Raw genomic sequence first — 57,671 nt, forward strand, 5'->3', positions numbered from 1 at the left:
TATCACTTCAGCTCTAGTTGACTCAAAGACGGTGTTTTTGTTTTTTTTTTTTTCAAGCAGAAGACGGCATACGAGTGGTCTTAGGGTCTCGTGGGCTCGGAGATGTGTTTAAGAGACAGGATGGGTGCTGGGGGCCGACACACTCGCCAAGCTGGCACGGCGTGCCGACGAGGACCTGCTCGGGCTGGTGTGCGCGGCGCTGGGGGAGAGCGCGGACGGGGTCGTGGCCGCGCGTCTGGAGCGCACGGCCGCCTTCGCCCGCGCCGCCCTGTTCGAGGGCGGGACCGACGACCTGGTGGACGAGATGTTCGGGTCGGAGTGGGTCAGCGGGGGCGAGTACGGTTTCGCGGTGGCTGAGGAGGCCGAGCCGCTTTCCGGCGATCCGGCGAAGTGGCGGGCGCTGGCGCAGCAGCGGCTGGGCGAGATCAAGGAGCTGCGGGGCACGGTGGAGCGACTGCAGGCCGAGGTCGAACGGCTGTCGGCGGCCGAGCCGGTCGTCGAGCGCGGCAGGCGCGGCGGGCGGTTGCGCTCGCTGATCAGGCACCTGCGGAGCGCCGGATGATCCGGGAGCTGCTGGCGGAGCTGCGCGGGGCTCCCGTCTTCTTCGCCGGGATCGACGACGTCGACCCGATCTACGCCGCGCGGGGCCGCTCGGACGCCGAGGATCGGGGCACAGGTGGCGACACCGCTCAGGGCCGGGCTGCGCCGGCCGGGGTGGTCGATCTCGACCGGGATCTGGTGGAGCCGGCCGCCGAGCCCGACCAGGTGCGGGAGGTTCTGGTGCTGGCCAGGACGCCGGCCGACCTGCGCAGGATCGCCACTTTGCACAAGCTGCTGCCGCAGGCCGAGCGGGTGGTGGTGGCCGTACTCGACACGCCTGCCGCCCATCCGGCTCCCGTGCCCACGCCGACGCCCGCGCACCGGTGGCGGTCGCTGACGGACCTGCGGGTGTATCAGCCCAAGAATCGGGTCTGGGTGGTGGACGCCCGTTTCTCCGCGCCCACGCCCGCCGGGCGTACCGTGACGGCGACGGCGCGGGCGTTCGCCGGGCATCGGCTGGACGTGATCACCGCACCGGCGGCGGCGATCGCCGGCGTCGGGGCGGCCGACTGGCGGCCGGGCGATCCGAACGCGACTCCTGCCGAGGTGACGGGGCCGGTTCCGGAGCGGGTCGGCGCGCCGGGCAGCGACATGGTCCTGCGCACGACCGGCAGCTCCGAACCCCCTCCAGAACAGATCGACGGCGCAGGCGCCGTCGCGCAGGCCGACGGCACAGGCGAGATCGCGCGGACTGACGGCGCCGGAAACGCGGCCGCCGGCACGCACGCCGAAGGCGTGGTCGCCGCCTCGGGACCCGAGGACGTGGGGCCGGTCGAGTGGGCCGGGGATGAGACGCCCATTGAGCGGCCGACGCTTCGCGCGGCGAGCTGGGAGCGTCTCGGGCGGCCCGGAATGGCGGACTCGCCGCTGGCCGACCCGGACGTGCTGAGCGAGCCGTCGATGGTGCCCCCGGTGGACGAGCGGCTGGTCAACCCCCAGGGTTTCGTGACCACCCCGTCCCGGGGCATGGCGTCACTGGCCGAGCGGGACGGACGCTGGTCGGTGGTGCTGGACGGGAAGGTCGTGACGTCGTTCGCGGAGTCGGGCGGGGTCACGGACGCGGACGTGGCCAGGCTGCGGCAGGTCCGCGGCGTCGAGGTGGACTGGCGGCACGCGCACAGCGGCCCGCTCGCCGCCGTAAGGGTCCTGGCCGGGCTGGCCACCGCCGGGGTGCCGCTGGTTGCGGAGGCGGTGCCGCGCTGGGCGGGCGCGCTCGGAGAGGACGTCATCCAGCTCATCGAGCGCTGTCCGGATCTGGCCGACGAGCTGCGGCGGGAGGAGCACAGCATCCGCCTGCGCCGCGCGGCCCTGCGTACCCATGGGGTGGCGGCCAGGTGGGAGCAACTCGGCGCGCCGGCCCCCGCTCCCCCACTCACGTCGGTGCTGCTGGCCACCCGCCGTACCGACATGGTGTCCTTCGCCCTCGACCAGATCGCCCGCCAGCGCGACGTCCAGCTCGAGGTGATCCTCGCCCTGCACGGCGTGCCGAAGGGACATCCGGACGTGGCGGCCGCGATCGCGGCGTTCGATGGCCCGCTGACCGTGTACGAGGCCGACCACCAGGCCGTGTTCGGCGAGGTGCTGAACGAGGCGGCCACCAGGGCGTCGGGATCGTTCCTGCTGAAGATGGACGACGACGACTGGTACGGCCCCGACTTCCTGTTCGACCTGCTGCTGGCGCATTCGTACTCGGGGGCGCAGGTGGTCGGCACGGTACCGGAGTTCGTCTACCTGTCCTCCATCGACGTCACCGTGCATCGCAGGCAGATCACCGAGCAGATCACCAGCTTCGTCGCCGGCGGGACGATCCTGGTGGAGCGCTCGGCGTTCCAGGCGATCGGCGGGTTCCGGCCGTTGCGGCGCTCGGTGGACACCCAGTTCCAGGAGGCCCTGCAGGCGGCGGGCGGGCAGATCTACCGCACGCACGGCCTGGGCTACATCCTGCGCAGGGGCCCGGCGGCCAACCACACGTGGCAGGAGCCGATCGGGACGTTCCTGCAGCGGAACCGGCGGCAGTGGCGCGGCTTCCGCCCGAACGCCCTCATGGAGCTGGACGGGAGCCTCCGCCCATGAGCAGCATCCCCCGCATTCCGCACAACGACTTCGGCGTCCTCACGCCCCCCGCTCTGGGCGCGTGGGAGCCGTCACTCACCGTCACGGTCGTCATCCCGGCCCACGACCGCCAGGAGACCCTGGACCTGACCCTGGCCGCCCTTTCGGCCCAGAGCTACCCGGAGCACCTCCTCGACGTCATCGTCGTGGACGACGGCAGCGCCCCGCCGCTGCGCCTGCCCGACCTCGCCCCGGCGAAGACGAAGCTGATCTCCAGTCCGCCGGGCGGCTGGGGCCGGGCGTGGGCCGTGCAGGCGGGCCTGGACGCGGCCACCGGCGAAGTCCTCTTCGTGCTGGACGCCGACATGGTCCCGCACCGCCGCCACGTGGAGGCCCAGCTCCGCTGGCACCACCTGGCCCCGTACGTGGTGGTGCTGGGCTGGATCGACTTCACCGCGCCCGGCCCCCTCCCCTCGCCTGAGCAGGTCCGCGGGGCCGTGGAATCCGGCGCGGAGGACACTCTCTTCCCGCTCTCCCCCTATCGGCACGACTGGGCGGAGGAGATCATTCATGACCACGACGGCCTGCGCACCGCACCCAGTTCGCTGGCGACCCGCATCCACGTGGGGGCCACGGTGTCGTACCCGGCCGCGCTGCTGCGCTCGATCGGCGGCATGGACACCTCGCTCGTGCTGGCGGAGGACACCGAGCTGGGCTACCGGCTCACCCAGGCGGGCGTGGTGTTCGTCCCGGACCCGGAGTCTCGTTCGTGGCACATCGGGCTGCCCACGGCGATGCGCGACTTCGCGGCGCTGAAGCGCTACAACGACCCGTACATCGCCGACCGGGTCCCCTACCGCCGCTACCTGCGCACGGACCCGGGCCGCCAGTGGCTGGTGCCGTACGTGGACGCGGTGGTGCCGCCGGGCTCGTACGAGGACGTCCGGGCGACGGTCGACGGCCTGCTGGCGAGCTCGATCCCGGACGTCCGGGTCACGGTCCCGGGCCCCTGGGACGCGCTGACCGGCGGCCGCCGCTCGCCGCTCACCGACCCGGACCTCGACCTGCGCCTCATCCACGCCACGTTCGAGCACGATCCGCGGGTCCGTCTCACGGTGGACCCGGTCGCCCCCGGCTCCCGGTCGCCGTTCCGTCTCCAGGTGCCCCCGGGCTGGGTGCCGTCGAAGGACACGCTGGAGCACCTCATCGCGTACATGGAGGAGCACGACACGGGCGCCCTCTGCATTGCCCTGGAGGAGACCGAGCAGGGCGTGACCGTGGCCCGTCTGGACCGCACGTCTGCCCTTTCCAGAGCCGCCCTGGTCGCCACCCCCCAGGACGACCAGGACGACCTGATCGACGCCCTCTTCGGCCTGGAATGGGCGGACGGCGAGACCTCAGGCTTCAAACGCCGCCCGCCCGTCTACCCGCCCCGCAAGAAACCGGTCTCTGAGATCGCCAAGCTCACGGCCGCCCATGAGAAGGAGATCGCCCTTTACCGCAAGCGCACGGCCGCCCTTCGCGCCGAGCTCGCCCAGTTGCGCAGGGAGTCGGGCAAGAACGGCAGGGACGCGGCGCGCTGGCGAGAGAAGGCAGAGTCCTGGCGCCGCGAGGCGATGCGCCTGGTCCGCGAGCAGGACCGCACGGTCCTGAAGCGTGCCGTCCGGCGCGTCCGCAACCTGGCCTTCCCGGACGTCTAGCGCCTCTGGGCGGTCAGTCGTCGCCCTCCACCCGCATCACGCTGGCCACCGCGCGGACGATGTCCAGCTCCCGCAGCCCCTCCATCGTCGCCGCCAGGGCGGCGTCGGTGGCGCGGTGGGTGACGATGACGAGCTGGGCGTCGTCCCCGTGCCCCTCCTGGCGCACCGTCTGGATGGAGACGTCGTGCTTGGCGAACAGCTCCGCCACGCGCGCCAGCACGCCCGGCTTGTCGGCCACGTCCAGCGCCACGTGGCAGCGCGTGACGGTCTCGCCCATGGGATGCACGGCCAGGTCCGCGTACGTCGACTCGTCCGGCCCGCGCGTGCCGGCCAGCCGGTTGCGGGCGACGGCCACGAGGTCGCCCAGCACGGCCGAGGCCGTGGGCGCCCCGCCGGCCCCCTTGCCGTAGAACATGAGCTGCCCCGCCGACTCCGCCTCCACGAAGACCGCGTTGTACGCCTCCCGCACCCCCGCCAGCGGATGGGTCCGCGGAATCATCGCCGGGTGCACCCGCACCCCGAACGAGCGGCCGTCGTCGGAGCGGGCGCAGATGGCCAGCAGCTTGACCACGCAGCCCATGGCCTTGGCCGAGGCCACGTCGGTGGCGGTGATCTCGGTGATGCCCTCCCGGTGCACGTCGGCGGCCGTGACGCGGCTGTGGAAGGCGAGGCCGGCCAGGATGGCGGCCTTGGCGGCGGCGTCGAAGCCCTCGACGTCGGCCGTGGGATCGGCCTCGGCGTAGCCGAGGGTCTGGGCCTCCTCCAGGGCGTCGGTGAAGGACGCGCCCGTGGTGTCCATCTTGTCGAGGATGTAGTTGGTGGTGCCGTTGACGATGCCCAGCACCCGCTTGACGTGGTCGCCGGCCAGCGACTCGCGCAGGGGGCGCAGCAGCGGGATGGCCCCGGCGACGCTGGCCTCGGAGTAGAGGTCGCCGTTGCCGGTCCGGGCGGCTTCGTAGAGGGTGGCGCCGTACTCGGCCAGCAGCGCCTTGTTGGCGGTGACCACGGACTTGCCCCTGGACAGGGCGGAGACGATCAGCGTGCGGGCGGGCTCGATGCCGCCGATGACCTCGATCACGATGTCGACGTCGTCGCGGGCGACCAGCGCCTCGGCGTCGGTGGTGAGCAGCGCCGGGTCCACGTCGATGTCGCGCTTGCGGCCCAGGCGGCGTACGGCGACCCCGGCCAGCTCCAGCGGGGCGCCGATGCGGGCGGCCAGGTCGCCGGCCTGCTCGTGCATGAGCCTGATGACCTGCGAGCCGACGACCCCGCAGCCCAGAAGAGCCACTTTCAGCGGTTTCACAGCTGCCCCCTCAAGAGATCGTCCTCGGTCTCGCCCTGCACGATCACGCGGGCGGCGCCGCGCGAGACGGCCACCACGGCGGGCCTGGGCAGGTAGTTGTAGTTGCTGGCCAAAGAGCGGCAGTAGGCGCCGGTCGCGGCCACGGCGACCAGGTCGCCCGGCGCGAGGTCGGCAGGGAAGTGGCAGTCGCGCGCGATGATGTCGCCGCTCTCGCAGTGCTTGCCGACCAGGCGGCTGAGCATGGGCTCGGCGGCGCTCTCGCGGCTGGCCAGCACGGCGGTGTATTCGGCGCCGTAGAGCGCGGTGCGGACGTTGTCGCTCATGCCGCCGTCGATGCTGACGTATGTCCGCAGGCCCTCGACGTCCTTGACCGTGCCGACCTCGTAGAGGGTGATGCCGCCGGGGCCGACGATGGCGCGGCCGGGCTCGACGGTCAGCCGGGGCACGGGCAGCCCCGCGTCCACGCAGACCTTGGCGACGATCTCGCGCAGGTCGTCGGCCAGCTCCTTGATGTCGGGCGCCTCGTCGTCCTCGACGTACGCGATGCCGTAGCCGCCGCCGAGGTCCAGCTCGGGCAGCACGACGCCGTGCTCGTCCTTGATCTGCACGAGCAGCGTGGCCAGGCGCCTGGCCGCCACCTCGAACCCGCCCGTGTCGACGATCTGGGACCCGATGTGCGAGTGCAGGCCGACGAGCTCGAGCTGCGGAAGGGCGAGGATGCGGCGCACGGACTCGGCGGCCGCCCCGGCGTTGAGCGACAGGCCGAACTTCTGGTCGTCGTGCGCCGTGGCGATGAACTCGTGCGTGTGCGCCTCGACCCCGGTGGTCACCCGGATCATCACCTTGGGCCGCTTGCCGAGCCGCTCGGCGAGGTAGCCGAGTCTGGCGATCTCCTCGAAGGAGTCGACCACGATGTGCCCGACCCCGGCGTCCAGGGCCCTGGTCAGCTCGGCGGAGGACTTGTTGTTGCCGTGCATCGTGATGCGTTCGGCCGGGAACCCGACGCTGAGCGCGACCGCCAGCTCGCCGCCGCTGGCCACGTCGAGCCCGAGGCCCTCGTCCTTCAGCCAGCGGACGATCTCCTTGCACAGGAACGCCTTGCCGGCGTAATGGACGTCCGAGCCGGCGAACGCCGTCGCGTAGTCGTGCATGCGCGAGCGCACGTCGTCCTCGTCAAGGATGTAGAGCGGCGTGCCGTGGTCGCGGGCCAGGTCGCGTACGTCCACGCCGCCGACCGTGAGCGCGCCATCGGTCCGGGTCGACGTTCGGGGCCAGATCGAGGGGTTGATCTGGTTGAGGTCGGCGGGCGCCTGCGGTGGGCGCTCGTGGGGCAGCATCTCGGCGTGCCGGTCCCCGGCTGGATGGACGAATCGACTCACCCGATCGAGGCTATCGGAACCGCAACTCCCCCATGACCCCGTGCCCACGTATCGAGACACGATCAAGGGGTTCGTGGGATATTTTTACGCTTTTTCGCCTTTTTTCCGGATATTTTGCAATCCGTCATAGCCGGTCCGGTCCCATCAGCACTCCCCGCACGGCCTCCGCCAGCCGCACCCGCGCCGTGTGCACCGGCCGGGCGGGCTCGTCCCCGCGGGGCACGGCCGGCGCGTGCTCGTGAGCGTCGTGGTAGGCCAGGGCCAGCCGCACGAGGTACGTCTCCCACCCAGGATCTCTGCTGACCAGCCGCCCGGGCAGCTCGGCCAGCACCCGCAGCACCCGCCGGTCGTACGGATCGGAGAGCAGCTCGGGCCGGAACCCGGCGACCGGCACCCCGAGCTCCCCGGCCCACCGCCGCACCGCGCAGGCCCGCGCGTGCGCGTACCGGACCACGAACCCGGGGTTTTCCCAGGTGCGGGGAGAGTCAGACCACCCGGGCTCGGGGATGTCGACGGGCTCGGCGGTCGCCACGATCTCCCCGGGCACGGACACGGCGATCCGCAGGAATCCGTTCTCCCGCACCTCGACTCCGGCGACCCCGGGCAGCGCGCGCACAAGCGCCGCGAGCTCGTCCGCGGGGACGCGCCGCCGCAGGGCCGCGGCCGAGACGTAGAGCGCCTCCCGCTCCCACGTGCCTTCGGGGACGGGCGGCTCCCCCAGCACCTCGGCCAGCTCCCCAAGCGTCACGCCGACGACCCTATGCCAGGGAACTTCCGACCCGGGGCTCGCGATCGCCCAGCTCGTCGCCGGATCCTTGGCGGGCCTGCCCGCCGGGCGGTCACCCGGGATGTCCAGGCCTCCGGCTACCTGCTCATGGCCCTGGCGACGGCGCTCCGGCTCAGATGAGCGCGTGCGGCTCCGCCGAGCCGTACTCGACCAGCTGGGCGGCGCCCAGAAGCCAGCGGTCCTCGTCGCGCACCTGCACGTATCCGAACCTGTCCGCCGAGAACACCTTGATCCCGTCCGTGCGGCACTGCCGCATGAGGACCTCGTCCCAGCCCTCGGTGAGGTCGGCGAAGTCCAGCTCGCGCAGCGCGTTCCGGCGGGCCAGAAGGGTCGCGCCGGTGATCTCCGGGAGGTAGGCGTATTCGGCGTCGGGCTGCTGGAGCAGCGTGGCCTGGGGCTTGCGCAGATGGGCGTAGTAGGCGGCCTTGCCCACGATGTCGGCCGTGCTGAACAGGAAGGCCCGCCGCAGGTCGGACAGGTAGTGCGGGCCGTACACGTCGCGCGGGTCCATGACCGCCACCAGGTCGGCCTCGCACAAATCGAGGCCGGCGCTCAGCATCGCGCCCTCGGTCATCGCGGGATGCGGGCGGCGGTAGACGACCTCCACGTCCGGCAGCACGTCGCGGGCGCGCAGCTCGGCCTCGGGCGGGCCGATGACGATCACTTGGGCCACGCCCGACTGCTTGGCGACCTGCGCCAGCCCGTGCTCCATCAGGTACGGGTCCAGGATGGGCAGCAGAACGGAGGTGTTGAGCGTGGCGCGGGCGCTGGGCAGGCCGATCGCGTCCAGCAGCTCGTCGATCCGCTCGGTCATCGTGCCCATCTGGTACGCCCGCCGCAACGCCACGTGCGCCCGCCGGCCGTCCGCCTCGGTGCCGATGGGCGTGGCGCAGGCCGCGATCTCGGCCAGCCGCCATTGCGTTGTGCCCGGCGGGCAGTCCGCCGCGGCCGGCCAGCGGTAGGAGGTCAGCACGTCGGGGTAGGTCAGATGGCCGGGCAGGAGCTGGTCGAGGGTGAGCACCCGGTCGATGCGCCCGCCCGCGAGCGGCAGCGGGTTGTGGATCCTGGGCTGGATCCCGAACTGCAGCCGCGGCCAGGGCACCGACAGGTCGTTCGTGAACCGGTGATCGAACAGCTGGGCCGCGGCGGCGTAGTCGGCCACCTCGCCCTGCGTGTGCCAGAACACGGTGCGGATGCCGCGCTCGGCGCACCAGGCCAGCAGCGCCTTGAGCCCCTCGCCCGGCTCGCCGGTGAGCTCCTCCAGCCACGGCCCCCGCGTGACCGACTCGACCACGAGCAGGTGGGGCACCTCGAGCGGGAGCACCCGGGCGAAGTCGCGTGGTGTGAAGCCGGTCGTCTGGCGCCACTCGTAGCGCAGCAGCGCCTCGGCGTGCTGGTCCGCGATCACCGCGGCCGTCAGGTGCGGCCGCGTGTTGGGGCCCGTCGGCACCCGGAACGGCTTGAGCTTGAACGAGGCGCCGCCGAGCGTCCTGGTCGAAGTCGTGGCCTGGAACGCGGCCCCCGGGCGCTCATCCTTGGCGGCCTGGCCGGCGGTGACGGGCTTGCGCTTGGGCGCGGTGGGCCGCTTGACCGGCTTGGCGGCGCCCCTGAGGCCCCTGGCCAGGCGCACGGGGTTGCTCTTGCCGCTCTTGATGGCGTCGCCGAGCCGGTTCCAGCGGGCGACCCTGATCGAGGACAGCTTCCAGTTGGCCACCTCGGCCTGGAACCGCTGTTCGGCCAGCTCCTTGCGCAGCTTGTCGGCGGCGGCCTGCTCGTCCGCGAGCCGCTCCTCGGTCTCGCTCAGCCGCTCGGCCAGCGCCCTGGCCTCCTCGACGCTCCGCTCAGCGTCGGCCAGCCTGGCCTGGGCGGCATCCAGCAGCCTGGCCAGCTCGGCAGCGCGCCCGGCCTGCGCGATGGCATCCCGCAACGCCTTACGAGTGCTCTCAAGCTCAGTAGACACCGGGCCTCCTTCGTCGGCCCGGTGTCAAAGACGCTGTGTCCAATTGTTCACTCGCTCCGCTCGCTCACGGGCCTCCGCTTCCTTAGCCCGGCAAAGGATACTCTTTCGTGAGAAGCGGCTCGAAGGGATGAGATCCGGTGCAGTTCAATGTGCGGCCCTACGTCTGCGGCGCTCTCGGCCGGATCGACACCGCCATACTCGGCAAGCTGACCGCCGCGGGCCCCCGCGTGCGTCCGGCGCTCCAGACGGCCGAGGCGGCGCTGTTCAGCTCCACGCCGTTGCCGCCCTACCACCGGACCGGTGACGCGTACGCGTTCTCCTGGGGCGAGCGCAGGCCGGCCGCCCTCGACGACTGGATCACGGTCGCGGAGACGTACGAGACCCCAGGGCTGATGGGCGACGGCAAGCGGGTCACGCTGCACACGGGCGCGCTCGGGCTGGTGGACGTCTATTACGTCCGCGAGGGCGACGCCGTCTACTTCTCGTCGCTGATCCAGCCGCTGCTCAGCCTGGTGCCGATCACGATCGACTGGTCGGCCTGGGCCTCGATCATCCAGGTGACGTTCCCGCTGGGCGAGGCGACGCCGTACACCGACGTCAAGCGGCTGCCGGGGTCGAGCGCGCTGGTGTTCGAGCACGGCAGGGTGGCCACCGAGCGGCGGCTGCCGCGCTGGCTGCGTACCGAGCCCTACGAGGCGTGGGTCAGCCCGGACGAGATCGTCGAGCTGCTGCACCAGGTCTACGCGGACTACGACGGCCGCAAGCTGCTGGTGCCGGTCAGCGGCGGCTACGACTCGCGGCTGCTGGCGAGCGTGGCCAAGGCCCGCGGCGCGGACGTCGAGTCGTGGACGACCAGTCCCGACGACGGCACCGACACCGACATCGCCTTCGCCCGGGCGATCACCAAGGAGCTGGACATCCCGCACCGGGTGATCACCCAGGACGCCGCCGACTACCCTGCGGACGCGACCGAGGTGGCCCGCAGGCTCGAATACCTGACGCCGCACCACGCCTGGTACGCCCCCTTCGCCAAGGAGGTGCACGGCGCGGGCCGGATCCTGGTCGACGGGCTGGCCGGCGGGCCGTTGCTGAAGAACTTCATGGTCAGCGGGGCCGCCCTGGAGGCCCGGACGCAGGCCGAGCGGTCGGCGGCCGTGCTGGGCTCGCTGTCGCTGGGCGCGCCCTCACAGCCGTTCCTGTCCGAGAACGCCGCGCAGTGGATGGCGGAGACCGTACGCGAGCAGTTCGCGGCCTCCACCTCCATGCTCCACGGCCACCGGGCCGAGCTGCCGCTGTCGGTGCTGCACACCAGGACCGTGCGGGGCATCGCGCGCTCGGCGGTCAACCTGGTCGGCCCCGAGGCTTCGTTCGCCGCGCCGTTCATCCACCCGGCCTTCTTCGACGCCGCATTGTCGGTCGGCGTGGCCCGCAAAGACAAAGGCCGTTTCTACCGCGAGGTGCTGCACGCGGCCAATCCGCGGGTGGCCGCACTGCCGTCCACGAATGTGGTCAAGCAACCGCTCCAGCGGGTGCCGCTGCGGTCCACTGCCGCGCCTGCCCGAAAATATGCGCACGGCATGCTGGAGACGGTTGCGAACCGGGTGCCGGGGCTGCTGTCGGAGGAGCTGCACGAGGTGATCGCGGGCGGTCCCGACGCTCTGACCAGGTTCAATGGCTGGAATGACCGCTTCTGGGCACGCGGATTGGTACTCTTCGGACTCTGGTTGACCGACTTCGAGAACGACCTGACGGACGTCGCGACTCCTTTTTGATGAACGCTCGGTAACAGGATGATTACATACGGATCTCGCGGGTATTAAACGTCGCACAGCAGAAGCGGGTTCCGGAAAGCCAACGGGCTGGTAGTGTTCGGCCCGTAAGCGCCGCACAAACGGGCACCGGATCACAAATCCGATCCCGTTCGAGGGCATGGAGTTCGCAGGGATGACGACTCCACGCGGCGCGGTCACCAGATAAGAACGCCGGGGCAACCGGTGACTCCGTCCTGCCCACATCTCTTCCTGTGAGCGACATATGATCAACGCATCCCCAGTGCCGGAGCCGATCTCCGAGGCGTTCGTCTCGGAGGATCCAGCTTGGTACAAGCGGGCGGTGTTCTACGAGGTTCTCGTCCGGGGGTTCAAGGACTCCAACGGCGATGGCACCGGCGACCTGCGAGGGCTGATCGAGAAGCTCGGCTACCTCGAGTGGCTCGGGGTCGACTGCCTATGGTTGCTGCCGCTGTACGAATCGCCACTGCGCGACGGCGGCTACGACATTTCGGACTACATGAAGATCCTTCCGGATTTCGGTGATCTGGGGGATTTTGTCCAGCTGATCGAGGCCGCCCACGAGCGTGGCCTGCGGATCGTCACCGACCTCGTGATGAACCACACCAGCGACCGGCATCCTTGGTTCCAGGCGTCCCGGCACGACCCCGACGGGCCGTACGGCGACTTCTACGTCTGGTCCGACAACCCCGGCGGCTTCCCTGACGCGCCGGTCATCTTCATCGGCGCCGAGGAGTCCAACTGGACCTACGACCCGGTGCGCAAGCAGTACTACTGGCACCGTTTCTTCCACCACCAGCCGGACCTGAACTATGACAATCCGGCAGTCCAGGACGCCATGCTGGAAGTGCTGCGGTTCTGGCTGGACCTGGGCATCGACGGGTTCCGGCTGGACGCGGTCCCCTACCTGTTCGAGCGCGAGGGCACCGCGTGCGCCGGGCTGCCGGAGACGCACTCGTACCTGAAGAAGATCCGCGCCGAGGTGGATCGCCTCTACCCGGACCGGGTGCTGCTGGCCGAGGCCAACGGCTGGCCGGAGGACGTCGTGGAGTACTTCGGCGACCCCACCACGGGCGGTGACGAATGCCACATGGCCTTCCACTTCCCGCTCATGCCGCGCATCTACATGGCGGTCAAGAAGGAGACCCGCGAGCCGATCTCCGAGATCATGTCGCGCACTCCGAAGCTGCCGGAGCACGCCCAGTGGGGCATCTTCCTGCGTAACCACGACGAGCTCACGCTCGAGACGGTGACCGAGGAAGAGCGCGACTACATGCACAACGAGTACGCCAAGGACCCGCGCATGCGCGCGTACCTGGGCATCCGCCGGCGACTGGCCCCTCTGCTCGACAACGACAGAGACCGGATCGAGCTGTTCACGGCGCTGCTGCTGTCGCTGCCCGGCTCGCCGATCATCTACTACGGCGACGAGATCGGCATGGGCGACAACATCTGGCTGGAGGATCGCGACTCGGTCCGCACGCCGATGCAGTGGAGCCCCGACCGCAACGCCGGGTTCTCCTCGGCCGACCCCGGGCGGCTCTACCTGCCGGCCGTCATGGACCCGATCTACGGCTACCAGGCGGTCAACGTGGAGGCCCAGCAGCGCCACCAGGGCTCGCTGCTCCACTTCACCCGCAACATGCTGGAGATCCGCCGCAGGCACCGGGTGTTCGGCGTCGGCGCCTACACGGAAATGTGGTCGTCGAACCCGGCCGTGCTCACGTACGTCCGCGAGGACCACGACGACGTGATGCTGTGCGTGAACAACCTGTCGAAGTTCCCGCAGCCGGTCGAGCTGGATCTGCGCAGGTTCGAGGGCATGATCCCGGTCGAAGCGCGGGGCGGGGTGCCGTTCCCGCCGATCGGGGAGCTGCCCTACCTGCTGACGCTGCCCGGCCACGGCTTCTACTGGTTCGCGCTCAAGCGCGCGGAGGCCGTCAGCGTGACGTGACCGGCACCTGGGCACGGGCCGCACGGCGCGCGGGTATGAGCGCGACCGCCAGGGCCGTGCCCACGGCCGACAGCACGGCGACGGCCAGCGTCAAGGCCGAGGGCGGGCGGCCGATGCCCGCTCCGACGCCGCTCGTGTGGCCCTGCAGGTCGATCAGCCCCGTCACCACGGACATGCCCGCCGCGGCGCCCGCGCCGACGCCGAGCACGACCAGCAGGCCCGTGCCCATCACGAGCGTGGCCATGACCTGGCGCGGCGTCAGCCCCATCGCCTTGAGCACGGCCAGGTCGAAGGCGTGGTCGCGCAGGCCGAGCGCGCTGGCGGTGAGCAGGTTGGCCAGGCCGATCAGGGTCAGCACCGCGATCAGCGCGACGATCACCACCCTGATGATCGCCAGCCGGTCGGCCGGGTTGACCGCGGCCTGCACGTCCAGGCTCTCGCCCGACTCGGCCAGCAGCCGGCTGCGTACCTCGGCCTGGTCAGCGCCGGGGTTCAGGGCGAGCGCGTAGAACTCGGGCGGCACCGCGTCCTTGGCCGCCAGGCTGTCGAGCCCCACCGAGAGCACCTCACCGTCCAGGTCGGGCTCGATGGTCCTGCCGACGATCCTGACGATCAGCGGCGTGCCGCCCACGGTCAGCCGCACCCGGTCGCCGATCTTGACTCCCAGCAGGTCCAGCAGGCCCTGCCCGGCCAGGGCCTCGCCCTGGCGGCCGTACTTGCGGCCCTCGACCACCGGGAACGGGTACGGCTCCGTCGAGCTGCCGATGGCCCGCACCCTGACCGAACGGGCCTCTCCCGGCGCCAGCGCGTTGACGTCGGTGCCCGGGTAGACCGCGGCCACGTCCCTGTCCTGCTCGGCGATGCGCTTGGCGTCGGCCGACTCCAGCTTGCCCGGCCTGACGTGGAGGGAGGCATGCTGGCCCACCTGCTCGGGATGGTCGGCGAAGTTGTCGAGCGTGGCCCACACGCCCAGCCCGATCGTGATCATCATCATCGGCACGGCCAGCCCGAACGCCGTCAGGAACGCCGGCACCCGCCTGGTGAAGGCGTCCCTGGTGCCGAGGACGAGGGCGGGCGGGAGGCGTACGAGGAGGGCGAGCCTGGCCAGTCTGGACAGGTGGCCGCGCGGCGGCGAGGCGGGCAGGGCGGGGATCGGCGGCGTGCGCCCGCCCCGCCAGGCGGGCAGGCCCACGGCGGCCAGCACCAGCAGCGCCGTGCCCCCGATGATGGCCAGCACCGGCATGGGCGCCACGGAGGTGGCGCCGAGCATCATGGCCATCACGCCCCAGCCCGCCAGCGCCCCGAGCGCGACGCCGAGCAGGCCGAGGGCGCCGTGCTCGATCAGGAGCAGCAGCGCGACCTGCCCCTTGGTGAAGCCCAGGGACTTGAGGGTGGCCAGGTCGCGTAGTTGGCCGAGCACCCGGCCGCCGGCCGCGTTGGCCAGCGCGAGCGCGGCCGCCACCAGCCCGGCCACCCCGAACAGCGCCAGCAGCGTGCCGAGCAGCCGGTTGTCCAGCTCCATGGCGGCCCTGACCTCGCGCCAGGTGTAGACCCGCTGCAGCCGGTCCTCCAGCATGACGACCGCGCGCTGCGAGACGACCTGCGTGGCGTCGGGGTCGGCCAGACGCAACCCGGTCACCCACTCGCTGCGGCCGAACATGGGCTCGATCCTGTCGAGCGTGGCGGGCAGCACGTAGGCCAGGCCGGGCGTCCACTGCGGGTAGAAGCCCTGCTCGGCGGAGTCGGCGATGCCGCGCACGTAGAGGGTGTGCCGCTCGCCGCTGAGCGCGATGACCGTGAAGGGTGCGCCGATCCTGAGCCGCAGCGCGGTCGCGAACGATCGCTCGACGACCACCCCGTCGGGCTGGGCGGCGTCCAGCCACCTGCCCTCGGCCACCACCGGGTGCGCCACCTGCGGCGGCGTGGCGGGCATCCCGCGCAGCGCCGCGGGCTCCTTCTTGCCTTCCTGCGCCACGGTCACGGGCGCCGACCGGTACGGGCCCGCGGTCTGCGTCACTCCGTCGATGCCGCCCAGGGCCACCTGCGGGCTTTCCTTGGTGAAGAGCCAGACGTGGGCACCGTCGGTCTGGGCGAACAGGCTCCGCCACGGGTTCGTGCCGTCCTCGAGCAGGGTCGCCGCGGTGATCAGGGCGGCCACGATCCCGGCCACGGCCAGCACGGTCAGCACCGCCTGGCCCTTCCTGGCCCGCAGGTCGGCCTTGATCCACCGGCTCCCGGCCGGCGCTGTGCTCATGAGTCGCTCACGACAGCGCTCCCGCGTCCGTCCTCACCGGAGATCGATCACCTCTCCGGCGGTGCCCGTACGCCTGCGCGCGATCCGGCCGTCGTCCACGATCTCCCCGTCGAACAGCGACACCAGCCGGTCGGCCAGGCTCGCCACACGGGCGTCGTGCGTGACCATGATGATCGTCTGGCCCTCCTTGTGCACCTCGGTGAGCAGGCGGAGCACGTCACGCGTGTTGCGGCTGTCGAGGTTGCCGGTCGGCTCGTCGGCCAGCAGCAGACTGGGCTGGTTGGCCAGCGCCCTGGCCAGCGCGACCCGCTGCTGCTCGCCGCCGGAAAGCTGGGCGGGCGCGGCGTCGGCCCGATCGGTGAGGTTGAGCGCGCCGAGCAGGCTCTCCCGGCGCTCGCGGGCCACCTTGGGCGAGGCCCCGGCCAGCAGCGCGGGCAGCTCGACGTTGTCGCCGACGGTCATGTTGGCGACGAGGTTGAAGAACTGGAAGACGAACCCGATCTTCTTGCGCCGCAGCAGCGCCCAGGCGCTCTCCGACAGCGTGTCGGCGCGCTTGCCGTCGAGCCAGATCTCGCCGCTGGTCCTGGTGTCGAGCCCGCCCAGCATGTGGATCAGCGTGGACTTCCCCGACCCGGAAGGACCCATGATCGCGACGAACTCACCCGGCTCGACCTGCAGGTCCACGCCGCGCACGGCAGGCACGGGAACCGCGCCATCCTGGTAGATCTTGACCAGATTGACCGCTTTCAGAACGGTGCTCATGCGCCCCCCTTCATCGGTCGCATCAGCACCAGGTGGCGGTGTTTGATTGATCGTCCGCTTCGCTCACTCATGCCAGATCCTCCTGGCATCGCTCCAGCCAGTCAAGATCGGCCTGCAGGTGCAGCATGGCCCCCTCGATGAGCAGCATGGCCACCCGGTCGGTCGGCGGCGTGCGGGACAGGAGGTCGTTGAGGTCGCTCATGAGCCCCAGGTAGTGGCGGCGCTGACGGTTGATCAGCGCCATCCGGTCGGCGATGCCGGTGAGCGGCGCGAGCACGAGCTTCATGAAGAACTCGTCGCGTACCCTGGGCCCCTCGGTGGGCTCGTCCACCCAGGTGGTGAGCAGGTCGCGACCCTTGGCGGTCAGATAGTAGACCTTCTTGTTGGGCCGGTTGGACTGCTCCACGTCCACAGCCCTGACCAGGCCGTCCTTCTCCAGCCTGCCGAGCGTCACGTAGATCTGGCCGATGTTGGGGGAAGGATAGGCGCTGCCGAAGGTCTGCTCCAGCGCCTGCTTCAGCTCGTAGCCGTGAGCCGGCTCTTTCGCCAAGAGCGCCAGCAGGTGAAGCCGCACGCCCCACCTCCTGCCATGTTACGAATGCGTTACGCGGTTATCCGTTGACCTACAGATTACAGGTGTGCATAACATAAATGCATCTACCTAACACGTATGTAACCGCTCTGAACACGGAGGAAACAGAGTGCTGCGCTCGCTACCACTCATGACGACCCTCCTCCTCCTGGCGGCGGGCTGCTCAGCAGCGAGCAATGAGGGCGGCGGCGACACGGGGACGGGCGGAACCGGGCCCATCACGTTCGCCACCGGCCGCGACACCACGGCGTACCTGCAACCCCTGCTGGATCGCTGGAACCAGGCCCACCCGGCCGAGAAGGTGACGCTGCTGGAGCTGCCCGAGGCCGCCGACGAGCAACGCGCTCAGATGGTGGCCAACCTCCAGGCCCAGAGCAGCCGTTACGACGTGCTGGGGCTCGACGTGGTGTGGACTGCCGAGTTCGCGGAGAACGGCTGGATCATCCCCCTGGAGCGCGGGTTGTTCCCGCTCGACAGGTTCCTGCCGCCCGTCGTGGAAACGGCGGTCTACAAGGACAAGCTCTGGGCGGTTCCCTACACGAGCAACGCGGGACTGCTCTACTACAGGACCGACCTGGTCAAGAAGCCGCCGAGGACGTGGGCGGAGCTTCGCGACCAGTCACGAGAAATCAGGAAAAAGCATGACATAGGAGGCTATGCCGCGCAGTTCCTGGCCTACGAGGGGCTGACCGTGAACTTCTCCGAGGCCGTCCAGTCGGCCGGGGGTCAGATCCTCAACCGCGACGGCACGGAGGTGACCTTCGACCCGGCCAAGGGCAAGATCGCGCTGGAATTCCTGCTCCAGGGGCTGCGCGAGGGCTGGATACCCAAGGAGGCGCTGAGCTTCAAGGAGGAGGAGGCGCGCCTGGCCTTCCAGGAGGGCCGGCTGGCGTTCTCCCGCAACTGGCCGCACGCGTACGGCCCGGCGAAGGCCGAGCTGGGCGGCAAGGTCGCGGTGACCACGCTGCCCGGGCTGACCGGGCCCGGGTCAAGCACGCTGGGCGGCGCCAACCTCGCCATCAGCGCCTACTCCAAGCACCAGCACACGGCACAGGAGTTCATCCGCTACTTCACGAGCCTGGAGAACGAGCGCCGGGTCCTCACCGAGGGGTCGTTCCCGCCCGTGTGGACCGAGCTCTACGACGATCCCGACCTGATCAAGCGCTTCCCGTACCTGCCCGTGCTCAAGGAGAGCATCCTGGCCGCCAAGGCACGGCCGGTGAGCGCCAACTACAACCAGCTGAGCCTGGTGATCGCGAGCTCGGTCGCCAAGGCCCTAGGCACCCCCACACCCGAGTCCGCCGACGACGTCGCGGCCTCCATGAAGTCCGAACTCGAAGAGATCATCAGAACCCAGTGAGGCAGCCATGCGAAAAGCCAGAGCAGCAGTTATCCTGGCCGGGCTCGCGGTAGCCGTCGCCGCCTGCGGCAACGCGCCGACGACGACACAGCCCACAGCTTCGGAATCCGCGCCGGCGACCGCCGGCGAGAAGACCCTCCAGGGCGTGAAGCTCGAGGTCGCCGCCAAGTGGACCGGCGCCGAGCAGAAGAATTTCGAGCAGGTGCTCAAGGCGTTCTCCGACAAGACGGGCGCCGAGGTGACGTACGCCTCCACCGGCGAGGACACCGGCGCCTACCTCGGCCCGCGCATCCAGGGCGGCAGCCCGCCGGACGTGGCGATCCTGCCGCAGCCCGGCCTGGTCCAGCAGTACGCCGACCAGGACGCGCTCAAGCCGCTCACCGACGCGGTGACCAAGGAGATCGACACCAACTACACGCCGTACTGGAAGGAGCTGGGCTCCGCCGACGGCAAGGTCTACGGCGTGCTGATCAAGGCGGCGCACAAGTCGCTGATCTGGTACCGCTCGACGGCGTTCGAGGAGGCCGGCGTGCAGCCGGCGACGAACTGGGACGAGCTGATCAAGACCGCGCAGACCATCGCGGACTCCGGCACGCCGCCGTTCTCACTGTGCGGCGCCTCCGGCTGGACGCTGACCGACCTGTTCGAGAACGTCTACCTGTCCACCGCCGGCCCCGAGAACTACGACAAGCTGTCCAAGCACGAGATCCCGTGGACGGACCCGACCGTGACGGCCGCGCTGGAGAAGATCCAGGAGATCGTCGGCAAGAAGGAGTTCGTGGCCGAGGGCACCGCCGGCGCGCTGCAGACCGACTTCCCCACCTGCGTGGACAAGGTCTACGGCACCAAGAAGGCCGCCATGGTCATCGAGGCCGACTTCGTGGCCGTCTCGGCCGATCAGGCGGGCGCCAAGGTCGGCGAGGAGGCGAAGTACTTCCCGTTCCCCAAGGCCGGTGACACCGCGCCCGTGGTGCTCGGCGGCGACGTCGCGGTGGCGATGAAGGACTCGCCCGGCGCCATGGCGCTGCTGCAGTTCCTGTCCTCCAAGGAGGGCGGCGAGATCTGGGCCAAGCTCCCCGGCTACCTGTCCCCCAACAAGAACGTCTCCCCCGACAACTACCCCGACGAGCTGACCAAGCAGTTGGGCCAGACCATCGTCTCGGCCGGCGACACCGTCCGGTATGACATGTCCGACCTGGCGCCGAGCGCCTTCGGCGGCACCGACGGCAAGGGCGAATGGAAGGTGCTCCAGGACTTCCTGCGCAACCCCACCGACGTCAAGGGCGCCCAGACCGCGCTCGAAGCCGAGGCCAAGAAGGCCTGGAAGTAAAGAGGTAAGGCCGTGACCGAACGGTTGAACGGCCCGCAGGACCCGCCCGTGGAGATCACGGGCGGGCCCTCCGCCGGACCGGCTGAAACCCCCCAAACGCAACGACGCATCGGCCCCTCGCCCGCGGTCGCCATCGCCTTCCTCCTCCCGGCGGCGCTGCTGCTGGGGATCTGGGTGGTCTATCCGATCGGCTACTCGATCTTCCGTAGCCTGTTCGACTCGACGGGCACCGGATTCGTCGGGCTGGGCAACTACGCGACGATCTTCACCGACCCCGCCACGCTCACCACCATCCGCAACAACCTCATCTGGGTGGTCGTCGCGCCGATCGTGGTCACCACGCTCGGCCTGATCTTCGCGGTGCTGACCGAGCGCATCAAATGGGCGACGGCGTTCAAGCTGATCGTGTTCATGCCGATGGCGGTGTCACTGATGGCGGCCGGCGTCATCTTCCGCCTCGTGTACGAGGAGGACCCCAACAAGGGCCTGGCCAACGCCATCCTCACCACCGTGCAGGACACGTTCTCCTCCTCGCAGGGCTACCCGGAGGCCCGCCCGCGCGAGGGCGACCAGTCACAGGTCGCCGCCGAGGGCGGCGCGGTCGTGACCAAACAGCCCGTCCAGGCGGGCCAGCCGGTACTGATCCCGATCGTCGGGGTCAAGCCGGACGTCATGCCGGGCAACGCACAGCCGGCCAAGGGTTCCGCGGTGGACACCGGGCTGTCGGGAACCGTCTGGTTCGACTTCACGCCCGGCGGCGGCGGCCAGTCCGGCGCGGTGGACGCCACGGAGAAGGGCCTGCCCGGCATGACCGTCGAAGCGGTCCAGAACGGCCAGGTCGCGGCGACCGCCACGACCGCCGACGACGGCTCGTTCCGCTTCGAGGGCCTGCCTGCCGGCTCCTACGTCGTACGGCTCCCGCAGTCGAACTTCGAGGCCGCCTACGGCGGCCTGACCTGGCTCGGCCCGGCGCTCATCACCCCGGCGATCATCGGCGCGTTCGTCTGGGTGTGGGCCGGCTTCGCCATGGTGCTGATCGCGGCGGGGCTGTCGGCGATTCCCCGGGACGCGCTGGAAGCGGCTCGCATCGACGGCGCCACGGAGTGGCAGGTGTTCCGCAAGATCACCGTGCCGCTGCTGTCGCCGGTGCTGCTCGTCGTCTTCGTGACGATGATCATCAATACGCTGAAGGTGTTCGACCTGGTGTTCATCATCGCGCCGCCCTCGGTCCAGCCACAGTCGAACGTGATCGCGCTGGAGATGTGGCGCGTGGCGTTCGGCGGCGGGAACAACCAGGGCCTGGGCAGCGCGCTGGCGATCTTCCTGCTGATTCTGGTCCTTCCCTTCATGATCATGAATATTCGCCGGTTCAGGAGGGAGGACACATGACCACTGCTGCAACGGCCGCGGCGCCGACCGGGGTGGAGACGGGTGCGCCGCGCAGGGGCGTGCTGGGCAAGATCGTGGACCGCGTCGGCAGCGGCGTCGTCCAGGTGGTGATGGTGCTGCTGGGCCTGTTCTGGCTGGTGCCGACGCTGGGACTGCTGGTCGTCTCCATGCGGACCTCTCAGGTCAACGCCGCCGAGGGCTGGTGGACGATCTTCACCAAGCCCGCCGAGCTGACCATCCAGAGCTACCAGAGCCTGCTGAGCGGCGGCTTCACGGCGTCCTTCTGGAACACCGTGATGATCACGGTGCCGACCACGATCCTGGTGATCGGCATCGCGGCGATGGCCGGGTACGCGTTCGCGTGGATGGACTTCCCCGGGCGTGACGTGGGGTTCCTCATCGTGGTCGGGCTGCTGATCGTGCCCATCCAGATCGCGCTGATCCCTGTCGCCAGCCTCTACGGAAGCGCCGGGATCTTCGGCTCGATCCCGGGAGTGGTGCTGTTCCACGTGGCCTTCGGGCTGCCGTTCGCGATCTTCCTGCTGCGCAACTTCTTCATCGGCATCCCCGCCTCGCTGCTGGAGGCTGCGCGGATGGACGGGGCCTCGGAGTGGAAGATCTTCGCGTCGGTGGTGTTCCCGCTGGGCAAGCCCGCCATCGCCTCGCTGGGCATCTTCCAGTTCCTGTGGGTGTGGAACGACATGCTCATCGCGCTGGTCTTCGCCAACACCGACAATCAGCCGATGACCAAGTATCTGCAGTCTCAGATGCGGCAGTTCGGGTCGAACATCGACGTCCTGTCCTCCGGTGCGTTCCTGTCCTTGATCATCCCGCTGATCCTGTTCTTCGCGTTCCAGCGGTACTTCGTCCAGGGCATGATGGCCGGCTCCGTGAAGTGACGTTACGGGCGCCCGGCGCACGGGCGCCCGTAACACCTGATCAGGCGTGCTCGATGAGTCTTCATGAGGCGTCTTCTCGCTCTTACCGCAGCAGCCTTCATCTCCCTCCCCCTCACCCCCGCCGCCGCGCAGGACGGCACCCCGGGCGCGCCGGGCGCGGGCGACCCGTACTTCCCTGGCCAGGGGAACGGCGGCTACGACACCGGCCACTACGATCTCGCGCTGGACTACGAGCCCACCTCCGGCCGCCTCACCGGCGTGACCCGGATCTCCGCCCGGGCCACGCAGGCGCTGAGCAGCTTCAATCTCGACCTCGTCAGCACCCTGTCGGTGCGGTCCGTGACGGTGAACGGCCGGGCCGCCGCGTTCGCGCAGAGCGGCTCCGAGCTGGTGGTCACACCGGCCAGGAGCCTCCCCTCAGGACGTGACTTCTCCGTCGTGGTCCGGTACGACGGCAGACCGGTGCACGTCGTCGACCCGGACGGCTCGGTGGACGGGTGGATCAAGACGAGCGACGGCGTCTACAACGCCAACGAGCCCCAGGGCGCGATGACCTGGTACCCGGGCAACCACCACATGACCGACAAGGCCACGTACCGGTTCACGGTGACGGTGCCGAGCACCCGGGTGGCGGTGGCCAACGGTGACCTGCTGGCGAAGGTGTCGAAGGGCGGGCGCACCACGTACGTGTGGGACTCCCGGGAGCCTATGGCCAGCTACCTCGCCACGGTGTCGATCGGCAAGTTCGAGCTCGCCGACTCCCAGCTCGGCGGCTACCGCGTCATCACCGCTGTGGACCCCAAACTGGCCGGCGACGCGACGGGCTTCCCCGAGCGGCACGCGCCGGTCCTGGACTACTTCAGCTCGATCTTCGGGCCCTACCCGTACTCCTCGACCGGCGGGATCGTCGACCACGCGCCTGAGGTCGGCTACGCGCTGGAGACCCAGACGCGGCCCATCTACCCGAGGGTGCCCAGCGAGTCGCTGCTCGCGCATGAGCTGGCGCATCAGTGGTTCGGCAACTCGGTGACGCCGACGCTGTGGCGCGACATCTGGCTCAACGAGGGCTTCGCCACCTACTCCCAGTGGCTCTGGCTGGACAAGATCGGCACCCGTACCCTCCAGGACTCCTTCGACGCGGCCTACGCCCCGGCGGCCGAGGACGAGTTCTGGCAGACGCCGCCCGCCGACCCGGGCGGGCCCGAGAACCTCTTCCACGACCCCGTCTACGACCGCGGCGCGATGACGCTGCACGTCCTGCGGCGCGAGGTCGGCGACGCCGCGTTCTTCGCGATCCTGCGCGCGTGGGCGAGCGACTACAAGTACGGCAACGCCGACACGGCCGCCCTCATCGCGCTGTCGGAGCGCGTGTCGGGCAAACAGCTCGACGCCCTCTTCGAGGCCTGGCTCTTCAAGCCCGGCAAGCCGACCCTGTGATCATTCTGGTACGGCGTGAAGCGACGTTTCGGCCTCAAGCCGTACCAGACCTAGATAGGCTCAACGGCCATGGCCGGTCGTCCCCTGAACGAAGTCGTCGAAGCCGGATGGGCAACAGCTCTTGAGCCCGTCGCCGAGCAGATCTCCCAGATGGGCGAGTTCCTGCGCAAGGAAATCGCCGAAGGCAGGCAATACCTCCCCGCGGGCTCTAACGTGCTGCGTGCGTTCAGCCAGCCCTTCGACGAGGTCAAGGTGCTGATCGTGGGCCAGGATCCCTACCCCACGCCGGGCCACCCCGTCGGGCTGTCGTTCTCGGTGGCCCCCGACGTGCGGCCGCTGCCGGGCAGCCTGGTCAACATCTACAAGGAGATGGAGACCGACCTCGGCCTCCCCCGGCCCGCCAACGGAGACCTGACGCCGTGGGCCGAGCAGGGCGTGCTCCTGCTCAACAGGGTGCTCACCGTGATGCCCGGCAAGCCGGCCTCGCACCGTGGCAAGGGCTGGGAGCAGGTCACCGAGCAGGCCATCCACGCCCTGGTCGCCCGTGACAAGCCGATGGTCGCCATCCTGTGGGGCCGTGACGCGCGCAACCTGGCGCCGATGCTCGGCAGCGTGCCGCGCGTCGAGTCCGCCCACCCCTCCCCGTTGTCGGCGCGCAGCGGTTTCTTCGGCTCGCGGCCGTTCAGCCGGGCCAACGAGCTGCTCATCCAGCAAGGCGCGGCTCCTGTGGAGTGGAAGCTGCCTTAGAGTCGTCGCCATGAGTGATGAACCGAAGTTCCTGCGCCTCACGGTCGAGCTGACCGTCGAGGTGCTCGACATGGACGCGCTGCAGGCGGCGGCGCTGGCTGAGATCAGGCATCCCGACGCTGACCTCACTGACGAGGAGCGCACGGAGCAGGCCGAGCTGGTCTCGGCCGACGACAGCGGCGCCTCGGCGCTGCAGTGGCTGATCGAGCCCGACCACGTGCTGGCCCTCGTGGACCACATCACCGAGATCGAGCCGCGCGAGGCCGTGCTCGGGGTGGAGCCGTCCGAGGGGCCCAGCGAGGAAGAGGAAGAGGAGCACGACCACGTGTGACGAGCACGTGAGGGTGCTCAGCGGCGGCCACGGCGTTCGGCGGCGTCGTGGCTTTTCGCATGCCAGAGGGCTTGTCGGCGCGCGGGCTGGATCCGGCAGACCGGCGCGCGTTCCGGCTGGGGCTCACGGAGGCGCTCGCTAAGATCGAAGCCCTCCAGGCTCGGGTGAGCGCCGGCATCTTCGGCGGGCTGAGCGCGGAGGAGCAGGAGCAGCTGGAGCGGCTTCTGGCCAAGTTCGTGGGCGCGGAGAGCCCGCGCCCGTCGCCACAAGGGGGCACGCAGTGATCGTCGCATTCTCCATCACCCCGCTGGGCGTCGGCGAGGGCGTCGCCGAGCCCGTCGCCCGCGCCGTCAAGGTCGTCCGTTCCAGCGGGCTGCCGAACCGGACAGACGCGATGTTCACCACGATCGAGGGCGAGTGGGACGAGGTCATGGACGTGGTCAAGCGGGCCGTGGAGGCGGTCGCGGAGGTCGCTCCCCGGGTGAGCCTCGTATTGAAGGCCGATGTCCGGCCTGGGGTCACGGACGGCATGACCGCCAAGCTCGAGTCCCTGGAGCGCCACATGCCATAGCGGCTCGACGCCGGTGACCGCGCGACCATGACACTCGGGCGGTTGCTCCGGCATTTCGAGATATGTCTTGACCGTCTCCACGAACGCGACATATCGTGTTGCCTGACTCACAAACGCGATAGTACGCGTCCCGGAGGTGGGCAGCAATGGAGCAAGAGCGGGTGCCGGTCCTGGTGGTCGGCGGTGGGTACGCGGGTCTGAGCGCGGCACTGCTCCTGGCCTGGCGCGAGATTCCCGTCATGCTGGTCGAGCGGCACCAGAGCACCTCGATCCAGCCCAAGGCGTTCGGCGTCGGCCCGCGGGCCGTCGAGCTGCTGCGTCCCGTGCCCGGCATCGAGGAGGCCCTGAGCGACATCTGGGCCGGCGTCGGCGACAACATGCGCATCGCGATCGCCAAAGATCTGGCCGACCCCGACCCGCACATGATCATAAGCGACGAGCGCGAGGAGCTGGCATTCCTGGCCACGCTCACCCCCACCGTGATCGTGGGCGCGCCCCAGGCCGAGATCGAGCGCGTGCTGCGGCACCACGCCGAGGAGCTCGGCGCCGACCTGCGTTTCGGCACCGAGCTGGTCTCGCTGGAGCAGGACGAGGACGGGGTGACGGCGCGGATCCGCACCGCCGGCGGGGAGCGCCTCGTGCGGGCCGACTACGTGGTGGCCGCCGACGGCTACCGGAGCCCGCTGCGGGGGCTCCTGGGCGTGCCTACCTCAGGCAAGGGCGAGCTGGGCCGGATGTGCTCCATCATGTTCGACGCCGACCTGGCCGGGCTGGTGCGCGAGCGCGAGGTCACCCTGTGGTACCTGCAGAACGAGACCTTCACCGGCGCGATCGTGACCGGCACCGGCGTGGGGGCGCACGTGCTCGCCGTCAATCTCGCGGAGGGCGAGAGCGAGGCCGACTTCACCGATGAGCGCTGCGTCGAGCTGGTGCGGATCGCCACCGCCCGGCCCGGCCTGGACGTGCGCCTCCTGGACCGGACGACGTTCCCGCTGGCCCACGTGGTGGCCGACTCCTATCGCGCCGGCCGCGTGTTCTTCGCCAGGGACGCGGCCCACACCATGCCGCCCACCGGCGGGCAGGGCGGCAGCACGGCGCTCCAGGACGGCTGCGACCTCGCGTGGCGGCTCTGGCTGGTGATCACGGGCCAGGCCGGGCCCGCCTTCCTCGACACGTACGACGCCGAGCGCCGCCCGATCGGCACCATGACGGCCGACGCCCAGCTCGCCAACCTCGGCGTACGCATGCCGCTCGCGGCCCGCGCCGGCTACCCGGAGCCGCTCGAGGACCCGGTGGGGGCTCTCCTCGGACACCGCTACCACTCCACCGCCATCCTGGACGAACCTGGCGACGACGGCTCGATCCTGGAGGACCCCCGCGTACCGAACGGGCGGCCCGGCAGCCGCGCCCCGCACGTGGTGCTCGACTGGGAGGGGCAGCGCATCTCGACCATCGACCTGTTCGGCTCCGGCTTCGTGCTGCTGGCCGACAAGGAGGCGGGCCAGGTCTGGACGGACGCCGGGCGCCTGGTCAAGGAGCGGCTCGGCGTGCAGCTCACGCGGCTGCTGGTGGGTGAGGAGCTGGTGGACGTGGAGGGGTGCTGGCGGGAGAGGTACGGCGTCAGCGGGGGCGGCGCCGTCCTGGTCCGGCCGGACGGGTACGTGGCCTGGCGCTCCCCGGATCCCGACCCGGACCCGGGGACCACGCTCGAGCGCGTCATGCGCCAGATCCTCAGCCGCTGACCCAGCAGCCCCCAGATCAGCCGAGCAGCAGTTCCTCGCGCCGGGTGCGAAGCCGGTCGCGCAGGCTCTCCAGCTCTCGGCAGCGCTTCTCCAGCCGCTCCACCAGGCTTCGACCCTCCTTCAGGCCCTGGGCGCCGTACAGCGACCCCGGCTCCACCATCATCCCCAGCGCCGCGAGCTGCCGGACGAATCCGGCCATCGCCTCCCGATCGCCAGGACGGCGCAGGGCCGCGCGCCCCGCCGTCCTCGCCCGCGCCCTGGCGGGCAGCTCCACGTCCAGCTCGGCCAGCATCCGCCCGATCTCCAGCAGCTCGGCGCCCCGCGGATCGGCGGACTCGGCCAGCCGCCGTTCCTCTCGCGCCAGCAGCTCCTCATAGAGCTCGCGAGCCGGCCCCACCTCGGCCAGCTCCCGCTCCGCCGACGCGAGCACGCGCCCGTACGCCCTCAGCCTGGCCTCCTCCAGGGCCATCGTTTCCTGATCCCACACCCCGACCACATCGAGCGCCTCCCGAACCTTTCGGATCCGGTCGGCAATCGCCCTGCGGCGCTCGTCCAGTTCGTCCCAGCGGCGCGCCCGCCTGCGCGCCGTTCGCAGATCCTCATCGATCATTTCGAACCGAATCACGTCACTTTGACGTCTCTACGCCCCGGCTGGTTCAGGACGACCAAGCTTGTTTCCGTCAAACCAGGTCAGACCAGTCGCAGCCGTCACGCCGTTTTACTCAGACAGGTGGGTCTCTAGGTCCACTCGTGGCGAGCCAGGAACGAGCGGTCGCCGGTGGCGTACTCGTTGAACGCCTGCCGCACCTCCGCCAGCTCCGGCACCATCGTGCGGATCAGCGTGCCCTCTTTGTACTCCAGCTCGTACCCCGGCGAGACCTGCAGGAAGTGCCGCCCGAAGTTCACCAGGGCGACGAACGGATTCTGCGGGGACAACGTGGCCAGCACGTCGTGGACCAGGCCGAGGTCGGGGTCGTACACGATCATCCCGTCGCCCGTGTGCAACTGCATGCCCTCATAGACGCCCAGGGGCGCCACGTTGTGCACGAGGTCGCGCTGAGGGTCGTAGCAGACCAGCCCGTGCGCCCGCGCGATCGTGAACACCTGCGCGGACATCTCGTCCATCGTGTCCAGATCCATCGTCACCAGCACGTGCCCGGGATAGAGCGTGACCTCCCCGGGCAGTTCTTTGGCGACCTCCGGCACGTCCCCTTCGAGGGGCTCGCTTCTCTTGACCGCCAGGTAGGTCGCGCGCGCCTGATCCCTGCTGATCGGCACCGGCTCGTCCCAGACCATCAACTCAACGCTCATCGGTCCATCTTGTCGAACCCGCACCGCGCCCGCGCGCCACTGGGCCCAACAAGCGGCTGACCTACCTGGGTTTTTCCGAATCCGGCACCAGCTCGGCCGTGCAGGCGGCACAGCGCCGGGCCTCGGCCGGGATCTCGCTGAGGCATTCGGGGCACTGCTTGGTGGTGGCGGCCTTGTCCCGGTCGAACAGGCCGATCAGCCGGGTCATCGGGGCCACGATGAGCCAGTAGACGACCGCCGAGATGATCAAGAAGGTGAGCAGGTGGTTGAGGAAGTCGCCGTACCTGAAGCGGCTGCCGTTGACGGTGAAGGAGTAGTCGGCGAAGTTCGGCTGCCGGCCGCCGCTGACCGCGCCGATCAGCGGCGTGATCAGGTCGGCGACGAGCGCCTGCACCAGGCCGCTGAAGGTGGCGCCGACGATCACGGCGACCGCCAGCTCGACGATGTTGCCACGGAGTAAGAACTGCTTGAAACCGCTCATGGGGTCGGCACATTGCCGGGGAACACGGTCTGAAACCCGACGGCGAGGGCGCCACCCTTCGCGGACACTGCCACGCCTGCCTGGGAATCGGACGCGTACGCCAGACCATGAGCTCCTCCGCGAGCTGAGTCAGGCGCATGCTGTCAGCGTGGGCCGCCTCCGATACCGCGCCGTCGGGGGCGGCTCACCCCGTTCGACCGGAGTAATGACGCGGCGTGCGTGGGAAGGAACAGGGAGGTCGGTGGTGCCCGGGCTTGTCCGGCTGAGCGGGGGGACAGAACATGGGAGAGACCGCAAGGGAGCCTCGATGATCGAGATCTGGCCGGGAGACCCCTATCCGCTCGGAGCAACGTACGACGGCGCAGGCACCAACTTCTCGCTCTACACCGAGGTCGCCGATGCGGTCGAGCTGTGCCTGTTCGACGAGGACAACGCCGAGTCGCGGGTGTCGCTCACCGAGGTGGACGGGTTCATCTGGCACGGCTACCTGCCGGGCATCGGGCCTGGCCAGCGCTACGGTTACCGCATCCACGGCCCTTACGACCCGGCGCGCGGGTTGCGGTGCAACCCGGCCAAGCTGCTGCTCGACCCGTACGCGATGGCCATCGAGGGCGGCGTGACCTGGAACGAGGCGGTGTACGGCTACCGGTTCAGCCAGCCCGACACGCGCAACGACCTGAACTCGGCTCCCTACGTGCCGCGGTCCATCGTGATCAACCCGTTCTTCGGCTGGGGCCACGACCGGCCGCCCGCGACGCCGTACCACGACACCGTGATCTACGAGGCCCACGTGCGGGGGCTGACGGTCAGCCATCCCAAGATCCCCAAGCACCTGCGCGGCACGTACGCGGCCCTGCACCACCCCGAGATCCTCGACCACCTCACCAAGCTCGGCGTGACGGCGCTGGAGCTGATGCCGGTGCACCAGTTCGTCACCGACCACATCCTGGAGCAGCGCGGCCTGTCCAACTACTGGGGCTACAACTCGATCGGGTTCTTCGCGCCGCACAACCGCTACTCCAGCCAGGGACAGCGCGGCGGGCAGGTGCTGGAGTTCAAGGCCATGGTCAGGGGGCTGCACGAGGCGGGCATCGAGGTGATCCTCGACGTCGTCTACAACCACACCGCCGAGGGCAACCATCTGGGGCCGACGCTGGGGTTCAGGGGGATCGACAACTCCGACTACTACCGGCTGGTCGAGAACGACAGGCGCTACTACGTGGACACCACGGGCACGGGCAACAGCCTGCTCATGCGCTCACCGCACGTCCTCCAGATGATCATGGATTCGCTCCGCTACTGGGTCATCGAGATGCACGTCGACGGGTTCCGCTTCGACCTGGCCTCGACGCTGGCCAGGGAGCTGCACGAGGTGGACCGGCTGAGCTCGTTCTTCGACCTGGTGCAGCAGGACCCGGTGCTGTCGCAGGTCAAGCTCATCGCCGAGCCGTGGGACGTGGGGCCGGGAGGCTATCAGGTCGGCAACTTTCCGTCCCGGTGGACGGAGTGGAACGGGCGCTACCGCGACACGATCCGGGACCTGTGGCGCGGGCAGGCGGCCACGCTGCCCGAGTTCGGGTCCAGGTTCACCGGGTCGAGCGACCTCTACCAGGACGACAGCCGCAGGCCCGCCGCCTCGATCAACTTCGTCACTTGCCACGACGGCTTCACCCTGCAGGACCTCGTCTCGTACAACAACAAGCACAACGAGGCGAACAAGGAGGGCAACCGCGACGGCACCGACGACAACCGGTCGTGGAACTGCGGTGAGGAGGGCCCGGCGGGCATCGCCGTCGAATCGCTGCGTGAGCAGCAGAAACGCAACTTCCTCACCACGCTCTTCCTCTCCCAGGGCGTGCCGATGCTCTCCCACGGCGACGAGCTGGGCCGCACGCAGAAGGGCAACAACAACGGCTACTGCCAGGACAACGAGCTGACCTGGGTCGACTGGTCCGACGTGCGGGAGAACTGGCTGCTGCTGGAGTTCACGCAGAGCCTGGCGGCCCTGCGGAAGCGGCATCCGGTGTTCCGGCGCAGGAGGTTCTTCTACGGCAAGCCGGTACGCGGCCAGAACGACATCGCCTGGCTCACCCCCTCCGGGGAGGAGATGACCGACGGCGACTGGAACGTCGGGTACGCGAAGTCGCTGGCCGTCTTCCTCAACGGCGACGCCATCACCGAGCCCGACCGGCGCGGCCGGCCGATCAGGGACGACTCCTTCCTGCTCCTGTTCAACGCCCACTACGACACGATCAAGTTCACGATCCCCAAGGACTACGGCGAAATGTGGCACACGGAGATCGACACCGCCATGCCGATCAGGCTCGACGCGCGGATGTGCCGCGGCGGAGAGGCGATCGCGGTGCCCGGCCGCAGCGTGCGGGTGCTGCGCCGTGTCTAGACCGACTTCCACGTATCGGGTGCAACTGACCCCCGACTTCGGCTTCGCCCAGGTGGCCGAGATCGCCGGCTACCTGCGCGACCTCGGCGTCAGCCACGTCTACCTGTCACCGATCCTGCAGTCGACGCCCGAGTCGCGGCACGGCTACGACGTCACCGACCACTCCAGGATCAGGGAGGAGTTCGGCGGCGCCACCGGGTTCAGGGAGATGGCGCAGCAGCTCGCCGCCCACGACCTGGGCGTCGTCGTGGACATCGTGCCGAACCACATGAACACGGTGAACGCGCAGTTCTGGTCGTTGTTAAAGGACGGGCCGGATTCGCCGTACGCGAACTGGTTCGACATCGAGTGGGTGGACGGGAAGGTCGCGCTGCCCGTGCTCGGCGACGACACGCAGCCCGTGGTGGACGGCGACGTGCTGCGCTATCACGAGCACTCATACCCCCATCCCGGGCATTACCGGCTGGTCAACTGGCGGGAGGGGCCCGGTTACCGGCGCTTCTTCGACGTGTCGACGCTGATCGGGCTGCGGGTCGAGGACCCGGCCGTGCTGTTCGCCACGCACGAGGTGATCTTCTGGCTGCTCGACGAGGGGCTGGTGGAGGGGTTGCGCGTGGACCACCCCGACGGGCTGGCCGATCCGCGCGGCTACCTGGAAAGGCTGCGCGCCCGGGCGGGCGAGACCTGGACGGTCGTCGAGAAGATCCTCATCGGGCCCGAGCGGCTGCCGGACGACTGGGCCTGCGACGGCACCACCGGCTACGACGTGCTGAACCGGGTCAACGGCCTCTTCGTCGATCCGGCTGGGAAGGAGCCGCTCGTCCGGCTCTTCACCGAGCTCACCGGGCAGCCCGAGGAGTACCGGCCGGTGATGGCGCAGGCCAAGCGGGAGGTGCTGGACCTGTTCTTCGGGGCCGAGGTCGACCGGCTGGCCCGGGTCACCTCCTACGACCCCGCGGCGCTGCGCGAGCTGCTCGCCGCGATGCCGGTCTACCGCGCGTACGTGGCGCCCGGCGAGCCGCCGCCGCCCGAGCAGGTGGAGATCGTCGAGCTGGCCGCCGAGGCCTGCTCTCCCGCCGTGCAGCCGGTCGTCCGCGAGGTCCTGTACGGCTCCGCCGAGTCGATCGTCCGCTTCCAGCAGACGTGCGGCCCGGTCATGGCCAAGGGCGTCGAGGACACGGCGCTCTACCGGTGGTACCCGCTGGCCTGCCTCAACGAGGTCGGCGGCGAGCCGGACGCTTTCGGGGTGACGGTGGAGGAGTTCCACGACTACTGCGCCGAGCTGCGGCCGTACACGATGACCACGCTGTCCACGCACGACACCAAGCGGTCGGAGGACGTGCGGGCGCGGCTGTCGGTGCTGTCGGAGATGCCGGAAGAGTGGGCCGCGGCGGTGTCGGAGTGGTCGTCGGCCGTGCGTTTCGATCCGCGACTGGACTATCTGGCCTGGCAGAACCTCATGGCCGCGTGGCCGATATCCGTCGATCGGTTCACGGACTACCTGCTCAAGGCCGCCCGCGAGGCTAAAACCGCTATTTCCTGGATAAATCCGGATCCGGCCTATGAGCAAGGGCTGCGGGAGTTCGCCGAGGCCGCCGTCCGGCTGCCGATCGGGGAGTTCACCGAGCGGATCGATCCCTTCGCGATGTCGAACTCACTGGGAGCGAAGGTCGTGCAGCTCATGATGCCCGGGGTGCCCGATGTGTACCAGGGCAACGAGACGACCGACTTCTCGCTGGTCGATCCGGACAACCGGCGGCCGGTGACGTACCCGCGCAAGCCGGAGACCTCGTGGGACGCGGCCAAGCTGCTGGTCACGACCCAGGCGCTGCGGCTGCGCCGGCGGCTCGAGGGCGCGGCGCCGTATCTGCCGCTCTGGGCCGAGGGGGAGGCGGCGGAGCACGTGATCGCCTTCGCCCGCGGGCGCGCCGCCGACGCCCGCGACCGGCCTCGGGCCGTCGCCGTCGCCACCCGGCTCCCCGTACGCCTGGCCCGGACGGGGTGGGGCGCCACGACGTTGACCCTGCCCGCGGGAACGTGGCGGGACCTGCTCACCGGCAGCCTGTACACCGGCCGAATCCCGCTGGCGCACCTGCTCGGACAGTATCCGGTCGTACTTCTGGAGAGACATGATCTTTGAGGTCTGGGCACCGAACGCCACGGCTGTCGAGGTGGACGTCATGGACGGGCGCCGTCCGATGTCCCTCGGAGAGGGAGGGTGGTGGTCGGCGGAGGTGACCGGGGCCGGGCACGGCACCAGGTACGCCTTCGTCGTCGACGGCGACGGCCCGTACCCCGATCCGCGCTCGCGCCGGCAGCCGGACGGGATCTTCGGGCCCAGCGCCGTGTACGAGCACGCCCGCTTCACCTGGTCCGACCACGACTGGAAGGGCCGCGACCTGCGCGGGGCGGTGATCTACGAGCTGCACATCGGGACGTTCACGCCGGAGGGGACGTTCCAGGGGGCCATCGAGAAGCTCCAGCACCTGATCGAGCTCTGCGTCGACTTCGTGGAGATCATGCCGGTGGCTCCCGTGCCGGGCGGGCGGAACTGGGGGTACGACGGGGTCGATCTGTACGCCGTCAACGAGACCTATGGCGGGCCTGACGGGCTCAAGTCCTTTGTGGACGCCTGCCATCGGGCCGGGATCGGCGTGATCCTGGACGTGGTCTACAACCATTTGGGGCCGTCGGGGAACTTCCTGCATCCGTACGGCCCGTACTTCGCCGGATTCAAGGGCAGCTACTGGGGCGACGCGGTCAACCTGGACGGGCCGGGCTCCGACGAGGTGCGGCGCTACCTCATCGGCAACGTGGTGCAGTGGCTGCGCGACTACCACGTCGACGGGCTGCGGCTGGACGCCGTGCACGCGCTGCACGACAACCGCGCCAGGCACCTGCTGGCCGAGCTGTCGGAGGAGGTCGACGCGCTGGCCTGCTCCGTCGGCCGACCGCTGTCGCTGATCGCCGAGTCCGACCTCAACGACCCGCGCATGGTACGCCCGCTGGAGGCCGGCGGCCTGGGCATGACCGCGCAGTGGAACGACGACGTCCACCATGCACTGCACTGCGCGGTGAGCGGCGAGAGCCACGGTTACTACGGGGACTTCGCCGGCCTGCCCGCGCTCGCCAAGGTGCTGACGGGCGGCGTGCTGCACGACGGGTCCTATTCGAGCTTCCGCGGGCGTTCGCACGGGAGGTCCTTCGCGGGCGTGCCCGGGCACCGGCTGGTGGCCTGCCTGCAGAACCACGACCAGATCGGCAACCGGCCCGCCGGCGACCGGCTGCCGATCCCGGCGCTCAAGCTCGGGGCCGGGCTGCTGCTGACCTCGCCGTTCACGCCGATGCTGTTCATGGGGGAGGAATGGGGGGCGCGTACGCCGTTCCTGTTCTTCTCCGATCACGTGGAGCCGGAGCTGCGGGAGAGCGAGGGGGCGCGGAGGGAGCGGGAATTCGTCGGGTTCGGGTACGTGTGGGAGGCGCCCGATCCGTCGGAGGAGGAGACGTTCCTGCGCTCGAAGCTGGACTGGAGCGAGGTGAAAGAGGAGGCGCACTGGTCGCTGCTGTGCTGGTATCGCGACCTGATCGCGCTGCGCAAGGCGCTGCCAGAGCTGTCGGATCCGCGGCTGGAGCGGGTGCGGGTGGAGGTGGATCCGCTCGGGAAGTGGCTGCTCATGTGGCGGGGGGCGCTGGCGGTGACGGTGAACTTCGCGCCGGAGTCGGTGACGTTGCCGATGTCCGCCGGGACGGTGCTACTGGCCTCGGACGAACCTGTTTGGGCGGGTGAGGAGGGGCTGCGGTTGCCCGGCCAGTCGATGGTGATCTGCCGCACCACCGGGCCCTGAGCCGCGGCGGCCGGGGCGGCCCCGTGAGGCGTTGACCACGGCATGGGGCCGCGTGAGGCGTTGACCACGGCATGGGGCTGCCTGAGGCGTTGACCATGACGGGGGCCGCGGGGGCGGAGGTTATCCACAGAGCGGCGCGTCCTGTCGACGTTTTCCACAGAACCGGGTTCGACGCCACTCCGCCGGCCACCATCTTCGATCCTGAGTGCCTCACCAACCCGACGGGATCCGAACCACGATCACGGAGGCTACTCATGAAGATCATCCTCCCGTTGCCTCGCACGCTGACATCCCTGTTCGTCATCGCCATGGAGCACCTGCTGTTCGATCTCGGGTCGTTCGTGCCCTGGCGCGTCGGGGGACCGTACAAGCGGGCCGCGATCAGCGCGATCGACAGCGGCGCCCTGACCGTGACCCACCACGCGGCCCCATGGAAACCGGTGGGAGCGACGCTCACGGACGACGACAGACGCCGCCTCCGGCGTACGAAGCAGCACATCGTGGTCTCCGCCACGGCGCCGCCGCACCGGCTCCCGGGCAACGTACAGGCGGCGCGGGCGGTGGCCCGGGCCTTGGCCCGCGAATGCGACGGCGTACTGATCGACTCTCTGACCGGCTCCACCATCCTCACCTGCGGACGATGCGCGGGCGAGCCTGCGGACTTCCACATCGGCGACGACTGGCTCGGCTGGGACGTCCAGGTCCACGACGATGCGACCTGCCCGCCGTGGGACCCGGCCGACACGGCCGTGTGCGGCTGCTTGCGCGTCACCTCCCGCGGCCTGCGCCGCTTCGCCCTGCCGGAGATCACCCTCGACGGCGCCGCCTGCGCCCACAACCTGTGCGCGACCAATCTCCTGCGCACGGTGGCCCACCGCCTGGTCACCGACCATCTGGCCTACGTCGCCGACCACCCGGACGCCATGGAGCGCCAGATCGACGACTTCCTCCGCATCCAGCCATCGGACCAGCCAGACGGAAGCGGCCTGCCGTTCGGCGTCCAGCTCACGCCGTACGACGCGGACGTCGGCGAACTGGGCCGCACCGGCAGCATCCGCCGCCTCAAGGTCGGCCCGGCTCCCGGCACAGGCCAGATCACCTGCCTCAAGGTCGGCCCGCCCTCGGGCTTCACCGGCTCACTGAACGACTGGCTCTGCGCCACCCAGGGAGCCCACCACGCCACCCTGACCTCGATCGACAGCCGCGCCGCCGACCCGGCACGGGTTCTCGCGGCCTGACGGGAGCCGCGCCGGCCCGGCGGCCCGTCCTCGTCCCCCTGGCCGAGGACGGGCCGCGATCAGGCGTCGCCGGACTGCCGCCCGCCCGCAGCCGATCTGTCAGATGCGCGTTCCACCACGGCACCCCTCCACCGTCCGTTGGAGGCCATCGGCCGACGGCAGCCGTGAACGGACGCCCCCGCCCCGGGGGACGTGTCGCGCAGGTCCGTCTCGGAACGCGCGATCCACCTCGACGTATGCGGCAGGATCGAGAGGTATGAGGACTCTGTACCCGCCCATCGATCCGTACGACTCCGGCCTGCTCGACGTGGGCGACGGCAACCAGATCTATTGGGAGGTGTGCGGCAATCCCGACGGCAAGCCGGCCGTCATGCTGCACGGCGGCCCCGGCGGCGGGTGCAACGCCAACCACCGTCGCCAGTGGAACCCCGAGCTCTACCGCATCGTCCTGTTCGACCAGCGCAACTGCGGCCGGAGCCTGCCGCACGCCAGCGACCCGGCCACCGATCTCACGGCCAACACCACCTGGAACCTGGTGGCGGACATGGAGCGGCTGCGCGAGCACCTCGGCATCGACCGGTGGCAGGTGTTCGGGGGGTCGTGGGGCAGTGCGCTGGCGCTGGCGTACGCGCAGACGCACCCTGACCGGACGACCGAGCTCGTGCTGCGCGGGATCTTCACGTTGCGGCCCCAGGAGCTGCACTGGTTCTACCAGGAGGGCGCCTGCCACCTCTTCCCCGACCTGTGGGAACGGTACGTGGCCCCGATCTCGGAAGAGGAGCGGGGCGATCTGATGGCGGCCTTCCGCAAGCGGCTCGAAGGGGACGACGGGGACGCGCGGCTGGCGGCGGCCAAGGCGTGGGCACAGTGGGAGGCGGGCACGATCACGCTGCTGCCGGATCCCGGGCTGGTCGCCGAGTTCGGGGAGGACAAGATGGCCGTCTGCTTCGCCCGCATCGAGAACCACTACTTCCACCACGACGGCTGGTTCGAGCCCGACCAGCTCATCAGGGATGTGCACAAGATCCGGCACATCCCGGCCGTGATCGTGCAGGGGCGTTACGACGCCTGTACGCCGATGGCCACCGCCTGGGACCTGCACCAGGCGTGGCCGGAGGCCGAGTTCCACGTGGTGCACGACGCCGGACACGCCTACTCCGAGCCCGGCATCCTGGACCGGCTCATCGCGGCGACAGACGGCTGGGGTGAGTCGGCGGCGGAGTGAGGACGTCCGTCCTCGGGCGCCGAGCGGAGCCGGGCCAGGAAATACCGCGCGTGGCGTACGGCGGGGGTGACGGCTCCCACGACCAGCAGCGCGAACAGCGGCGCCAGCACCAGCCCGAACAGCAAGCCCCCGGCCACGTCGTGCGGGTAGTGCACGCCCACGTACACCCGCGAGAACGCCATGACCGCCGCCAGCGGGAACACCACCCACGCCAGGGCGCGCCAGACCAGCACGAGCGTGGCCGCCGCACCGGCCGCGATCACGGAGTGGTTGCTGGGGAAGGACCAGTCGTCCGGTGGCGGGCAGTCGGCGATCGTCAGGATCCCGCCCCGGCAGGGCCGGTCCTCCCGGACGAGGATCTTGACGACCTCGCTCACGACGTACGCGAACACCACCCCGGCCGGCCCGGCGATCACCAGCGCCAGGTCGCGCGCCGGCGCCCGCCACGCACGGAGCGCGGCCACCACGAACAGCACCGCGAACACGAATAACCCGCCGTCCGTGCCCACTTCGGCGAGCGTATGGAGCCACTCGGGCGTGGTAAGGGCGAAGCCGACGATGTCGTGGTACACACGTGTCCAATCCGTGAACGGGCAATGGACACGACCTTACGAACTGCGGCCGTCAGCCGCCTCGACCTTTTGGCGGAATGTCAGCAAAAAGGTTCCCCCGATCGGCCGACCCCGCCAAGCAGCCCGGCAATCGGCCGAGCCCAGGTGACCCACGCAGGTCCAGCCGAGCCGGGCAACCCACGCCAGCCACCCCAGACAGGTGACGCACGCCGGTCCGGCCGAGCCGGGTGACCCCACGCCGGCCGCCCAAGGCCGGGCAGCCTCGCCGACCCACTAAGGCATGATGGCGCACGGCGGCCAGACGAGGCCTGACGAGGGAAACCGAGCCAGTCGAGGCAAGTCGAGGCAAGGCTGCCTCTTGGCGATCGTGAGGCTGGGTGGGCCTTCCCCGATCGGCCGGGTTCAGATGAGGAACTGGCGGGCCAGCGCCGCCTGTTTGGTCTCCAGTTCGGCCTGGGTGATGAGCCCACGGTCGAACGCCTCCGTGGTTGCGTCGCGCTCGGCCACGTAGTACGCCGCCATGATCTCGCTGCGGAGCGGCGTGAACCAGCGCTCCACGCACTTGGAGAAAACGGTGACCTTCTGCTCGACGGCGTCCACGCCGACCGTGCACGCCAGATCATGCGCCCGCAGTTGCTGAACCGCCTCGCGGAGGGTGATCGGTCCGAGGGACCCGTTGAAGCGGATGTCAAGAGTGATCTTCAATGTTTTTGCGCCTCCACAGGTTTACAACGTTCGGATCAAGGCCGCGTATTCCCAGCTCAGAGCGGGTAAGAGGGCAGTCGTGATCGGAGAGCACATGATCGTCGGCTATACCAGCGACCCTGGCGGGCGGGACGCTCTGGCCCTCGGTGCCGCGATCGCGCGGGGCACCGGCGGCGAACTCACGGTCGCGACGATCTACCCGCCCGGCAGCCCCGGGCTGGCCGTCGAGGCACAGGCCAACCTGGCGCACGCGGCCGAGGAGCTGGGGTCGGCGCCGGCCGAGTACATCACGTACGAAAGCAGGGGCACCGGCCGCGGCCTGTCGGTGCTGGCCAGCAGGATCAGGGCGGACCTGATCGTGGTCGGCTCAGCGGACGGCGGGCATCACGGCCGCATCGCCATCGGCGCCACCTCCGACCACCTGCTCCACCTGTCGTCGGAGGCCGTCATGCTGGCGCCCGCCAAGTACCTCCCGCCGGATGGTCCCGCCCGTCTCACACTGGCGTACGTGCATCGGCCGCAGTGCGATGCGGCGGTCGAGCGGATGGCGCAGGCGGCTCTGCGGCTGGGCGTGCCACTCCGGCTGATCACGTTCGACCTGCGTACCGAGGACCAGGGCAAGCTGAGGGACGATCTCGCCCTGGCGGTGCGGCTGGCCTGGGAGAGCACCGGGATCGAGGCGGAGTCGGAGGTGGCCGAGGGGCACGACGTGGCCGCCGCGATGGCGGACGTCGAGTGGCTGCCCGGCGAGCTGCTGGTCTGCGCGGCGAGCGAGGACGCGCTGCCGCACCGGGTGTTCCTCGGCGAGCTGGCGATGAAGGTGCTGCGGGCCTCCACCTGCCCCGTCACCGTACTGCCACGAGGCTTCTCCTAGGCCGCCGACCATGCCGCCTGCCGCCATCCTGTTCGCAATCGTGATCACGCAGCTCAGGTCAGTCACCGGCAGTCACGCGCCCGGCGAACGCCGCCTCGCCCACCTGACACGCCTACCGCCGCCCCTCGCAGTACGTGCCATGGCCGTGAGGCCATGAGGCGCTAAGAGACCGGCACGGGCGTGAAGGTCGTTCGTGGTGGGCCGGTCAGTGGCGGTGCGTGACCTTCTCGTATAGCTCCAGGTAGCGGTCGGCCATCACGGACGGTGAGAAGCGGCGGCGCGCCTCGCGGCGGCACTCCTCCGGGTCGATCTCGTCCACCCGCAGCACCCACTCGGCCAGCTCCTCCTCCCGATCGGCCAGGAACCCGGTGCGGCCGTGGTCGATGATCTCCGGCAGGCACCCACGGCGCAGCCCGACAGGCGGCACCCCGAGCGCCAGCGCCTCGACGACGGCCGTGCCGCCGGGCTCGTCCCACTGGATCGGGAAAAGTGCGGCACGCGCCGAGGCGTACAGGTGGTCCCGGGCCTGGCCGCCCACCGCGCCGACCCACCTGACCAGCTCGCCGTCGAGATAGCGGGACACCTGGTCGAGGTGGTAGCGGACGTCCGGATGGCCGTACAGCGGGTGGTACGGGTTCTGGGCCACGACGTCCAGCTCGGCCGGGGTGTTCCGGCCGCTGACCGGGCCGGCCAGCACCAGCGGCAGCCCGAGCTTCTGGCAGAGCCTGGCCGCCACGTGCTGGCCCTTGAGCTGGCAGATGCGCCCCATCACCACCAGGTGCTCCCCCCGCGAGACCCGCACGTCGCGGTCGGCGAGCGGGGTGGCCAGGTGGATCGAGCCGAGCGAGGCCGCCCGCAGGGCGTCGGGGGCGCGGGCGAGCTGCGACTCCGAGACGCCGTTGACCGCGATCGACGAGGGGAACGCGCCGTAGAAGGCCGGATGTTTGCGCAGGTCCCAGTGAAGGGTGTGGAGGACGGGCGGCCCGCCGAGCGCGGACAGCACCGCGGGCCCGACGACCTCCAGGTGGTCGTGGACGAGGTCGATGTCGTCGCGGGCGCGCAGCTCCGCGACCACGCGGGCCTGGTGCGCGTGCGCGATGCCCATGACCTGGTTGTACGGCTTCTGCAGCTCCGTGAACTGCCCCTCGTCGTAGACGCTGATCAGCTCGTCCACCTCGAGCGAGCTCGACGCGACGGAAACCAGGACCACGGATACGCCGCGCTCGCGCAGCGCGGGCACCAGCGTGGCCACCACGTTCTCGATCCCGCCGTAGCCGGGGGGCGGGACCGTGAGCCACGGACCCGCGTTCACCAGTACTTTCATGCCACATCCTCCTCCAGCAGGAGGGAGGCGAGCGGAGGCCGCTCCCCCACGGCCACGTCGACCAGGTCGGCCTGGCCGTCGAGCCCGAACTGCAGGAGCATGGGCGCCGGGGGCTCCGACGCCATCACGCGGCCCTGGCGTTCCAGGCGCGACCAGGCGGTGAGGATGATCTGCCCGGCCATCCGGCCGAGCGCGGCCGTCGACTGATGGGTGTGCGTGCGATGGCCCAGGTCCACCTGGGCCATCGCGTCCAGCCCGACGAGCTGGAGCAGGTCGACGAGGAGCCCGAACTCCACGCCGTACTCGGTGACGAACGGCACCTGTTCGAGCACCGCGCGCCGACCGGCGTACTCGCCGCCGAGCGGCTGGGCGAATCCGGCCAGCTCGGGCCAGAACATGTTGAGCAGCGGCCTGGCCACCAGCTCGGTGACGCGGCCGCCGCCGCCCCGCTGGACGACGCCGTCCGCTCCGGTGTACGGCCGCTCATACGTCGCCTTCACGAAATGCGTGTCCGCGTCCATGAGCAGCGGACCGATCAGGCCCGACACGTAGTGCGCGCCGAAGCTGCGCAGGTCGGCGTCCACGAACACGACGATGTCGCCGTTCGAGGCGGCAAGCCCTTTCCACAGCGCCTCCCCCTTGCCTGTCAGCGCGGGCAGCTGCGAAAGCACGTCGTCCTGTGCCACCACCCGCGCGCCCGCCCGGCGTGCCCGCTCGGCGGTCCGGTCGGTGGAGTTCGAGTCGACGACGAGGATCTCGTCGACGAGCGGGGTCCGCTCGACGAGATCGCGCCGGATGATGCTGACGATGTCGCCCACCGTCCGCTCCTCGTCGCGAGCGGGCAGGACGACACTCACCGTGGTAGTGCCCTTGGCCAGCAGTAAGGAGTCGAGCGGCCACTCGGCTGCGGTGCTCGAGTGCGGGCCGTACCACTCCTGGACCTTGGCCAAGGCTCGCAGATCTGTCTCCATGCAGTCAGCCCCGATCTGATCAGGTCACGACCTCTGCCCGATCTGTCCGCCTTCGAACATGTTGTTTGGCCGCGACTAGACGTGGCATATGCGGGGTTGTGTCCCCAATGACGCGTGTCGGCATCATAGGTGCCGGAAATGTCGCCGCCCGCCATGCAGACGTCTTGTCAGGTTTCGCCGATGTTACGATCGCCGGAATTGCTGACACGGATCCCCACAGAGCCGGAGCTCTGGCTGCCGAACATGGCTCCCCCGCCTACGGCGGCCATGCCGCCCTGCTCGATGCCGGTGGACTGGATGCTGTCTACGTCTGTGTTCCTCCCTTCGCGCACGGTAACCCGGAGCGTGATGTTCTGTCGTGCGATCTCCCGATTTTTGTGGAGAAGCCCCTGTCGCTTGACCTGCAAACGGCGGAAATGATCGCGACCGAAATAGAGCGGAGATCTCTGCCCTCGGCGGTCGGTCACCACTGGCGTTACCTCGACATCGTGGAGCGGGCCCGCGGCCTTCTCGACGGCCGCCCGGTACGCCTCGCACTCGGCCACTGGCTCGACAAGGTCCCCCCGGTCGGCTGGTGGCTGAACCCGAGCATGTCCGGCGGCCAGATCCTGGAGCAGGCGGTCCACGTACTGGACCTGGCCCGGGTCCTGGTGGGTGAGGTGGCGATGGTGCACGCCGTCCCGGCGGAGAACACGATGGACGGCGAGGTGGACCGGGCCACGGCCGCGGTCCTGCGCTTCGCCGACGGCGCTGCCGGGCTCCTGGCCACCTCCTGCCTGCTCACCCGCAAGCATCGGGTGAGCCTGGAGGTCTGCGCCGACGGCATCGCACTGGAGCTCAGCGAGACGCGGCTGCTGGTCGACGGCGACCGGGTGATCGAGGACGACGGGCAGGCCAAGACGCGGGTGGACCGGGAGTTCATCGACGCCGTCCAGGGAAAGAACGCCGACGTGCGCGTGCCGTACCGTGAGGCCCTGCGGACCCACCGCCTGGCCCTGGCGCTCGCGCGGTCCGCGGCGGAACGGAGGCCGGTGATGCTCGATGCCCTCGAGGGCGCGACCGGGAAGGCGGCGGCGTATGGCGACCCAGCCCGCCTCACGGAGTGAGGCCATGAATACAGCGGTGCTCAGCATCGAGGCCCCCGGGGAGGTGGCGCTGGTCGAGGAGAAGCTGCCCGACCTGCCCGAAGGCGGCTTCATGGTGGCGACCACGCACAGCGGCGTGTCGGCCGGCACCGAGCTGACCTACGTCAAGGGCACCAACCCCTACCTGACCTCGACCTGGGACCGGGCACTCGGGCTGTTCACCGAGGGCACGCCGTCGGTGGGCTATCCAGTGCGGGGCATCGGATACATGCAGGTCGGCCTGGTGGTGGAGACGCGTACGCGGGCCGTGCGCGAGGGCGCGCTGGTGGCGATGTGCTACGGGCACCGCACCGCGTACGTGGCGGACCCGATGACCGACAGATTCGTCGAGCTGCCCGACGACCTGGACCCGCTGCTCGGCATCTACGTCGCCCACATGGGCCCGATCTGCGCCAACGGCCTGCTGCACGCGGCCCACGACCTGCACGGGCCGGCCGTGCGGCAGCTCGGCGACGGCGTGCGCGGGCGGAGGGTCGTGGTCGTGGGCGCGGGCGTGGTCGGGCTGCTGTCCGCGGGCTTCGCCATGTCCGGCGGCGCGGCCGAGGTCGTGGTCGTGGACGAGACCCCGGCCAGGCTGGCGGTCGCCGAGGCGCTCGGCGCGGAGGTCATGTCCGCCGACGACGATCCGGCGATGGCGCTGAAGCGCCGCTGGCGGCACGGCCCGGAGGACCGGGGAGCCGACGTGGTGTTCCAGTGCCGCGGCCAGCCCAGGGCGCTGGCGCTCGGACTGCGGCTGCTGCGGCCGCAGGGCACGCTGGTCGACCTGGCCTTCTACACCGAGGGTGCGCAGGAGGTGCGGCTCGGCGAGGAGTTCCACCACAACGGGCTGACAGTCCGATGCGCCCAGATCGGCAGGGTGCCACGCGGCCTGGCGCACGCCTGGGACAGAGAGAGGCTCTCACACGAGACGATCGCCCTGCTCAGGGAGCGCGGCAGGGTGCTACGCGAGCACCTGATCACTGACCTCGTCGGATTCTCCGACGCTCCCGGCTTCCTCGCCGACCTCGCGGCCAGGCGCCGGCACGCTATCCAGGCCGTGCTCTGTGACGACGTCGAGGAGGAGGGCGGCTGACCAGCTGAAGTCGGAGCAGCCGTGCCCGCGGTAGGTGAACGGGTCGAAGTATTCGCGGAATCCGGAGTGCATCAGCAGGCTGAGCATCCCGTCGGCGAGCGGGACCGCCAGGTCGGGGCGGCGGTCCTTGAGCCCTTGCCAGACCAGCCAGGTGAGGTTGATCCAGCTCGGCCCCCGCCAGTAGCGGACCGAATCGAACTCGGGCGCGGACGGGGAGAAGCTGGGCAGGACCCCGTCCTTGAGCGCGAACCGGTCCAGCGCGGTCGCGATCAGTGCGTCGGCGACCTCGTCCGGCAATCCCGGCAGCATGAGCGGCGTCAGCCCGGCGGCGCTGCTCGACTCGATCAGGCGGCCGGTGACCAGGTCGCGGGGCTGGAAGAGGCCGCCGTCGTAGAGGTGCTCGACCATGGCCGCGGTGACGGCGGCCGCCTCGCGCTCGTGGGGCTCGGGGTCGAGGCCCAGCTCCTGCGCGATCTTGGCGAGCACCGACTCGGCCACCCCGTACGCGGTGTTGAACAGGGGATCCTCGATGTGGAACGCGCCAGCCCGGCGGTAGCCGGAGTCGCGGTAGGCGCGGGCGAGCGCGACGTAGCGCTCGTAGTCGCGGTCGGTCGGCCGCTCGTCGGCGTTGACGGCGTCGAGGTCCCTGCGGACGAACCCGGCGGGGCGGTCGTCCTGCACGACGGAGAGCGGCAGGTCCCAGGCCGGGCTGTTGTCCATGCCCGACTCCCAGGGATGCACGATCGAGATCAAGCCCTCGGCGGAGCGCCTGGCCGTGCGCAGGAACTCCTGCTGCGCCACGAGCCGCGGGTAGATCCGGCGCAGGAACGCCGGGTCCGGCTCGGCCAGGTGCGTCTTCCACGCGGCCAGCGCGTGGACCGGCGGCTGCACGATGCCGGAGGTCGCCGCCCCGGAGGGAACGCGGGTCTGCCAGAAGTCGGGGCCGGGGAAGTACGCGCCGTCCGGCACCTTCGGATTGAACACGATGTGCGGCACCCGGCCGTCGTCCCACTGGGCGCCGAACAGGCTGAGCAGCTCCGACCTGGCCCTTCTCGGGGCCCACTGGGCGTGGCCGATCGCGATGAAGGCCGAGTCCCAGCTCCACTGGTGGGGGTAGAGGCCACGCGAGGGAACCGTGTAGCTGCCGTCCCAGTTGGCCACCAGGACGCGCACGGCGTCGTGAAGGATCATAGAAACTTCCTGACGAAAGACGCTGTCTGGGGAAGGACGATCTCGGGCTCGCCGCGCAGCCGGCATTCGAGCGCGAGGTAGCCGTCGTAGCCGAAGGCGTCGAGCGTGGCCAGTTGCGCACCCCAGTCGAGGTGGCCGGTGCCCGGCTGGTTCCGGTTGGACTCACTGATCTGCATGTGAGCGATGTAGGGGGCGGCCTCGGCCAGAGAGCGGCAGGGGTCGTCCTCCTCGATGTTCATGTGGTACGTGTCGCCCACGACCCTGATGGAGTCCATGGCGCAGTAGGAGACCGCCTCGGCGAGCGTGTTGACCATGTGGTTCTCGTAGCGGTTGAGCGGCTCCAGCATGATCAGCACGCCGTTGCGCTGCGCGTGCTCGCCCAGGATGCCGAGCGCCTCGGCCAGCACCTCGCGGTCCTCCTCGGCGCTGCGCGGCGGCTCGAACGGCGGCAGCCGCCGGGAGAACTGGCCCCAGGAGGCAGGGGTCATGACCCCGATGCCGCCCAGCTCGGCGATCACCGTGAGCTGGGAGCGCAGCTGCTGGATGGCGTCCTTGCGCTTGGCCGCGTCGAAGTCGCCGATGAAGTGCGGCATGTCCACGCACACCGTCGGCATGACGACGCCGTCGGCCAGGGCGCGCTTGAGCTCGGTCAGGCGGCCCGCGAAGTGGAAGTCTCCCTTGCCGCGCAGCTCGATGGCGTCGAACCCGGCATCGACCGCGAACGCGAACTTGTCCTGCAGCGTGCGGCCAGGCAGAAGCTGCTCCTGTACGGCGAGCTTCACAGTTACTCCTCTAATCCTCGAATCGGAAGACGAGCTGAAGCACCTCGGACGGGTGCTTGTCGAGCAGGTCGAAGGCCTCGGCGGCCCGCTCGACGGGGACGACGTGGGTGACGAGCTCGGCGGCGTCGACCTCGCCGCGGTGCACGAGCTCCATGAACGTGGTCTGCAGGCGCTCGACGTCCCACCGGTGCGCCAGCCACGAGGCGACGCCGCCGATCTGGGAGGAGACGAGCTGGACCTGGTTGTGGTGGAACTCCTCGCCGAGCCGCAGCCCGACGCCGTCGCCCTGGTAGAACCCGGCGGCCACGACCCGGCCGCCCTTGCGCACGGTCCTGATCGCCTCGTGCAGGCCGAGGTGGCTGCCGCTGAGCTCGATCACGGTGTCGGCGCCCTCGATGCGCTTGCGCATGAACTCGGCGAGCGAGCCGGAGGCCACGTCGAACGTGTCGGCCGCGCCGAACTTCCTGGCCAGCTCCAGCCGGTCGGGAATGGCGTCGGTGGCGACCACCCGGGCGCCGCTCAGCACCGCCAGGCGGGTGGCGAGCAGCCCGATGACGCCCTGGCCGAAGATCGCGATCTGGTCGCCCAGGTGCACGTCGGCGGCGTGCACGGCGTTGAGCGCGATGGCGCCCACGCGGGCGAAGACGCCGGTCAGCGGGTCGGCGCCGGGCGGCAGCACGTGGCCGGCCAGCTTCTCCGCCGGGACGACGGCCTGGGCCCGGTGGCCCCAGATGCCCCACACGAGGCTCCCGACGGCAGGATCCCCGACATCGGGCGCCGCCTCCACCACCTCGCCGACCTCCTGGTAGCCCCAGCCGGACAGCGGGTAAGCATGCGTCTGACCGTCGACGAAGAGCCGGCGGTCGGTGTCCCACTTCCGGGTGAGATAGGGATTGGTTCCGCGATAGGCGGTGAGTTCGGTGCCTGCCGATACTCCTGAATAGATCGTACGGACCCGGACTGAGCCAGGCACGAGTTTGGCGGGCGACTCCAGCCCGACGCGGACATGGCCAGGCTCTTCGAAGGTGATGACGCGCATTCCCCAACACTTACGCTTAGTGATCAATCAAAAGTCAAAGATTTATTGCTTGTTTGCATACGTTAGATGCACTCGTAACACTCTTAAGTCTACGACTTCCGCAGGAGGTGTCTGATGCAATTGGGGTTTCTGACCGCGTGTCTTGTGGAAAGCGACCTTACCGACATAGCTCATTGGGCCGCAGGGCAGGGGTTTCAGGCGCTGGAGGTGGCGGGCTGGCCGTCTTCTGATGGCCGAAATCACATCAAGGTAGATCATTTTGATGATGCCGAAAACGATCGCATTACCCGCATCTTCACCGAAACCGGACTAACGCTTTCCTCGATCGCGTACTACGAGAACAACCTGCATCCCGAGCACGGACCACAGGTGAACGCCCACGTCCGGCGCTGCATAGACGCCGCCGCCGCACTCGGCTGCCCCACGGTCGGCACGTTCGTGGGCCGCGACCCCGGCCGGCCGGTGCGCGACAACCTGGCGCTGGCGGTGGACGTCTTCGGCCCGCTGGTGGAGTACGGCAGGCAGCGCGGCGTCGAGATCGTCATCGAGAACTGCGTGATGAAGAGCTGGCATCCCGACGGATACCCGGGCAACCTGGCCTACTCCCCCGAGCTGTGGGAGTGGATGTTCTCGCTGGGGCTCAAGCTCAACTACGACCCCTCCCACCTGGTGGCGCTGGGGATCGACCCGGTCGCGGCGATGCGGCCGTACATCGGCGACATCGCCCACGTCCAGGCCAAGGACACCGAGATCCTGCCCGGGCAGCTCGACCGCTACGGCTTCTACGGCCCGGTCAGCGGCGAGAAGGGGTGGTACCGCTTCCGCGTGCCCGGCCTCGGCAAGATCGACTGGACCCGGGTGATCGACGCGCTCTACGAGGGCGGCTACGACGGGGCGGTGTCCGTCGAGCACGAGGACCCGGTGTGGAGCGGAAGCACGGAGAGGGTACAGACGGGTCTCGGTATCGCTTACCGCACGTTGCGCCAACTGATCCCGGGGTAAAGGCGGCATATCCCCAACCAGAGGAGCGTGCCATGCCGAAGAAGGTAACCGCCGTCCTCTCCGTCGCGCTGCTGACCGCCGCCACGCTGACGGCCTGCGGCGACGACGGTGGCGAGCAGCCGACCGCAGCCAACGAGATCACGGTCTGGACCGAGGAGAACCTCGATGACCGGATCGCCGTGCAGAAGCAGATCGTCGCCGAGTTCACCCAGAAGACCGGAATCCAGGTGAAGCTCGTCGGCGTGGCCGAGGACCAGTTCAGCCAGACCATGACGGCCGCCGCGGCGGCGGACGACCTGCCCGACGTCATCGGGGCGCTGCCCCTGGCGCAGGTACGCGAGCTCGAGGCCAACGAGCTGCTCGACACCGAGACGCCGGGCAAGGTCGCCGACCAGCTCGGCAAAGACTCCTTCTCCCCCCGCGCCCTGGAGCTCAACACGTCGGACGGCACGCTGCTCGCGGTGCCCAGCGACGGCTGGGCGCAGCTGATCCTCTACCGCAAGGATCTGTTCGACAAGGCCGGGCTGCAGCCGCCGGACACGTACGAGGCCCTGCAGGCGGCGGCCGCGAAGCTCAACACGGGCGGGGTCGCGGGCATCACGCTGGCGATCGCGCCGAAGGACTCGTTCACCGCGCAGAGCTTCGAGCACATCGCGCAGGCGAACGGGTGCCAGCTCGTCGACGCTTCAGGAAACGTCACCCTGAACTCACCGCAGTGCGCGCGGGCCTTCGAGTTCTACGCCGATCTGGCCAAGAACTACTCGGTCAAGGGCAAGCAGGACGTCGACACCACCAGGGCCACCTACTTCTCGGGCAAGGCGGCCATGATGATCTGGTCGTCCTTCATCCTGGACGAGATGGCGGGGCTGCGTAAGGACGCGCTGCCGAGCTGCCAGGAGTGCCGCGCGGATCCGGAGTGGCTGGCCAAGAACACCGGCGTGGTCACGGCGCTGAAGGGACCCGACGGGAGTGCGCCCGCACAGTTTGGCGAGATCGTCTCGTGGGTGGTCACCCGTGACGCCGCCAAGGACCCGGCCGCCAAGTTCATCGCGTACATGATGAACGAGGGCTACGAGCGCTGGATCGGAATGGCGCCCGAGGGCAAGTTCCCCACCCGCAAGGGCTTCGAGGAGCAGTGGAACAAGCTGCCCGCCGGGGTCGACACCAAGAAGCCGCTGGCCGGCCTCTACCCGGCCGACGTGCTCGACGCCCTGCGCAAGAGCCCCGACACCTTCGCCCGCTGGGGCATCCCGCAGGGGCAGGGCAAGCTGGTCGGCGCCACGATGGGCGAGCTGCCGGTGCCCAAGGCGCTGAGCGCGGTCGTGGACGGGTCGCTGACCCCGCAGGCCGCCGCCGACCAGGCCAAGACCGACGTGGAGACGATCAAGCGCGGGATCCGGCAATGACCGCGAGGGAGTGCCGTCGCCTGGAGGAGCGGCGGGAGCGAAGCGACCAGAGCGGGGGCCCCGAGGGAGTGCCGTCGCCTGGAGGAGCGGCGGGAGCGAAGCGACCAGAGCGGGGGAAGGCGGCGGCATATGGCGACCGAGCCGCCGAACAGAGTGAGGCCATAAGCAGGCGGCGGCATATGGCGACCGAGCCGCCGAACGGAGTGAGGCTATGAGCAGGCCTACCGCGACGCCGGCTCGTACGAGGGGGCCGGCGCCGCCGCCGCAGCGTGGGCGGCGCGGGCGGACCTTGCGGGAGCAGGAAGGTCGCGCCGGGCTCGTGCTGATCTCGCCGACGCTGGTCATCACGCTGGTCGTGGTGGTGGTGCCGCTGCTGTGGGCGATCATGCTGGCGTTCCAGGACGCGCGGCTGATCAACATCCGGCGGGTGGGAATCTTCGGCAACTACACGCTGGAGAACTTCTCGTACGTGCTCTCCGAGCCCGGCTTCTGGTCGTCGCTGGTCAACACGCTCGTCTACACGGTGGCGGGGACGGCGCTGTCGATCGCGATCGGGCTGGTGGCCGCGCTGGCGCTGCGCGACAGGTTCATGGGCCGGACGCTGGTCAGAGCCTCGATCCTGATCCCGTACGTGGCGCCGGTCGTGGCCGTGGCGTTCCTGTGGGAGACGATGCTCAACCCGCAGTACGGCATCGTCAACACCTGGCTGCGCGAGCCCATCGCGTTCCTCACCCAGGCCAGGGGCGAGTTCCTGGGCATCCAGGTGCCGGTGGCGCTGCTGACGGTGATCGCATTCGAGGCGTGGCGCTATTTCCCGTTCGCGTTCCTGTTCATCCTGGCCAGGCTGCAGGCGCTGCCCGCGGAGCTGGACGAGGCCGCGGTGGTGGACGGCGCCACGCCGACCCAGCGCTTCCGGTACGTGATCATGCCGCAGCTCTGGCGGATCATCGCGTTGCTGTCGGTGCTGCGGTTCGTGTTCACGTTCACCAAGTTCGACGACGTCTACCTGCTGACCGGCGGCGGGGCCGGCACCGAAGTGGTCAGCGTGCGGGTCTACAACTTCCTGACCGCGCGCGACGACATCGGGGCCTCGGCCGCGCAGGCGATCGTCCTGGCGGTCGTGCTGGTCGTGTTCCTGGCCATCTACCTGAGGTTCTTTGGAGGGGGCGAGCGGACGTGAGCGACCAATGAGCAGGGACAGGTTCGAGCGGGTCCTCTTCAAGGTTCTGAAGCCGCTGGTGATCGCGGTGCTCTTCGTGATCACCGCGTTCCCCCTCTACTACATGGTCATGCTGTCTTTCCGCGACATCCAGGAGCTGATCCTGGAGCCGGGCTCGCTCTGGCCGACCACGTTCACGCTGGACACGTACGTGAACGTGCTGACGAGGCAGGGATTCCTGACCTTCATGCGGAACAGCGCGATCGTCGCGGTCGCGTCGGTGGCCGTCACGCTGCTGGTCTCGATCCCGGGTGCGTACGCGGTGGCGCGGCTGCGATTCTTCGGGCGGCGGCAGGTGCACTTCCTTTTTCTGGCGGTCTACCTGTTTCCGGCAATCGTGCTGGCCATTCCCCTGTTCGTGCTTTTCACGATGATCGGACTGCGTGGATCGCTGATCGGACTGATCCTCGTGTATATCGCGCAAACGGTGCCCGTCACGGTATACATGCTCCGCAACTACTTCGAGACCGTGCCGCAGAGCGTGGAGGAAGCGGCCGCGATCGACGGGTGCACGAGACTGTCGACCATCTGGCGCGTGGTGCTACCGCTCTCCAAGCCCGCGCTGATGGCCACCGGCCTCTACGCCTTCATGATCGCGTGGAACGAGTTCCTGTTCGCCCTGCTCTTCCTGGTGGAGAGAAGGGAGAGCTGGACCGTTTCCCTGGGGCTCTCTCAGCTGGCGGGGAGCATAGAGATCCCGACGACGGTTCTGATGGCGGGATCGGTGGTGCTCACGCTGCCGATAGTGATCGTGTTCTTCGCCAGCGAGCGACTGCTGACGGAGGGGCTGACGGCAGGAGCCGAGAAGGGATAGACCATGCTGACGGCAGGGCAGATCCTCCAGCTCATCCGTAATGGCACCTGCCGGACACGCAAGGAGCTCATCGAGTACACCGGCCTGTCCCGGTCGACGATCACCGACCGGGTCGACCGGCTCATCGACGCCGGATACATCCACGAGTCCGGCGTCGGCGCCTCCGGGGGCGGGCGACCGCCCTCGGTGCTCGACGTCGACGCGACCAGGCGCCTGATGCTGGTCGCCGACCTGGGCGCCACCCACGCCAGGGCGGCGCTCACCGACCTCGCCGCCCGGCCGCTGGCCGAGGAGCGGACCGAGATGCGCATCGACCGCGGCCCCGAGGCGGTGCTGTCGTGGGTGCGGGAGGCGTTCCAGCGCATGCTGGACCGGCTCGGGCGGCCCGCGAGCGAGGTGTGCGGCATCGGGCTGGACGTGCCCGGCTCGGTGGACCACACCACCGGGCGGGTGATCAGGTCGTTCCTCATGCCGGGGTGGGACGACCATCCGGTGGGCGAGGTGGTCGGGCAGGCGTACGACGTGCCGATCCTGGTCGAGAACGACGCCAACGCGATGGCTCTGGGAGAGTGGTGGTCGTCCTGGCGGGAGACCGATTCGCTGATCCTCATCAAGGTGTCGACCGGGATCGGCACCGGCATCGTCCTCGACGGGCGGATTTACCGCGGTGTCGAGGAGGCCGCAGGAAACATCGGCCACGTACGCATCCGCGAGAGCGACGACCGCGTCTGCACCTGCGGCTCGCGCGGCTGCGTCGCCTCGCTGGCCAGCGGCCACGCCGTCGCCACGGACCTGGGCCAGGAGTCCAGCCGCGACGTGGTCCGCCTCGTCCAGGCCGGCGACCCGGGGGCCATCGCCCGCACCCAGGAGGCCGGCCGCACGCTGGGCGTCGTGCTGGCCACCGCGGTCAGCCTGCTCAACCCCGGCGTGCTGGTGCTGGCCGGGGACATGGCGGAGACCAGGGAGCACTACCTGACGGGGATCAGGGAGATCGTCTATCGGCGCAGCCTGCCGTACACGACCAGGAACCTGGAGATCGCCACCTCCTCGCTGGGCGAACGGGCGGGGATCGTGGGGATGGCGGTGATCGTCATGGAGCATGTGCTCTCCCCCGCCGCCGTGGACGCCGCACTGGCCCAGGCGAACGCGGTGAAATAGCCCGTCAGCCGAGGTCGCGGCGCAGGACGGCGGGCGCCTCGACGAGCGAGGGGCCGTACCACGTGAGCAGGCGGCCGCTGACCAGGGCGCAGGGCAGGCCGGGGAAGCACTCCGGGCCGTCGGTCCCGGAGAAGGCGTAGGGCTCGTCGGGCAGGACCACGAGGCCGGGCCGCCGCTCCACCAGCTCGGGAAGCGGGATCTTGGGATAGCGCTCGGCGTGGCCGGCGTACAGGTTGTCGACGCCGAGGTGTCTGAGCACGTCCCCGGTGAAGGTGTCGCGGCCGGCGACCATCCACGGACGGCGCCAGATCGGGATGATCGCCGTCCTCCGGTGGACGGGCGCGGGTGCGCGCCACGCCTCCTCCGCCGCGTCCAGCCAGGCCGGGCGGCCGGTACGGCATGCCTCCCTCAACATGCGATCCAGCGAATCGAACGCGTCCTCCAAGGTTTCGATCTTGGTGACCCAGACCGCGAGGCCCGCCTCGCGCAGGGCCTCGATGTCGGCCACGCGGTTCTCCTCGGCGTTGGCCAGGACGACGTCGGGCCTGAGCTGCTTGATCGCCTCCAGGTCGGGGTTCTTGGTGCCCCTGACTCTGGCCACGTCCAGGCCGGCCGGGTGCGAGCACCAGTCGGTCGCCCCCACCAGCGCCTCCGGCACCGTCGCCGCCACCGACTCGGTCAGCGACGGCACAAGTGACACGATCCGCCGCACGGTGTCAGGAATTGCCACGGGGGCGCCGGTGTCATCCATAGTGAACAGCCTAGATCGACGGGTAAGACCGAGCTTATGTCGGTATAGGTCCGTAGAATCGCGGCTAAAGATCATTACTCGTGATCGGGGGATGGCGGTTGGACGAGGAGACACGAGGCTTCGATCCGGAGACGCCCAACGTTGCCCGGCTCTACGACTACTACCTCGGGGGCAAGGACCACTTCCCGGCCGACCGGGAGGCGGCGGAGCGGATATTGGCGGTGGCTCCCGAACTGCGGGCGGCGGCACGGGCGAACCGGGCGTTTCTGGGGCGGGCGGTGCGCCACCTCGCCGAGGCCGGCATCCGGCAGTTCCTCGACATCGGCACGGGGCTGCCGACGCAGGAGAACGTCCACCAGGTCGCCGCGAAGGTCGCCCCCGGTTCCCAGGTGGTCTACGTCGATCTGGACCCGGTGGTGATGGTGCACGCGCGGGCGCTGCTGGCCGATCAGGGCGGCACGGCGGTCATCCAGGGCGACCTCCGCAAGCCGGACGAGATCCTGAACAATCCGGAGGTCACGCGGGCGATCGACTTCACCCGGCCCGTGGGCGTGCTGCTGGTGGCGGTCATGCACTTCATCGCCGAGTCCGAGCGGCCGCAGGAGATCATCGCGACCCTGCGCGACGCCATGGCGCCCGGCAGCTACCTGGTCGTGTCGCACGGCACCAGCGACTCCCGCGCGGCCGCCGCCGACAAGGGCACTGAGGTCTACCGCAACGCCAGTGCCGCGCTCACCCTGCGCAGCCGGAAGCGGATCATGGAGCTCTTCGACGGGTTCGACCTGGTGGACCCCGGCCTGGTCTGGTTGCCCGAGTGGCATCCCGAGTCGGCCGACACCATCGACTTCATCGACGGCCCGGAGTCGTCACTGATCCTGTGCGGTGTGGGCAGGAAGGCCTGAGGCATGGACATCGGGCTGGCCGTACCGCAGTTCGGCAGGTTCGCGGCGCTGTCCAGCGTGCTCGATGTGGCGCGGGCGGCCGAGGAGATGGGGTTCGCCGGCCTGTGGGCCGGCGACCGGCTGATGACGCCGCTGCGGCCGAAGGACCGCTATCCGGGCGGGGACGGAAGCATCCCTGAGGCGCACCGGGTGTTCCTGGATCCGTTCGCGGTGCTGTCGGTAGCGGCCTCTGCGACCTCCGTCGTACGGCTGGGCACCAGCGCCCTGAACGCCTGCTGGTATCCGCCGCCCATCCTGGCCCGCTCCCTCACCACGATCGACCACCTCAGCGGCGGCCGGCTCGCCGCCGGCCTCGGGCTCGGCTGGTCCTCCGACGAGTACGCCGCCGCCGGCGTGCCCTGGAAAGATCGGGCAAAGCGCTACGAAGCCATCCTGGACGCGCTGGACGCGATCTGGGGCACGGACCCGGTGTCGTACGAGCACGAGTTGTGGACCATCGCGCCCAGCCACATCGAGCCCAAGCCGGCCCGCCGCCCGCCGCTCTACCTGGCCGGCTTCGCCGAGCCCGCGCTACGCCGCATCGGGCGCAGGGCCGACGGCTGGCTGACGGCCACGCTCCCGATCGCCGTGCTCACGTCGATGTGGCGGACCGTGTGCCGGAGCGCCGAGCAGGCCGGACGCGACCCGGGGGCGCTCCGCATGATCCTGCGCTCCAACCCGGTCGTGACCGGCCAGGGCACGCCGCCGAGGAGCGGCACGGTCGCCCAGATCTCGGCGTACCTCGCCACGGCGGCGGAGGCCGGGGTCCACGAGGTGATCCTGGACCTCCAGCACACCGCCACGAGCGACCAGCACCTGCTGGAGCTGGCCGGGGAGTTCAAGGCTCACTTGAGCGCGGCGAGCGCGCTCTCGTAGTCGGGCTCCTGCGCGATCTCCGGCACCAGCTCGGCGTAGATCACGTTGTTGTCGCCGTCGAGCACCACGACGGCGCGCGCGGCCAGCCCCGCCAGCGGGCCGGACTCCTGCGCCACGCCGTAGTCGGCCATGAACTCGCGGCCGCGCATGAGCGACAGCATGGTCACGTTGTCGAGCCCCTCGGCGCCGCAGAACCGCTTCTGCGCGAAGGGCAGGTCAGCGGAGACGCAGAGCACCTCCACGCCGGGGTGCTCGGAGGCCACCTGGTTGAAGCGGCGCACGGAGGCCGCGCAGACGCCGGTGTCGACGCTCGGGAAGATGTTGAGCACCTTGGTCGCCTGGCCGAAGTCCTCCAAAGAGCGCTCACCCAGGTCGGTGCCCACCAGGCGGAACGCGGGGGCGCTCCCGCCGGGCTTGGGGAAGGTGCCGCCCACGGCGATGGGGTTGCCCCTGAAGGTGACGTCGGACATGAAAGCCTCCTGATCGCGAAGTTCCTCGGATCGCGATCCTACCGACGCACCTCGCGCACCCCCTTCACCGCACCCGGCACGTGGATTCCAGGATCAGACGTTGCGCCGGTACTGGCCTCCCGCCTCGAACAGCGCATCCGTGATCTGGCCGAGCGAGCAGACCCGCGCCGCCTCCATCAGCACCTCGAAAGCGTTCCCTTCCGACATCGCCGCCTCACGCAGCCTGGCCAGCTGCCCGGACGCCTCGGAGCGGTTGCGCTCGTGGAAGGCGCGCAGCCGGTCGAGCTGCGAGCGCTTCTCCTCCTCCGTCCCCCTGGCCAGCTCCAGCTTGTGCGGCGGCTGGGCCTCGTCGTGCGTCCCGTTGCGGAACGTGTTCACGCCGATGATGGGCAGCGACCCGTCGTGCTTGCGCATCTCGTACAGCATGGACTCGTCCTGGATCTTGCCGCGCTGGTAGCCGGTCTCCATCGCGCCGAGCACGCCGCCCCGGTCCGACAGGCGCTCGAACTCGCCGAGCACCGCCTCCTCCACCAGGTCCGTCAGCTCCTCGATGATGAACGAACCCTGCAGCGGGTTCTCGTTCCTGGCCAGGCCCCATTCGCGGTTGATGATGAGCTGGATCGCCATGGCGCGGCGGACCGAGTCGGCCGACGGCGTGGTCACGGCCTCGTCGAAGGCGTTGGTGTGCAGGCTGTTGCAGTTGTCGTAGATCGCGATCAGGGCCTGCAGGGTGGTGCGGATGTCGTTGAAGTTCATCTCCTGGGCGTGCAGGGACCTGCCCGAGGTCTGGATGTGGTACTTCAGCTTCTGGGAGCGCTCGGCGGCGCCGTACCGCTCCCTCATCGCCACCGCCCAGATGCGTCGCGCCACCCGCCCGAGCACGCTGTACTCGGGGTCCATGCCGTTGGAGAAGAAGAACGACAGGTTCGGCGCGAAGTCGTCGATCTTCATGCCCCTGGCCAGGTACGCCTCCACGTACGTGAACCCGTTGGCCAGCGTGAAGGCGAGCTGGCTGATCGGGTTGGCCCCGGCCTCGGCGATGTGGTAGCCGGAGATCGAGACCGAGTAGAAGTTGCGGACCCCGTTCTTGATGAACCACTCCTGGATGTCGGCCATCATCCTGAGCGAGAACTCGGTGGAGAAGATGCAGGTGTTCTGCCCCTGGTCCTCCTTCAGGATGTCGGCCTGTACGGTGCCCCTGACCGTGGCCAGCGTGCGGGCGCGCAGCCGCGCGGCCTCATCGGGTGACGGTTCGCGGCCGTGCTCGGCGCGGAAGCGATCGAGCGCCTGGTCGATGGCGGTGTTGAGGTAGAAGGCCAGGATCGTGGGGGCGGGGCCGTTGATCGTCATGGACACCGACGTGTTGGGCGCCGCCAGGTCGAACCCGTCGTAGAGCACCTTCATGTCGTCGAGCGTCGCGATGGAGACGCCGGAAGTGCCGACCTTGCCGTAGATGTCGGGGCGCAGGTCGGGGTCGTGGCCGTACAGCGTGACGGAGTCGAACGCCGTGGACAGCCGGGTCGCGGGCTGGCCCTCCGACAGCAGCTTGAAGCGCCGGTTGGTGCGGAACGGGTCGCCCTCCCCCGCGAACATCCTGGTCGGGTCCTCGTCCTCGCGCTTGAACGGGAAGACGCCGGCGGTGAACGGGAACGTGCCAGGGAGGTTCTCGCTGCGCAGGAAGCGCAGGAGGTCGCCGTGGTCGGTGTAGCGGGGCAGGGCCACGCGCGGGACGCGGCTGCCCGAGAGCGTCTCCCGCCAGAGCGGGGTGTGGATCTCGCGGTCGCGTACCTTCACGACCAGCTCGTCGGCGGTGTAGCGCTCCTTGACGGCGGGCCAGGTGTCGATCAGGGCCCGGCTCTCGTCGGTGAGCTCCCGGCCGGCCTGGGCGTGCAGCTCCGTCAGCCGGTCGTCGGCCACGA

At 69.8% G+C, this 57,671-nt stretch carries 49 protein-coding genes and 2 pseudogenes (1 of these 51 running past the window's edge); 31 read left to right on the top strand and 20 right to left on the bottom strand.

What is annotated here, in order from left to right:
• Positions 1-124: 124 nt before the first annotated feature.
• Genes EJK15_RS26460 through EJK15_RS26470 form a run of 3 tightly spaced genes read left to right on the top strand, consistent with a single transcriptional unit; the run spans position 125 to position 4,352 of the window.
• On the top strand, positions 125-562 hold the full coding sequence (locus tag EJK15_RS26460; protein ID WP_138713173.1) for a hypothetical protein: 438 nt from the start codon (positions 125-127) through the stop codon (positions 560-562).
• Positions 559-2,673, top strand: coding sequence for a glycosyltransferase (locus EJK15_RS26465; protein WP_138713174.1), 2,115 nt, complete (start codon positions 559-561; stop codon positions 2,671-2,673). The genes EJK15_RS26460 and EJK15_RS26465 overlap by 4 nt, the downstream gene beginning before the upstream one ends.
• A complete protein-coding gene (locus EJK15_RS26470) occupies positions 2,670-4,352 on the top strand; it encodes a glycosyltransferase family 2 protein (protein WP_138713175.1) in 1,683 nt (560 codons plus the stop codon). The genes EJK15_RS26465 and EJK15_RS26470 overlap by 4 nt, the downstream gene beginning before the upstream one ends.
• A 13-nt stretch (positions 4,353-4,365) precedes the next feature.
• Here the strand turns inward: EJK15_RS26470 and EJK15_RS26475 are convergent, their stop codons facing one another.
• The 4 genes from EJK15_RS26475 to EJK15_RS26490 all read right to left on the bottom strand — a co-directional run bounded on the left by EJK15_RS26475 (position 4,366) and on the right by EJK15_RS26490 (position 9,781).
• The gene (locus tag EJK15_RS26475) at positions 4,366-5,655 is read right to left on the bottom strand and encodes a homoserine dehydrogenase (protein ID WP_138713176.1); all 1,290 of its coding nucleotides are present in this window, start codon (positions 5,653-5,655) and stop codon (positions 4,366-4,368) included.
• Positions 5,652-7,034, bottom strand: coding sequence for a diaminopimelate decarboxylase (lysA, locus tag EJK15_RS26480; RefSeq protein WP_138713177.1), 1,383 nt, complete (start codon positions 7,032-7,034; stop codon positions 5,652-5,654). Before lysA ends, EJK15_RS26475 begins: the two co-directional genes overlap by 4 nt.
• 124 nt (positions 7,035-7,158) lie before the next feature.
• Positions 7,159-7,782 carry a DALR anticodon-binding domain-containing protein gene (locus tag EJK15_RS26485; protein WP_138713178.1) on the bottom strand — a complete coding sequence of 208 codons (624 nt, stop codon included), beginning with the start codon at positions 7,780-7,782 and terminating at the stop codon, positions 7,159-7,161.
• Between the two features lie 151 nt (positions 7,783-7,933).
• Positions 7,934-9,781, bottom strand: a complete 1,848-nt coding sequence (locus EJK15_RS26490; RefSeq protein WP_240777226.1) for a hypothetical protein — start codon at positions 9,779-9,781, stop codon at positions 7,934-7,936.
• A 137-nt stretch (positions 9,782-9,918) separates the two neighbouring features.
• On the opposite strand from EJK15_RS26490, the gene EJK15_RS26495 reads away from it, so the two are divergent.
• A complete protein-coding gene (locus tag EJK15_RS26495) occupies positions 9,919-11,553 on the top strand; it encodes an asparagine synthetase B family protein (protein ID WP_138713179.1) in 1,635 nt (544 codons plus the stop codon).
• Positions 11,554-11,815: 262 nt separating this feature from the next.
• Positions 11,816-13,525, top strand: a complete 1,710-nt coding sequence (treS, locus tag EJK15_RS26500) for a maltose alpha-D-glucosyltransferase (protein WP_138713180.1) — start codon at positions 11,816-11,818, stop codon at positions 13,523-13,525.
• Here the strand turns inward: treS and EJK15_RS26505 are convergent.
• The 3 genes from EJK15_RS26505 to EJK15_RS26515 all read right to left on the bottom strand — a co-directional run bounded on the left by EJK15_RS26505 (position 13,512) and on the right by EJK15_RS26515 (position 17,115).
• Complete coding sequence (locus EJK15_RS26505; protein ID WP_138713181.1) at positions 13,512-15,779, bottom strand: ABC transporter permease; 2,268 nt, start codon at positions 15,777-15,779, stop codon at positions 13,512-13,514. The genes treS and EJK15_RS26505 overlap by 14 nt on opposite strands.
• 33 nt (positions 15,780-15,812) lie before the next feature.
• The gene (locus EJK15_RS26510; protein WP_138713182.1) at positions 15,813-16,541 is read right to left on the bottom strand and encodes an ABC transporter ATP-binding protein; all 729 of its coding nucleotides are present in this window, start codon (positions 16,539-16,541) and stop codon (positions 15,813-15,815) included.
• Positions 16,542-16,608: 67 nt separating this feature from the next.
• Positions 16,609-17,115, bottom strand: a complete 507-nt coding sequence (locus EJK15_RS26515) for a PadR family transcriptional regulator (RefSeq protein WP_138713183.1) — start codon at positions 17,113-17,115, stop codon at positions 16,609-16,611.
• A gap of 148 nt (positions 17,116-17,263) precedes the next feature.
• On the opposite strand from EJK15_RS26515, the gene EJK15_RS26520 reads away from it, so the two are divergent.
• The 10 genes from EJK15_RS26520 to EJK15_RS26565 all read left to right on the top strand — a co-directional run bounded on the left by EJK15_RS26520 (position 17,264) and on the right by EJK15_RS26565 (position 26,939).
• Entirely contained in the window at positions 17,264-18,493 is a 1,230-nt protein-coding gene (locus tag EJK15_RS26520; RefSeq protein ID WP_138713184.1) for an ABC transporter substrate-binding protein, read from the top strand.
• Between the two features lie 7 nt (positions 18,494-18,500).
• Positions 18,501-19,823: an ABC transporter substrate-binding protein gene (locus EJK15_RS26525; protein ID WP_138713185.1), complete on the top strand. Its 1,323-nt coding sequence runs from the start codon at positions 18,501-18,503 to the stop codon at positions 19,821-19,823.
• Positions 19,824-19,835: 12 nt separating this feature from the next.
• Positions 19,836-21,212: an ABC transporter permease subunit gene (locus EJK15_RS26530; RefSeq protein ID WP_138713186.1), complete on the top strand. Its 1,377-nt coding sequence runs from the start codon at positions 19,836-19,838 to the stop codon at positions 21,210-21,212.
• Positions 21,209-22,111 carry a carbohydrate ABC transporter permease gene (locus tag EJK15_RS26535; RefSeq protein ID WP_138713187.1) on the top strand — a complete coding sequence of 301 codons (903 nt, stop codon included), beginning with the start codon at positions 21,209-21,211 and terminating at the stop codon, positions 22,109-22,111. The genes EJK15_RS26530 and EJK15_RS26535 overlap by 4 nt, the downstream gene beginning before the upstream one ends.
• A gap of 63 nt (positions 22,112-22,174) precedes the next feature.
• On the top strand, positions 22,175-23,548 hold the full coding sequence (locus tag EJK15_RS26540) for a M1 family metallopeptidase (protein WP_138713188.1): 1,374 nt from the start codon (positions 22,175-22,177) through the stop codon (positions 23,546-23,548).
• Positions 23,549-23,617: 69 nt separating this feature from the next.
• The gene (locus EJK15_RS26545) at positions 23,618-24,295 is read left to right on the top strand and encodes a uracil-DNA glycosylase (RefSeq protein ID WP_138713189.1); all 678 of its coding nucleotides are present in this window, start codon (positions 23,618-23,620) and stop codon (positions 24,293-24,295) included.
• A 10-nt stretch (positions 24,296-24,305) separates the two neighbouring features.
• Complete coding sequence (locus EJK15_RS26550) at positions 24,306-24,626, top strand: hypothetical protein (RefSeq protein ID WP_138713190.1); 321 nt, start codon at positions 24,306-24,308, stop codon at positions 24,624-24,626.
• A gap of 59 nt (positions 24,627-24,685) precedes the next feature.
• Positions 24,686-24,910, top strand: a complete 225-nt coding sequence (locus EJK15_RS26555) for a helix-turn-helix domain-containing protein (protein ID WP_138713191.1) — start codon at positions 24,686-24,688, stop codon at positions 24,908-24,910.
• Positions 24,907-25,197: an MTH1187 family thiamine-binding protein gene (locus EJK15_RS26560; RefSeq protein WP_138713192.1), complete on the top strand. Its 291-nt coding sequence runs from the start codon at positions 24,907-24,909 to the stop codon at positions 25,195-25,197. The genes EJK15_RS26555 and EJK15_RS26560 overlap by 4 nt, the downstream gene beginning before the upstream one ends.
• Positions 25,198-25,343: 146 nt before the next feature.
• Entirely contained in the window at positions 25,344-26,939 is a 1,596-nt protein-coding gene (locus EJK15_RS26565) for an FAD-dependent monooxygenase (protein ID WP_138713193.1), read from the top strand.
• 16 nt (positions 26,940-26,955) lie between these two features.
• On the opposite strand, the gene EJK15_RS26570 is transcribed toward EJK15_RS26565, so the two are convergent.
• The 3 genes from EJK15_RS26570 to mscL form a co-directional block, all read right to left on the bottom strand.
• On the bottom strand, positions 26,956-27,549 hold the full coding sequence (locus EJK15_RS26570; protein WP_138713194.1) for a hypothetical protein: 594 nt from the start codon (positions 27,547-27,549) through the stop codon (positions 26,956-26,958).
• Between the two features lie 128 nt (positions 27,550-27,677).
• The gene (locus tag EJK15_RS26575; RefSeq protein ID WP_240777227.1) at positions 27,678-28,250 is read right to left on the bottom strand and encodes a hypothetical protein; all 573 of its coding nucleotides are present in this window, start codon (positions 28,248-28,250) and stop codon (positions 27,678-27,680) included.
• Between the two features lie 61 nt (positions 28,251-28,311).
• Positions 28,312-28,731, bottom strand: a complete 420-nt coding sequence (gene mscL, locus EJK15_RS26580) for a large conductance mechanosensitive channel protein MscL (protein WP_138713195.1) — start codon at positions 28,729-28,731, stop codon at positions 28,312-28,314.
• 307 nt (positions 28,732-29,038) lie between these two features.
• Here mscL and glgX point away from each other — a divergent pair, with 307 nt between their 5' ends.
• From glgX to pip, 5 genes are all read left to right on the top strand, one after another.
• Positions 29,039-31,132, top strand: a complete 2,094-nt coding sequence (gene glgX / locus EJK15_RS26585) for a glycogen debranching protein GlgX (RefSeq protein WP_138713196.1) — start codon at positions 29,039-29,041, stop codon at positions 31,130-31,132.
• Positions 31,125-33,272 (top strand): malto-oligosyltrehalose synthase, encoded by a 2,148-nt coding sequence (gene treY, locus EJK15_RS26590; protein ID WP_138713197.1) that lies wholly within the window; start codon positions 31,125-31,127, stop codon positions 33,270-33,272. The genes glgX and treY overlap by 8 nt, the downstream gene beginning before the upstream one ends.
• The gene (treZ, locus tag EJK15_RS26595) at positions 33,262-34,977 is read left to right on the top strand and encodes a malto-oligosyltrehalose trehalohydrolase (RefSeq protein WP_138713198.1); all 1,716 of its coding nucleotides are present in this window, start codon (positions 33,262-33,264) and stop codon (positions 34,975-34,977) included. Before treY ends, treZ begins: the two co-directional genes overlap by 11 nt.
• A gap of 254 nt (positions 34,978-35,231) precedes the next feature.
• The gene (locus tag EJK15_RS26600) at positions 35,232-36,215 is read left to right on the top strand and encodes a hypothetical protein (RefSeq protein WP_138713199.1); all 984 of its coding nucleotides are present in this window, start codon (positions 35,232-35,234) and stop codon (positions 36,213-36,215) included.
• A gap of 256 nt (positions 36,216-36,471) precedes the next feature.
• Complete coding sequence (gene pip / locus EJK15_RS26605; protein WP_138713200.1) at positions 36,472-37,440, top strand: prolyl aminopeptidase; 969 nt, start codon at positions 36,472-36,474, stop codon at positions 37,438-37,440.
• Here the strand turns inward: pip and EJK15_RS26610 are convergent.
• Together EJK15_RS26610 and EJK15_RS26615 are read right to left on the bottom strand one after the other, a co-directional pair.
• Positions 37,368-38,012 (bottom strand): phosphatase PAP2 family protein, encoded by a 645-nt coding sequence (locus EJK15_RS26610; RefSeq protein ID WP_138713201.1) that lies wholly within the window; start codon positions 38,010-38,012, stop codon positions 37,368-37,370. The genes pip and EJK15_RS26610 overlap by 73 nt on opposite strands.
• Before the next feature lie 402 nt (positions 38,013-38,414).
• The gene (locus EJK15_RS26615; protein ID WP_138713202.1) at positions 38,415-38,717 is read right to left on the bottom strand and encodes a hypothetical protein; all 303 of its coding nucleotides are present in this window, start codon (positions 38,715-38,717) and stop codon (positions 38,415-38,417) included.
• A gap of 94 nt (positions 38,718-38,811) precedes the next feature.
• Here EJK15_RS26615 and EJK15_RS26620 point away from each other — a divergent pair, with 94 nt between their 5' ends.
• Complete coding sequence (locus EJK15_RS26620; protein WP_138713203.1) at positions 38,812-39,591, top strand: universal stress protein; 780 nt, start codon at positions 38,812-38,814, stop codon at positions 39,589-39,591.
• A gap of 205 nt (positions 39,592-39,796) precedes the next feature.
• On the opposite strand, the gene EJK15_RS26625 is transcribed toward EJK15_RS26620, so the two are convergent.
• Both EJK15_RS26625 and EJK15_RS26630 read right to left on the bottom strand, forming a co-directional pair.
• Positions 39,797-40,915, bottom strand: a complete 1,119-nt coding sequence (locus EJK15_RS26625; RefSeq protein WP_138713204.1) for a glycosyltransferase — start codon at positions 40,913-40,915, stop codon at positions 39,797-39,799.
• A complete protein-coding gene (locus tag EJK15_RS26630; RefSeq protein WP_138713205.1) occupies positions 40,912-41,886 on the bottom strand; it encodes a glucosyl-3-phosphoglycerate synthase in 975 nt (324 codons plus the stop codon). The genes EJK15_RS26625 and EJK15_RS26630 overlap by 4 nt, the downstream gene beginning before the upstream one ends.
• A 107-nt stretch (positions 41,887-41,993) precedes the next feature.
• Between EJK15_RS26630 and EJK15_RS77690 the strand changes: the two are divergent.
• The 3 genes and pseudogenes from EJK15_RS77690 to EJK15_RS26640 all read left to right on the top strand — a co-directional run.
• A pseudogene (locus EJK15_RS77690) lies at positions 41,994-42,293 on the top strand (Gfo/Idh/MocA family protein); the annotation flags it as partial.
• Positions 42,294-42,374: 81 nt separating this feature from the next.
• Entirely contained in the window at positions 42,375-42,992 is a 618-nt protein-coding gene (locus EJK15_RS74830) for a Gfo/Idh/MocA family protein (RefSeq protein WP_240777229.1), read from the top strand.
• A gap of 4 nt (positions 42,993-42,996) precedes the next feature.
• A complete protein-coding gene (locus EJK15_RS26640) occupies positions 42,997-44,103 on the top strand; it encodes a zinc-dependent alcohol dehydrogenase (protein ID WP_138713207.1) in 1,107 nt (368 codons plus the stop codon).
• 9 nt (positions 44,104-44,112) lie between these two features.
• Here EJK15_RS26640 and EJK15_RS77695 read toward each other — a convergent pair.
• The 3 genes and pseudogenes from EJK15_RS77695 to EJK15_RS26655 all read right to left on the bottom strand — a co-directional run.
• Positions 44,113-45,360, bottom strand: a pseudogene (locus EJK15_RS77695) (MGH1-like glycoside hydrolase domain-containing protein); the annotation flags it as partial.
• Positions 45,291-46,076 (bottom strand): sugar phosphate isomerase/epimerase family protein, encoded by a 786-nt coding sequence (locus EJK15_RS26650; RefSeq protein WP_138713208.1) that lies wholly within the window; start codon positions 46,074-46,076, stop codon positions 45,291-45,293. The gene EJK15_RS26650 and the pseudogene EJK15_RS77695, both read right to left, overlap by 70 nt.
• Before the next feature lie 10 nt (positions 46,077-46,086).
• Positions 46,087-47,115, bottom strand: coding sequence for a zinc-binding dehydrogenase (locus EJK15_RS26655; protein WP_138713209.1), 1,029 nt, complete (start codon positions 47,113-47,115; stop codon positions 46,087-46,089).
• A 114-nt stretch (positions 47,116-47,229) separates the two neighbouring features.
• Between EJK15_RS26655 and EJK15_RS26660 the strand changes: the two genes are divergently transcribed.
• From EJK15_RS26660 to EJK15_RS26680, 5 genes are all read left to right on the top strand, one after another.
• Positions 47,230-48,117, top strand: a complete 888-nt coding sequence (locus EJK15_RS26660) for a sugar phosphate isomerase/epimerase family protein (RefSeq protein WP_138713210.1) — start codon at positions 47,230-47,232, stop codon at positions 48,115-48,117.
• Between the two features lie 32 nt (positions 48,118-48,149).
• Positions 48,150-49,523 carry an ABC transporter substrate-binding protein gene (locus EJK15_RS26665; RefSeq protein WP_138713211.1) on the top strand — a complete coding sequence of 458 codons (1,374 nt, stop codon included), beginning with the start codon at positions 48,150-48,152 and terminating at the stop codon, positions 49,521-49,523.
• A gap of 211 nt (positions 49,524-49,734) precedes the next feature.
• Positions 49,735-50,703 (top strand): carbohydrate ABC transporter permease, encoded by a 969-nt coding sequence (locus tag EJK15_RS26670; protein ID WP_171074549.1) that lies wholly within the window; start codon positions 49,735-49,737, stop codon positions 50,701-50,703.
• Between the two features lie 7 nt (positions 50,704-50,710).
• On the top strand, positions 50,711-51,556 hold the full coding sequence (locus EJK15_RS26675; protein ID WP_138713212.1) for a carbohydrate ABC transporter permease: 846 nt from the start codon (positions 50,711-50,713) through the stop codon (positions 51,554-51,556).
• A gap of 3 nt (positions 51,557-51,559) precedes the next feature.
• Positions 51,560-52,714, top strand: a complete 1,155-nt coding sequence (locus EJK15_RS26680) for an ROK family transcriptional regulator (protein ID WP_138713213.1) — start codon at positions 51,560-51,562, stop codon at positions 52,712-52,714.
• A 4-nt stretch (positions 52,715-52,718) separates the two neighbouring features.
• Here the strand turns inward: EJK15_RS26680 and EJK15_RS26685 are convergent, their stop codons facing one another.
• On the bottom strand, positions 52,719-53,465 hold the full coding sequence (locus EJK15_RS26685) for a helical backbone metal receptor (protein WP_138713214.1): 747 nt from the start codon (positions 53,463-53,465) through the stop codon (positions 52,719-52,721).
• 80 nt (positions 53,466-53,545) lie between these two features.
• On the opposite strand from EJK15_RS26685, the gene EJK15_RS26690 reads away from it, so the two are divergent.
• Together EJK15_RS26690 and EJK15_RS26695 are read left to right on the top strand one after the other, a co-directional pair.
• The gene (locus tag EJK15_RS26690; RefSeq protein WP_240777230.1) at positions 53,546-54,367 is read left to right on the top strand and encodes an SAM-dependent methyltransferase; all 822 of its coding nucleotides are present in this window, start codon (positions 53,546-53,548) and stop codon (positions 54,365-54,367) included.
• Positions 54,368-54,370: 3 nt separating this feature from the next.
• Positions 54,371-55,282: a TIGR03619 family F420-dependent LLM class oxidoreductase gene (locus EJK15_RS26695; protein ID WP_138713215.1), complete on the top strand. Its 912-nt coding sequence runs from the start codon at positions 54,371-54,373 to the stop codon at positions 55,280-55,282.
• Here the strand turns inward: EJK15_RS26695 and tpx are convergent.
• Together tpx and icmF are read right to left on the bottom strand one after the other, a co-directional pair.
• A complete protein-coding gene (tpx, locus tag EJK15_RS26700) occupies positions 55,252-55,752 on the bottom strand; it encodes a thiol peroxidase (protein WP_138713216.1) in 501 nt (166 codons plus the stop codon). The genes EJK15_RS26695 and tpx overlap by 31 nt on opposite strands.
• 93 nt (positions 55,753-55,845) lie before the next feature.
• Positions 55,846-57,671: the 3' portion of a fused isobutyryl-CoA mutase/GTPase IcmF gene (gene icmF / locus EJK15_RS26705; RefSeq protein ID WP_138713217.1), read on the bottom strand. Its footprint extends 1,363 nt past the window's final position; 1,826 of the gene's 3,189 nt are visible here — the last part of the coding sequence; its start codon lies beyond the right edge, outside the window — the gene reads right to left on this strand; the stop codon is at positions 55,846-55,848.

Source organism: Nonomuraea basaltis (assembly GCF_005893125.1).
GTDB lineage: Bacteria > Actinomycetota > Actinomycetes > Streptosporangiales > Streptosporangiaceae > Nonomuraea > Nonomuraea basaltis.

Excerpts from the sequence above, each read along its gene's own strand:
- EJK15_RS26465 (WP_138713174.1), top strand. The coding sequence starts at position 559 with ATGATCCGGGAGCTGCTGGCGGAGCTGCGCGGGGCTCCCGTCTTCTTC.
- EJK15_RS26470 (WP_138713175.1), top strand. The coding sequence starts at position 2,670 with ATGAGCAGCATCCCCCGCATTCCGCACAACGACTTCGGCGTCCTCACG.
- treS (WP_138713180.1), top strand. The coding sequence starts at position 11,816 with ATGATCAACGCATCCCCAGTGCCGGAGCCGATCTCCGAGGCGTTCGTC.
- EJK15_RS26505 (WP_138713181.1), bottom strand. The coding sequence starts at position 15,779 with ATGAGCACAGCGCCGGCCGGGAGCCGGTGGATCAAGGCCGACCTGCGG.
- EJK15_RS26510 (WP_138713182.1), bottom strand. The coding sequence starts at position 16,541 with ATGAGCACCGTTCTGAAAGCGGTCAATCTGGTCAAGATCTACCAGGAT.
- EJK15_RS26520 (WP_138713184.1), top strand. The coding sequence starts at position 17,264 with ATGACGACCCTCCTCCTCCTGGCGGCGGGCTGCTCAGCAGCGAGCAAT.
- EJK15_RS26525 (WP_138713185.1), top strand. The coding sequence starts at position 18,501 with ATGCGAAAAGCCAGAGCAGCAGTTATCCTGGCCGGGCTCGCGGTAGCC.
- EJK15_RS26535 (WP_138713187.1), top strand. The coding sequence starts at position 21,209 with ATGACCACTGCTGCAACGGCCGCGGCGCCGACCGGGGTGGAGACGGGT.
- EJK15_RS26540 (WP_138713188.1), top strand. The coding sequence starts at position 22,175 with ATGAGGCGTCTTCTCGCTCTTACCGCAGCAGCCTTCATCTCCCTCCCC.
- EJK15_RS26545 (WP_138713189.1), top strand. The coding sequence starts at position 23,618 with ATGGCCGGTCGTCCCCTGAACGAAGTCGTCGAAGCCGGATGGGCAACA.
- EJK15_RS26550 (WP_138713190.1), top strand. The coding sequence starts at position 24,306 with ATGAGTGATGAACCGAAGTTCCTGCGCCTCACGGTCGAGCTGACCGTC.
- EJK15_RS26555 (WP_138713191.1), top strand. The coding sequence starts at position 24,686 with ATGCCAGAGGGCTTGTCGGCGCGCGGGCTGGATCCGGCAGACCGGCGC.
- EJK15_RS26565 (WP_138713193.1), top strand. The coding sequence starts at position 25,344 with ATGGAGCAAGAGCGGGTGCCGGTCCTGGTGGTCGGCGGTGGGTACGCG.
- EJK15_RS26570 (WP_138713194.1), bottom strand. The coding sequence starts at position 27,549 with ATGATCGATGAGGATCTGCGAACGGCGCGCAGGCGGGCGCGCCGCTGG.
- EJK15_RS26575 (WP_240777227.1), bottom strand. The coding sequence starts at position 28,250 with ATGAGCGTTGAGTTGATGGTCTGGGACGAGCCGGTGCCGATCAGCAGG.
- mscL (WP_138713195.1), bottom strand. The coding sequence starts at position 28,731 with ATGAGCGGTTTCAAGCAGTTCTTACTCCGTGGCAACATCGTCGAGCTG.
- glgX (WP_138713196.1), top strand. The coding sequence starts at position 29,039 with ATGATCGAGATCTGGCCGGGAGACCCCTATCCGCTCGGAGCAACGTAC.
- treZ (WP_138713198.1), top strand. The coding sequence starts at position 33,262 with ATGATCTTTGAGGTCTGGGCACCGAACGCCACGGCTGTCGAGGTGGAC.
- EJK15_RS26600 (WP_138713199.1), top strand. The coding sequence starts at position 35,232 with ATGAAGATCATCCTCCCGTTGCCTCGCACGCTGACATCCCTGTTCGTC.
- pip (WP_138713200.1), top strand. The coding sequence starts at position 36,472 with ATGAGGACTCTGTACCCGCCCATCGATCCGTACGACTCCGGCCTGCTC.
- EJK15_RS26620 (WP_138713203.1), top strand. The coding sequence starts at position 38,812 with ATGATCGTCGGCTATACCAGCGACCCTGGCGGGCGGGACGCTCTGGCC.
- EJK15_RS26625 (WP_138713204.1), bottom strand. The coding sequence starts at position 40,915 with ATGAAAGTACTGGTGAACGCGGGTCCGTGGCTCACGGTCCCGCCCCCC.
- EJK15_RS26630 (WP_138713205.1), bottom strand. The coding sequence starts at position 41,886 with ATGGAGACAGATCTGCGAGCCTTGGCCAAGGTCCAGGAGTGGTACGGC.
- EJK15_RS26640 (WP_138713207.1), top strand. The coding sequence starts at position 42,997 with ATGAATACAGCGGTGCTCAGCATCGAGGCCCCCGGGGAGGTGGCGCTG.
- EJK15_RS26655 (WP_138713209.1), bottom strand. The coding sequence starts at position 47,115 with ATGCGCGTCATCACCTTCGAAGAGCCTGGCCATGTCCGCGTCGGGCTG.
- EJK15_RS26660 (WP_138713210.1), top strand. The coding sequence starts at position 47,230 with ATGCAATTGGGGTTTCTGACCGCGTGTCTTGTGGAAAGCGACCTTACC.
- EJK15_RS26665 (WP_138713211.1), top strand. The coding sequence starts at position 48,150 with ATGCCGAAGAAGGTAACCGCCGTCCTCTCCGTCGCGCTGCTGACCGCC.
- EJK15_RS26670 (WP_171074549.1), top strand. The coding sequence starts at position 49,735 with ATGAGCAGGCCTACCGCGACGCCGGCTCGTACGAGGGGGCCGGCGCCG.
- EJK15_RS26675 (WP_138713212.1), top strand. The coding sequence starts at position 50,711 with ATGAGCAGGGACAGGTTCGAGCGGGTCCTCTTCAAGGTTCTGAAGCCG.
- EJK15_RS26680 (WP_138713213.1), top strand. The coding sequence starts at position 51,560 with ATGCTGACGGCAGGGCAGATCCTCCAGCTCATCCGTAATGGCACCTGC.
- EJK15_RS26685 (WP_138713214.1), bottom strand. The coding sequence starts at position 53,465 with ATGGATGACACCGGCGCCCCCGTGGCAATTCCTGACACCGTGCGGCGG.
- EJK15_RS26695 (WP_138713215.1), top strand. The coding sequence starts at position 54,371 with ATGGACATCGGGCTGGCCGTACCGCAGTTCGGCAGGTTCGCGGCGCTG.
- tpx (WP_138713216.1), bottom strand. The coding sequence starts at position 55,752 with ATGTCCGACGTCACCTTCAGGGGCAACCCCATCGCCGTGGGCGGCACC.